Here is a 55,059-nt window from a genome sequence, read left to right on the forward strand (position 1 = left end):
GCTGCCCGCGTCGGCGAGCTGCCGAGCGCGCCTGCCAACGCCAAGGTCCAGGCGCTGATGTCCTATGCCTGGTGGACGTCGGCTGCCGGCGAGGCCGCCGAAAAGCGCTGGCTCTCCTTCGCGCAGAAGTAAGGCGCGTATTCATCCCGCGCCGTCATCCCGGACGTAGCGCAGCGCAGCTCCGGGATCCATGCCTGAACAGTTCCGGAATGGATCCCGGGTCTCCCTTCGGTCGCCCGGGATGACGCGGGGAGGTGAAACGCGATCGGCAGGAAAGACCAGATGACCGCCATCGACCCATCCGTCCGCTACCAGCGCCGCGAGCAGGGGCTGATGCTCCTGCTCGCCTCGCCGGCGGTGATCGTCATCGTTGCGCTGGTGGTGATCCCGGTCGGCTGGCTGATGACGCAGTCGGTCTACGATAACGGCTTCACGCTGGAGCATTACCGCCGCATCTTCAGCGAGGACATCTACTGGCGCAGCTTCACGCTCACCTTCCGCATCGCCCTGATCGTGACGGTGATGACCCTGGTCTTGGGCTACCCGGTCGCCTATGCCGCCGCCCATGTGAAGCGGCCCTGGGACGTGCTGATCCTCTCCTTCGTCATCCTGCCTTTCTGGACCAGCGTGCTGGTGCGCGCCTACGCCTGGCTCGTCCTGCTCCAGCGCACCGGAGTGACCAACCAGCTTCTCGAGGGCCTCGGCCTCATCAGCGAGCCCCTGGCCCTGGTCCATAACGAGCTCGGCACGATCATCGCGACTGTCCACATCCTTTTGCCCTTCATGGTGCTGCCGCTCTATTCGACCATGCAGAAGATTCCACGCGAGCTGATGTTGGCCGGCGCGAGCCTCGGCGGCGGGCCGCTGCACAGCTTCCTGCGCATCTTCCTGCCCTTGTCGCTGCCGGGCGTCGTCGCCGGCCTGACGTTGGTCTTCGTGCTGACGCTGGGCTTCTACATCACGCCGGAGCTGCTCGGGGGCGGCCGGACCATCATGATCTCGATGGTCGTGAGCCGGAACGTCGAACTCTACAACCAATGGGGCGCGGCCAGCGCGGTGGGCGTCGTGCTGCTGGTCGCCGTGCTCGCGATCTTCATGGCCGTCGGCCGCATCATCCCGCTCGACAAGATGCTGGGGCAGAAGTGATGAAACAGCCGCTTCTCCCCCGCCTGCTCTTCGGCGCCTTCGTCGGGCTCGTCCTGATCTACCTGATCCTGCCGCTGCTGATCATCGTGCCAATGTCGTTCTCGGCAACGCGCTTCCTGACCTTCCCGCCGCCGGCGCTGTCGCTGCGCTGGTACGCCGAGTTCTTCGGCAACCCCAACTGGATGCAGGCGATGCGCATGAGCGCGCTGATCGGCTTCCTGACGGTCCTCGTTGCCACACCGCTCGGCACCGCCGCCGCCTACGCCATCAGCAACTCCCAGACCAAGCTGATGCGCTCTTTGCACATGATGCTGATGCTGCCGCTGATCGTGCCGATCATCATCATCGCGATCGGCATCTTCTTCATCTACGCCAAGCTCGGCCTGATCCAGACGCTGAGCGGGCTGGTGCTGGCCAATGTCATGCTCGGCCTGCCCTATGTCATCACCTCGGTCGTCGCCGGGCTGCAGAGCTTCGACAAGACGCAGGAAATGGTGGCGCGCAGCCTCGGCATGAACCGCTTCCGCGCCTTCCTCACCGTGACGCTGCCGCAGATCAAGGGCAGCGTCTTTGCGGGGGGCATCTTCGCCTTCATCTCGGCGATCGACGAGACGATCATCGCGCTCTTCGTCTCCGGCGGACAGTACCAGACCCTGACCAAGCGCATGTTCACCGCGCTGCGCGACGAGATCGACCCGACCATCGCCTCGATCTCGACCCTGCTGACGGCGGCGTCGTTCATCCTCGTTCTGCTGGCGACAAGCGGGCAGAAGCGGGCGGCGACCTGATGGCACGTCATGCTCGGGCGAAGACCCGAGCATCTCAAGCCGAATGAAACGCCTATCCGGGCCTTCCGCACCATGAGCTTCTCGGGTCAAGCCCGAGAATGACGGGGAGTGCGCTCAGCTGCGCCAGTCCTGGAACTTGTAGTACATCCCCACGAAGGGCAGGAACCACGGCGGGCCGAAATGGCCCGGCACCACCGGCCAGTCGAGACCCGCCAGCGGGTTCGCGGTAACATCCCCGCCCATCACGCGGGCCATGATCTGTCCCATATGCACCGACATCTGCGTGCCGTGGCCGCTATACCCCGTCGCGTAGAACAGCCCGTCGCGCTCGCCGGCGCGGGGCAACCGGTCGGCGGTCATGTCGACGAGCCCGCCCCAGCAATAATCGATCCGCGTCGCCGCCAGCTGCGGAAACAGCTCCAGCATCCGCGCCTTGAGGATTTCGCCGCTCTTCACGTCCGAGGCTGGGTTCGACAGGGCGAAGCGCGCCCGGCCACCGAAGATCAGGCGGTTGTCCGGGGTCAGCCGGAAGTAGTTCCCGATGTTCATCGTCGTCGTGGCGGTGCGCCGCGTCGGCATGATCGAGGCGGCAAGCTCCGCCGAGAGCGGTTCGGTCGCGATGATGAAGGAGCCGACCGGGACGATCCGCCGCCGCAGCCAGGAAAACGGCCCCTGCCGCGAGGCGCCCGTCGCCAACAGCACCTGCCCGGCCTCGAGCGTTCCGCGTCCTGTCACGACGCGATGCGCCTGCCCGTTGAGCCGCTCAAGGCCGGTCACCGGCGCACTCTCCTGGATGACGGCACCCGCCCGCGCCGCCGCCTCCGCCAGACCGGCCCCAAAGCGGCCCATATGCATATGGGCGCCGTGCGGAAAGACGAGCCCGCCATGGAAGCCGTCTGAGCCGATCTCGCCGCGGATCTCGCCGGGTTTCACCACCACGAGATCGGGCTCGACCGTCGCCTGCAGCAGCTCCGCGCTCTTCAGGAGCTTGGCGAAATGGCTGGGCTTGGCGGCGAGCTTGATCTTGCCGGTGCGGATGAAATCGCAATCGATACCTTCACGCGCAATCAGCGCCTCGACCGTGTCCACCCCGGCGTCGAAGGCGCGATAGAGCGCGCTGGCCCGCTCGATTCCAATGCTGGCGGCGAGACCACCGAGATCATGCGCCAGGCCGTTGTTGCAATGCCCGCCATTGCGGCCCGACGCCTCGCCGACGACGCGGCCGGCTTCCAGCACGGCGACGCTCGCCCCGGCCTTCGCCAGCGCCAGTGCGGCGGACAGGCCGGTGAAGCCGCCGCCGACGATCGCGACATCGACCTTGCCGGCGACCGGCTCCGTCGAAGCGGAGCCGAAGCGCGGCGCGGAGGCCAGCCAATAGGGTTCGAGCTTCATCGCGGGCGGCCTCGGCGTCGATGGATCAATGAAAAAGGCGCAACACGGCCCCTGCCCAGCCAAGGAAAACCGAAGCATCGCAGGGGCTCAGCCGTGCAGCATGCACGATCCTAAGCCCATGTATTGTATGAATTATGCTATTCTCGAAAGGGCTCGCCAGCCCTATACTCGTGCCATCCCCGCGTGAGGCCCGACGCCTTGGCTTACAGAACGGCAAAGCGCCGGCTCGGCTACGAAATCGAGATTCGGCCGATGACCGAAGCCGATCTCGGCCAGATGCATCAGTTGTCGATCGGCGTCGGCTGGCCGCACCGGCCTGAAGACTGGCGCCTCGTCATGGGCGTCGGCCAAGGCTTCGTCGCCTGCGACGCGATCGGCCGTGCGCTCGGTTCGGCGATGTGGTGGCCCTTCGGCGACGACTTCGCCACCGTCGGCATGGTGATCACCTCGCCGCGTCTGCAAGCGCAAGGGTCCGGCAGGCAGCTGATGGAGGTGATCTTCGCGCAGTCCGGCGATCGCGACCTGCGCCTGAGCGCGACGAAGGCCGGCTATCGCCTTTATCGCGCGCTCGGCTTCGAACCGATCGGCCGGATTTTCCAGCATCAGGGGCGAAATGTGCAGCTGCCCTTGCCGCCGCCGGCGATGCCGGGGCTGAGGGCGGCCGTCCCGTCGGACCTGGCCTCGCTGATCCGCCTCGACACCAGCGCCTATGGCGCGCCTCGCGACCGCGTCATCACCGCCTTGATGGAGGCGTCCGTCGGCACCGTGATCGAACGCGAAGGCGAGATCGCAGGCTTCGCCCTCTGTCGTCCCTTCGGCCGCGGTCATGTCGTCGGCCCGATCGTGGCCGAGGATGACGAGATGGCGATCGCGCTGGTCGCCCCCCATGTCGAGATGCACGAAGGCGGCTTCCTGCGCGCCGACACGGCCCAGGAGCAGGGCCGCTTCGGCGCCTTCCTCGAATCCTGCGGCATGACGATCTACGATTCAGTGACGCCGATGATCCGCGGGCGGCATCATGCCCCGGGCGGCGCGGCCCGCACCTTCGGCCTCGCGAACCAGGCGCTCGGCTGAAGCTCCTTAAGCAAGGTTGCGCATCAGGCTTCAGACGTCGAACAGCACCGGCAGCGGATAGCCCGGCTTCTGGATCGGCGATTTGATCACGACATAGCTGAAATATTTGGAGATGCCGATATTGCGGTCGAGCAGCGTCTCGATCAGCGACTGGTAGTGCGTCAGTCCGCGCGTCACGAACTTGACGAGGTAATCATAGCCGCCGCTGACCATGTGGCACTCGACCACCTCGTCGACCCGCCGAAGCGCCGTCTCGAAGCGGATGAAGTATTCCTTGGTGTGGTCGGCCAGCGTGACCTCGGTGAAGACGGTGATCGTCTCGCCGAGCTTCGGCAAGCTGATCGTCGCGGCATAGCCCGAGATGAACCCGGCCTGTTCCAGGCGCTTCACCCTGAGCAGGCAGGGGCTCGGCGACAGACCGACCGCATCCGCCAGGGTGACGTTGGTCATCCTGGCGTTGTTTTGCAGTTCGATCAGGATTTTCATGTCGATGCGGTCGAGCCGCACGCCCGGTGTCACGACGAAAGCCTCACCCTAACGCATCCTGCGCGGCACGAAGGCGCGCCGGGCCCTGGCAGGAACCTAGCCGGTTCACCGCCTGGGGCAAAGCAAGGATCGCGCCGGATTCACGCCGCCTTGGCCGTCACCAGCGCGTCCCTGACCTCCGGCAGCACCAGCATGTCGTCGAGCGTCTGGCGCAGGCGCGACACGATCAGGTCGATCTCGCTCTCGCTGCAGCACAAGGGCGGCGCCAGCCCGATGATGTCGTCGGCGAAGGCGCGGAAGATCACGCCGTTGGCGTAGCCGCGCGCAAAGAGATGGTCTGCCAGCTTGACGCTGCGCGGCAGCTTTTCCCGGGTCGTCTTGTCGGCGACCAGCTCGATGCCGGCGAGCAGGCCGCGGGCACGCACCTCACCGACCAGCGGATGGTCGGCGAGCGTCGCGAGCTTCTTTTCGAAATAGGCCCCGACGCGTTGGCCGTTGGCGAGAATGCCGCCCTCATCATAAAGCCTGAGCACCTCGAGCGCGACGGCGGCCGAAACCGGATGGCCCGAATAGGTCTGGCCATGGCCGACCGGCCCGCCCTCGGGCGCGTTGTCGGCGATGCCGCGATAGACCTTCTCGCCGATCGCCAGCGCGCCCAGCGGCGCATAGCCGGAGGTCAGACCCTTGGCCATCGTCATCAGGTCGGGCACCACGCCTTCCGCCTCGCAGGCGAACATCGGGCCGGTGCGACCGAAGCCGGTGATGACCTCGTCGGCGAGGAACAGGATGTCGAGTTCGGCGGCGGTGTCGGCCATCGCCTTGAGCCAGCCCTTCGGCGGCACGATGACGCCGCCCGAGCCGACCACGGGCTCGCAGAAGAAGGCCGCGACATTGTCAGCGCCCAGTTCCGCCACCTTGGCGCGCAGCGAGGCGACGCTGGCCGCGATCACCGACGCGTCGTCCGAGCCGGTCGGGTTGCGATAGGCGTAAGGCGCGGCGACGTAGTGCCGGACATGGGCAGGGAAGTCGAAATTCGCATGGAAGGCCGGCAGCGCCGTGACGCCCGCCCCCGTCGAGCTCGAGCCATGATAGCCGCGCTCCAGCGAGAGGATCGCCTTCTTCGTCGGGCGGCCCGTGACGTTGTAGTAGAACTGGATCAGGCGCAGCGCGCCGTCGATCGCATCCGAGCCGCCGAGCGAGAAATAGATGTGGTTGAGGTCGCCGGGCGTGAGTTCGGCGAGCTTGGCCGCGAGGCGGATGGTCGGTTCGCTGCCGAAGCTGAAATAGCCGGTGGCATAGGGCAGCTCGCGCATCTGCGCGGCGGCAGCCTCGACGATGCTCTCATGGCCATAGCCGACATTGACGCACCACAGCCCGGCGAAGCCGTCGATCAGCTCGTGACCTTCGGAATCGGTGATGAAGGCGCCCTTGGCCGACTTCATGATGGTGACGCCGCGCTTCTCGTGGCCGGCCCAGTTGGCGACGGGGTGCACCCAATGCAGGCGGTCGAGGGCTTCGAGCGAATTGACGGTCATGGTGTCGGGTCCTGCTGGCAAGTGGCGGCGGGTGGTGTCGGGTGGTTCAGGCGGCGGTCTGGAGGCAGGTGCCGATCTCGCCGCGCCGTCGCGTCGCTTCCCCGACCTCCCGCAGATAGCGGCCGGGCGTGATGCCGCAGATATTCTTGAAATGGCGCGAGAAATGGCTCTGGTCGAAGAAGCCCGCCTCGGATGCGGCCAACGCCATCGGAACCCCGTCGCGCAGCAGCCCCTTCGCATAGCCGATCCGGCGATGGCAGATGAAGCGGTGCGGCGTCAGCCCGACCTGCCGCCGAAACACGGTGACGAAGCGGCAGACGCTGAGGCCGGCCAGCGCCGCGAGGTCTTCGAGGTAGATCGCATCCGTGAAGTGGCGCTCGATATGCCGCAGCGCGCGCCGGATACCGTTGCTGGCGGGCAGCGCCGACAATGCGATTCCGCCTTCATGCAGGATGGGCTCGCGAAACGCAGTTTCGTGCAGGGCTAGCTCGTGCATAAACCGTTCGACCTCCGCAGACGGATCATTCGTCTTGGTGGGAGCTTAGAACGGCCGGCGCGACTGTCGGCGCGGGCTTGGCAGCCCGCCACGACATCCCCTGCCCTATTGGCCGGCCCCGGCAGCAGATCATGCTTCGGCGGGCCGGCCTCTCAATAGCCTCGCTTTCGATCGACGAGGCCGATCAGGGGTTCGCCTGCGTGGTGGCGGCGCAGGTTTTCCAGGACCACGTCCACGGCCGTTTCCGGCTGCGTCATGCTGGCGATATGCGGCGTGACCAGAACGCGCGGGTGGCTCCACAGCGGATGGCCCTTGGTCAATGGCTCCGGTGTGGTGACGTCGAGCCACGCAGCCGAAATCTGGCCGCTGTCGAGAGCTGCCAGCAAGGCGTCCTGATCGAGATGCCCGCCGCGGCCGGTATTCACCAGCTTCGCCCCCTTCGGCAGCTGCGCGAAGAGGTCGGCGCCGAGCATGCCGCGCGTCTCGTCGGTCAGCGGCAGCAGGCAGACCAGAATATCGGTGCGGCCCAGGAAGTCCGGCAGCTCGCCTGCGCCCACAAAGCAGGTCACGCCCTCGATCTCACGGCGGGAGCGGCTCCAGCCGGCGACCTGGAAGCCGAAATTGTTCAGCATCCTGCAGCAGGCCTCGCCGAGCATGCCCAGGCCCAGCACGCCGACGCGCCGGGTCGCGGCCGGGCGGACCCGGATCTGCTTCCAGACGTCGTCCCTTTGCTGTGCGGCATAGTCGATCAGGTCGCGATGGAGGCCGAGCACCGCCATCGAGACATACTCGACCATGCCGTCGACGATGCCGGATTCGACCATGCGCGCGATCGGCAGACCAAGCGGCAGTTTCGACAGGTCGAGATGATCGACGCCGGCGCCGACCGAGATCAGCAGCTCCAGATTGGGAAACTGCGTCATCAGGTCGTCTGGCGGCATCCAGGCGGCGAAATAGCGGATATCCTTGGGATCGCCGATCTCGGGCCAGATCCTGAACGACAGGTCGGGCGCCTTTTGCGCCAGGATCTTCGCCCATTCGGCACCGCGCGCCGGGTCGGACTTGTAGAGCAGTGCCATGGTAGTCTCTCCGATCAGCCGAAGGCCTGGCTGGCCGGCGCATGCAACTGCACCGGCCCCCGCGCAAGCGGCAACGTGCCCCGCACCATGCTCGTCACGCAGTCCACAGCTTTCAGACCGCACGACACGAGCCAGTCCGACAGCGCGGAGTCTGCGGGAAGATCGATGCGCAGGAACTCTCCCTGCCGCGCCTGCAACCAATGCGCCACGAGCACCCTGGCATCAGCGTCATCGGCCGCGACGACGGGGCCGATGACGAAGCCGCGGCCGAAGCGGCGCAGCATGCTGAAGCCGGCCGCCTTGCCGCTGCGCTCGAGCACGACGCCTTCGCCGCGCTCCATGACGGCGCGCAGCAAGGCCCCGCGCGGGAGGCCCGTTGCGGCCTCGTCGAGCCGCTCCAGCAGCGGCAGATCGCAGGCCTGCGCAGAGCGAAGCACCGCTCCCTCCGCAGGCAACGGTGCCGCGACGCCGAGAGCCGTGCCATGGTGCTGGCGGATGCGGCCACCCCACGCCGCGAAGCCGGAACGCTCATAGAGAGGCGTGCCGGCAACCGTCGCGTTCAGCAGGAGCGAGCGTCCATGCGTCCGCGCTAACAGCCCCTGCATCAGGCGCCGCCCGAGCCCTGCCCCCTGATGCTGGGGAGATACGACGATCAGCCCGAGCGTGGCATGGGTCTCGCCATAGGGCCACCAGGACGCCGTCGCGACGATCTCCGAGCCAAGGCTGATGACGATGCCGCCGCCCAGGCCGATGGCCATCTCCCAATCCTCGACCCGGTGCGGCCAGCCGACGGCTTTCGACAGCGCCATGCAGGCCGGGGCGTCGCCAAGGGCGATGTCACGAAGCACCTCCGGCTCCCGAAGCAGGCTGGCCGACATCAGGCCACGGCCTCCTGCACGACATAGAACTTGGCGACATGAACGCGGCTGTCCCAGGCGCAGGGCGCACCCTGCGGAACCATGACCGTGTCCCCCTGAGCGACCGTGAAAACGGTCCCGTCCTCACCCGTCAGATCCACCGAGCCTTGCAGGATATGCATCAGTTCACTCAGCTTGTGCGGGCGCGAGACCCGGGCATAGGGGGTCGAATCCCACAGGCCGGCACGCAGGTTGGCGCCCGTCTCGGTGTAGGCGTTGAAGCTGCGGCAGTCTGGAGCAGGTCCGATCAGGACATTGGCCGGAGGAGCGGCCGACGGTGCCAGCGCGGCACCTGCATCCAGGAGCGTCACCCCCGGCGTCGCCCCGGTCCCGGCTGTCGCGGCATAGAAGGCCCAGCGCGTGCCGGCCGCCGCCGCGATCCGCAGCCGCGTGCCACGTGCCACGACCACGCCACTGCCTGACATAATCGTGAGCGCCGCCGCCCCGTCGACGGACACCGTCAGCGCGCCGGACAGCACGATCATCGTTTCGGTATGAGGAAACGACGCAACATCGACCGTGCCATCGAAGCCGACACAGCCCGCGGCGGCAGCCGGGATCATCCAGGCCACCTCGCGCCTCGCAGCGAAGGGATCGGCAAGCCCCAGCGTCGCGCCGGCGATCGATGGCGACGACGATCCGCCGGAGGCGCGATGCAGCATCACGAGGGCTGGGGACGTCGTCGGCGAGACGGTCGTCGGAGAGACGGTCTTGGGTATCGCAGTCATGGCGTGCGTTCGATCTCGTTTGGGAACGCTAAGCCGCTACGCCAAACCCGGCCCGCTGGATTGGACTATCTTGTCGGATGCGCGGATGGACGGCGTCAGCGCATCGGCGGAGCGTAGAGGACGCCGCCCATGGTCCAGAGCTGGTTCAGGCCGCGCGGGATGCCGAGCTTGGAGCCGACACCGAGATTGCGCTCATAGATCTCGGCATAGCTGCCGGTCGCCTTGACCGCGCGCACGGCCCAGTCCGGATCGAGCCCGAGCGCCTTGCCGAAGCCGCCCTCGGCGCCGGTGAAGCGCCGCACATCCGGCTTCTGCGATGTCAGGGCCTCGTCGACATTCGCCTTGGAGATCCCGAGTTCCTCGGCGTTGACGAGGGCGTAGTGAACCCATTTCACCACGTTGAACCAGGCGAAATCGTCGTTGCGGACGACCGGGCTGAGCGGCTCCTTCGAGATCACGTCGGGCAGCACGATCGCGTCCGCCGGCTTCGTCAGCCGCAGGCGCTCGGCATAGAGGGCCGACTGGTCGCGGCTCAGCACGTCGCACTGGCCGGACTGGAAGGCGGCGAAGGCATCTGCCGCATTCGGGAACGCCTTTTCGTCATAGCTCATCGAATTGGCGCGGAAGAAATCAGCGAGGTTCAGCTGCGACGTCGTGCCGGCCTCGACGCAGATCTTGGCCTTGTCGAGTGCCAGCGCCCCGTCGACGCCGAGCGAGCGCCGGGCGAGGAAGCCCTGCCCGTCATGATAGGTGATGCCGGCGAAGGCGAGGCCAAGCTCCGCCTCGCGCCCGAGCGTCCAGGTCGAGTTGCGCGAGAGCAGGTCGACCTTGGCCGCCTTCAACGCGTCGAAACGCTGGCTGGCCGAGAGCGGCGTGAAGCTGACCTTCTGCGGATCGCCCAGCACCGCCGCCGCCAGGGCACGGCAGAAATCCACGTCGAACCCGGTCCAGTTGCCCTGGGCATCCTTGTCGGAGAAGCCGCCCAGCCCCTCGCTGACCCCGCAGGCAAGCGTGCCGCGCTGCTTGACGGTATCGAGCGTGCCCGCGCCCGCCTGACCTGCCAGAATGACGGCCAGCGCCCCGGCGGCGGCGGCGCCGCGCATGGACCGGCCAACCCATGAAGCCTTCGACATGGTAGTCCCCCCGTTCGATTCCGTGCCTGAGGCGGCCTTCGCGTTACAGCGAGGCCTTGTGGCGAATGATCACCTTGGTCCCAAGCGGCACCCGCTCGTAGAGATCGGCGATGTCGCCGTTAGCGAGCCGGAAGCAGCCCGACGAGATCGCCTCGCCGATGGTTTCGGGCTGGTTGGTGCCGTGGACGCGGAAGACCGTCGAGCCGAGATAGAGCGCCCGCGCGCCCATCGGATTGCCCGGTCCGCCCGCCATGAAGCGCGGCAGATAGGGCTGCCGCTGCAGCATCTCCGGCGGCGGACGCCAGTCTGGCCATTCCGCCTTGCGGCTGACCTGAACCTGGCCGGACCACTGGAAGCCCTCGCGGCCGACGCCGATGCCGTAGCGCAGCGCGCGGCCATTGCCCTGCACGACATAGAGAAAGCGCTCGGCCGACTGGATGATGACCGTGCCGGGCGGCTCGTTCGAGCGAAACAACACCATCTGCCGAGCAAAGGGCCCCTCGGTGATGCTGACCTCCTCGGTCGAGACGCGGCCGGGCTCGTCGCCGATATCCATGGTTTCCTGCGTGGCGGCGACAGGCTTCGGCTGGGCGGACGCCGTCTGCGTTGTCGACAGCGCAGCGATCGACAGCGCTGAAACGAGCACTGCCGCGAACACGCCTGCCCGCGAGGGCATCGTCATCCTGGATGTCATGTCAGTCCTCCCGATCAGCGGCAGCGCACATAGATGAAGGTGCCGTAGCGACGATGGGCATCGGGATCGACGAAACGCATCACCAGCATCGAATCCGTCGCCGACAGGATCTCGCGATCCTGCAGATCGCCGGGTGGCGCCTCGAAGCCGAGATAGGTACGCCCGCCCGGCCCGGCCTTGAGCCTGAGTTCGTAGAGTTTGGGGTCGTCGGCGACATGCATCATGACACCGTCCTGCGCGCCCTTGGTGATGACATAGGGCTGGCTGCAGCCGGCGCTGGCCTGCGTCTCGGTGCGCTTGCGATCCTTCTCATTGTGGAAGGAGGCGATGCCCCAGCGGCCGATCAGCTTGTCGGGGCCGATATGGCTCGGCACCGTGATCGCGGCTGCGACCTGTGTCTGCGGCGCACGTTCGCCTTCGCCGCTGGACAGGCAGCCGGCGAGCGTCAGGCCGATGCCGATCGACAAGAGCGGCCCGAGAACGATCCGCCGATGAAGCTGAATGCGTTTGCTGTCCACGATCCATCCCCCGAATTCGCGCCGTTGCTCGCGCCGTTCCCGTCAACCGCCGGAGGAATTAGGGCACGGTTCCAGCCGCGGGGCAATCGTCGTTCGGGCATGCATCTGCCGCAACGGAATGGCGACGCGCGATCCGGCCTCCGCTCGAACGGGAAGGTCTTCGCGGCGCAAGCCGGCATCCCTCACGCCCTGCCCCGGGCGAGGCTGGCACGGGGCAGCACCGAGGCTGCGCCGCCGCGAAGGACCGGCAGCGCGGTGCGAATATGGTCTCCCAACGCCGTGGCGGTGGATGAGGGCCGCAACTCGGCGAATTCCAGGGCGATGCCGATCGCCGGAAGCGGCGGCAATCCGGCCGTCACGACATACAGATCCGGCGGGACGGCCGTCTGCGTCAGGACGCTGATGGCCTGGCCGGACCGGGCGATGGCGATGAGTCCGGCCAGGCTGTTGCTGGCGAAGGCGACCCTGTAGCGCCGATCCGCGGCCTGCATCGCGTCGCAGGCGGCCCGGTGATCCAGCGTCATCGGCGCCGACAGCGCCAGCGGAAGCGTGGCCTGGTCGAGAATGTCCGGCCTTTCCGCGTCGGCGACCCAGACGAAATTCTCCCTCCGGATGATCTCGGCGCCAGTGGGATCGGGCAGCGAGACGAGCGCCATCTCGATCTGCCGGCGATGCAGCAGCGGGCGCAGTTCCGAGGTCGGCGCACAGACCATGCGCAGCTCGACATCGGGATGCAGGGCGCAGAAGCCCCGCAGCAGCTCGGGCAGGAACGCGATCGAATAGTCCTCCGGGCAGCCGAGGCTGACAGAGCCCTTCAATCCCGTTCCGCGCATGTCGGCGAGGATGTCGTCATGCTTGGCAAGCAAAGACTCAGCATGTGCCAGGAGCTTTTCGCCCGCCATGGTCAGCCGCACGCCCGATCCGCTGCGATGCAACAGAGGCTGCCCGGTCACCGCTTCCAGACGCTGCATCTGCATGCTCAGCGCCGACTGCGTCCGTCCCACCTGCATCGAGGCAACGCTGATCGAGCCGGTGCGGGCGACGACGGCGAAGTTCCGAAGCAAGGCGAGATCGAGCGTGCGCATCGCCATCAAAATAATCGATATCGGCTTGAAAGACTATCAATTTGCGCAGTGCAACATGCGTGGCTAGCGTGAGGTTAGTCCCGCTTCCGAGGTCAACGCCATGTCGCTGAACGCCGACCCCGCCTTCTGGGCCGCCGCCGACACGCATCTGACCCGCTATGGGCCCGATTTCGAGAAGATCATCGTCGAGCGGGCGGAAGGCAGCTTCGTCTACGACGCCGACGACCGCGCGATCCTGGACTTCACCTCCGGCCAGATGAGTGCCGTGCTGGGTCACACCCACCCCGACATCGTCGCGACCGTGGACCGGCAGATGCGGTCGGTCGCCCATCTCTTCAGCGGGATGCTGTCGCGCCCCGTCGTCGATCTGGCTGCTCGCCTGGCGGCGCTGGCTCCCGGCCTCGACCGGGTGCAGCTCCTCACCACGGGCGCGGAATCCAACGAGGCCGCCATCCGCATGGCCAAGCTCGTCACTGGAGGCCACGAGATCGTCGCCTTCGCGCAGAGCTGGCACGGCATGACCGGCGCGGCGGCCTCCGCGACCTATAGCGCCGGCCGCAAGGGCTATGGTCCGGCCGCCGCCGGCTCCTTCGTCATCCCTGCACCCAACGCCTACCGCCCGCGCTTCACCCATCCCGATGGCTCGAATGACTGGCAGGCCGAGCTCGACGACGCCTTCAGGCTGATCGACAGCCAGTCGACCGGCAATCTCGCGGCCTTCATCGCCGAGCCGATCCTGTCGAGCGGCGGCATCCTCGAACTCCCCAAGGGCTATCTCGCCGCGCTGAAGCGCAAATGCGAGGAGCGCGGCATGCTGCTGATCCTGGACGAGGCGCAGACCGGCGTCGCCCGCACCGGCGACATGTTCGCCTTCCAGCGCGATGGCGTGACGCCCGACATCATGACCCTGTCGAAGACTCTGGGCGCCGGCTTGCCACTTGCCGCGGTGATGACCACGGCGGCCATCGAGGAAAAGGCGCATGAGCGCGGCTTCCTGTTCTACACGACCCATGTCTCCGATCCCCTGCCGGCCGCCGTCGGCGTTACCGTGCTCGATGTGGTCGAGCGTGACGGCCTCGTCGCTCAGGCGGTCGCGCGTGGCGAGAGGCTCAAAAACGGGCTGATGTCGCTCCAGCAGAAGTTCGAATGCGTCGGCGACGTGCGCGGGCGTGGCCTCTTGCTTGGGTTGGAAATCGTCGCCGATCGGCAGACCAAGGCGCCGGGCTTCGAGCTCGGGGCCAAGGTGATGGAGGAGGCCATGCAGCGGGGCCTCAGCATGAACATCGTCAAGCTGCCGGGCATGGGCGGCGTGTTCCGGATCGCGCCCCCGCTGACGGTCTCCGATGCCGAGATCGATCTCGGCCTGGAGATCATGTCGGACGCGATCGACGCCGCGCTCGGCACGCACTGAGTTTGGCGCAAAGACACCGCGAGCGCTGAGCGAGTGAGCGCGATGCGTCCCAAAGCGCTAGATCTGCCCTGCTCTGGAACGCATGCAACCGTCATTCATGCTTGCACGGTGCCAGAGGATCATGCCGCATGTCGATGACGCTATCCTAATTCACATGCGACAGGACGAACCCGCGCGGCAGCGCCGCCGGGGCGAATTTGAGCCCCGTTGGCGTCACATGCCGCCGGTTCGGCGGTCATAGGGATAGTAATCGGCCGCCGGCGTGACCGGTTGAGTATCCTTGGCAGGCGTCGGGGGCGTTGCCGGCTTGGAGGGCGCCGTCCGCGGATGCTCCGCAGCCCCTCGGTGTTTAGACGTGTTGACAGATCGACCAGCCCAGCCGCTCTGGCTGAACGCCTGCCCGAACTGCCCGACAAGCAGAATCGTTGTTACAGCACAAATCCGCAGCATGAAAGTCCTCTCCTGATGATGTCCATGTCGTTGATCGATGAGAGCATATGTTCGGAAACCAGATCGACTTAGGTAATCGATCGAATATGGCCTTGCGATACTGTCCAATCACTGTCCCTCGACGCCCCAGCCGACCTTGGCCGACTGCCGTTTGAACGATCCGCTGCAACAACGCACAGCGTCGAAGAAACGCACGACGAAAAGCCCGGTGAAGCGTCGTTGCGATCAGGCGACCAAATTGACCGGCCTCGACCAGGTCGGCAGGGCCGGAGCCTTGCGCTTCGAAGCTGACCCGCATCGATCTTGCAGCGCCATTGGCGCCGCACGCCGGACGGAGACGCAGCGTCGATGCTGCCGTGGCTTTGCGTCTTGGATACAAGCCGCAAAGGTGCGGTAAGCCGATGGGCAGAAACATCACATGGCATGACGCGCTCCGTCGCGACGCCGGATCCTGCGTCGATGAAGAGTTCGCTGCAGCGTGGTCAAGCGCACATCAACTTGCTTCACGGACGCGTGTTGACCCGGCCTTCAGGGTGATTTTCCGCTCACTGACGCAGTTAAGCAGCATATCGGCCGCCATCGGCGGTGCCGAAGCTGCGAGCCATCCAGTCGGTTTTCCATGGATTGTCGAGGCAGGCGGCGGCCGTCTCGGCCTGCCCGCAAGGCCCGAGGTGCTGCACAGGCGCGGCCGTGTGCTGCGGTCACGGCGGTCTCACGGCGTCGTGTAACTTTTGCGACGTCGAGAGCGAACTTCACCTTATTCAGACCAGACGAGGAGGCCATGGGAACCGATCAGCTGATAGCCCTGATAGCCGCCGACAATGACAAGGTTGCGCCAGTCGCTCTGCGCCGTATCACCTGGGCCGTAGCAATCGCTGCTCTGGGAGCCTGCGGCCTTATGGTGTCGATCACCATTGGTAAACGAGGCGATCTCGCCAATGCCTCAACGACTTTCCCGGTGTTGGCAAAGGTGATCCTCGGCACTTGCATAGCCGGGCTCGCGCTCATCGCGTTCCAGCGGAGCCTGAGGCCAGGGGTCAAGCCAGGCTGGCCGGCCCTCTTGCTTTCCGCGCCGATGGTCGTGTTGGCTTGCCTTGCATTCCTTGCATTGAGCCAGGCTCCGGCTGAAAGCCGTGGGGCGATGATATTTGGCCGAAATTGGCTCGTTTGTCTGGTTGCCGTCCCGCTATATGCGCTTTTGCCGCTCGCGGGATTTGTTGTCGTCGCTCGCAGGGGCGCGCCTGTCGACGAGGTCTCGACCGGCATATTCGCCGGACTTGCCGCCGCTGGCTTGTCCACGATCGCCTATAGCCTGCATTGTTCAGACGATACGATGCCCTTTCTCGCGACATGGTACTCGCTCGCCATGGCCATCGAAGCGGGCTTGGGAGCTTTCGCCTTCCCGCGCCTCGTGCGGTGGTGATGGCAAATCGCATCCTTGCCGCGCATCCCGTCGATACCCGCAAGGGCGAGCAGCGCACGCCACCGCTCCGGGCAATCGATCCAAGCGGCAAGGCCGGCTGCGGACACCGAAGGAGCGGGTGGTCACCAGATTCGCCGCGCAATCGAACGCCACTATCGCGTATGCGACGACCACTTCGATGACCGGACGTGTATGACCGGGAACGCGTATGCGATCGCTGACATCTCCGCCTGGGGCGGGCTCGACCGCGCCTCGCGCGCATCCAAGGGTATAAGATCATGACCGAGAGCACCGAGTACGTCCCGCCGAAGGTCTGGACCTGGGACAAGGCCAGTGGCGGCCGCTTCGCCAATATCAACCGCCCGGTCGCCGGCGCGACCCATGACAAGGAGCTGCCGGTCGGCAGACATCCCCTGCAGCTCTATTCGCTGGGTACGCCCAATGGCGTGAAGGTCACGGTGATGCTGGAGGAGTTGCTGGCGTTGGGCCACAGCGGCGCCGAATACGACGCCTGGCTGATCAAGATCGGCGACGGCGACCAGTTCGGCTCGGGCTTCGTCGGGATCAATCCCAATTCGAAGATTCCGGCGCTGGCCGACCATAGCGGGCCCACGCCGATCCGCGTCTTCGAATCCGGCGCGATCCTGATGTATCTCGCCGAGAAATTCGGCGCATTCCTGCCGACTGAGCCGGCGGCGCGGGCCGAGACACTGTCCTGGTTGTTCTGGCAGATGGGCTCGGCCCCGTTCCTTGGCGGCGGGTTCGGCCACTTCTACGCCTATGCGCCGGTCAAGCTGGAATATCCGATCAACCGCTACGCCATGGAGGTGAAGCGCCAGCTCGACGTCCTCGACCAGCGTCTCGCCGAAAACGAGTTCGTCGCCGGCCAAGACTACACCATCGCCGACATGGCGATCTGGCCCTGGTATGGCGGGCTGGTGAAAGGCTGGCAGTACGGCGCGGCGGAGTTCCTCTCAGTGCAGACCTATACCAACGTGATCCGCTGGGCCGATCAGCTTCTGGACCGTCCGGCTGTCGCGCGCGGCCGCATGGTCAACCGCACCACGGGCGAGCCCTCCAGCCAGTTGCTGGAGCGCCACGACGCCGGCGATTTCGACACCCGGACGCAAGACAAGCTGCTTGAAGGAAGGGAGTGACACCATTCGATGCTGTTGACGCCCAGCTCGGCGAGTGCCTGCCTCGATAGTGCGCCGTCGTTGTTCGCCCGACTGATCCGCTGAGGCTGCGCCATGACTCCTTCGACGGGAATCGGGCGAAGGGCGTGATCCGTTGCGATGATGGATGGCCAGCGGCTATCAACAATGGTGCTAAAGCCTGCCAACTGGCTGAAGCCTGCCAACTGATCGTCGGGCCCGGATCGATCCGGGTCGTCGGTCGCAACGACACCTTCGAGAGAAACCTGCGAAGCTGTGCCCAGGGCGCGGCGTGGTTTGCAGTGTTGATCGGACATGGTGGGCCGGGCCGGACTCGAACCGGCACCGGCGCTGTTATGAGCAGCGAGCTCTAACCATTGAGCTACCGGCCCGCACTCCGCGTACCATCGCCAGCGCCGGTCAAGCAAGGCTCCTGCTCGTCGAAACACTGAAGCTTGCGAAACGACACGGCTTGGCAACGCGAAGGTTTGCCAAATGCAAAGGCCTGCCAAAGGCAAAGGCCCTGCCATCGCATGACGGCAGGGCCTGAACTGTGGGGTGGCCTTGTCCGGCTCGGCAGGCCGACCCGGATATCAGGCGGCCCTGGCGACCGGCTCGTCGGCGCCGTGGCCTTCCCGGAAGCGGAAGCGGGCGATGTGCTCGCTGAGCGCGCGGGTCTGCTCGTCGGTGAGCGCCAGCGCAGCATTGGTCTCCTCGACCAGCGCCGCATTCTGGTGGGCCATCGTGCCGATGCCGTCGATCTCGGTGTTGATCGCCGAGACGTCGCTCGCCTGGTTCTTCGCCGTCAGCGAGATGCCGTTCATCAGCCCGGTCAGATCGTTGACCGAGGACACGATGGCCTCGAACATCGCCGCCGTTTCCTCGACCAGCCCGACGCCCACCTTGACGTCGCCATGGGCGGCCTCGACCAGCTTCTTGACGTCGTTGGAGGCGTCCGCCGAGCGCTTGGCGAGGCTGCGCACCTCGGTCGCGACCACCGCGAAGCCGCGTCCGCTGTCACCGGCGCGCGCCGCCTCGACGGCTGCGTTCAGCGCCAGGAGATTGGTCTGGAAGGCGATCTCGTCGATCATCGCGATGACCTCGGAGATCTTGTTCGAGGAGGTGCGGATGCGCTGCATCGCTTCGAGCGCAGACGCGACCACCTTCTCGCCCTGCTGGGCCTGGCTCTCGGCGCCCTCGGCCATGCCGGTCGCCTGGGCGGCTTCCGACGCGGTCTTCTTCACCGTGCCGGCGAAGGCGCCGAGCTGGTTGGTCGCCATGGAGACGGCGTTGCTCTCCTCGCTCGTGCGCTGGGCGAGATCGGTGACGCCGTCGAGGATCTCCGTCGTGGCGCTGCGCACCGCCGTGACCGTCTCGGAGAGCTTGGCAAGCGTGCTCTCGAACTCGTTCGCAAGGCCGTTGGTGCCGTGCTTCAGCTCAGCGAAGGCGCCTTGGTAGAGGCCCTCGACGCGCGTCGAGAGCTGTCCGGCGGAAAGCTCCGCCAGCACGTCGCAGGTCTCCTGCAGACCGCCCTGCACCGTCTCCAGCAATTCATTGACCGATCCGGCGAGCGCATTCAGCTCGGCGTCGGCGAAGTTGGCCTGGACGCGACGGCTGAAATCGCCCGCGGCTGCGGCGGCGACGACCTCGCCGAAGGCCGCGCCCAGCTCCTGCATCATCTCGCGGCGCTGGCTTTGCGCCAGGGCGTCGTCCTCGATCTTGGCAGCTTCGGCGGCGCGCAGCGCCACGGCATTGTCGCGGAAGAGCAGCACGCTCTTGGAAATGTCGGAGACCTCGTCATTGCCCTTGATCTCGACGACGGTCTCCAGCGCGCCGTCGGCAATCGCCCGCGTCGCGGCCCAGAGCCGGTTCAGGCGGCCGATGATCACAGGCCGGACATAGAACAGCGAGAGCATCAGCGCGATCAGCAGCGAACCGATGCCGACGGAGCCGAGCCACATCTTGCTCTGCTCGATCAGCGTCTCCGTCGAACTGCTGGCGGCAAGAGATTCGCCGCGGGCGCCTTCGACGAGCTTTTCGACCTGGCCGCGAAGGGTCATGGCCCCCCGGTCGACATCCTTGAGGGTCGCTGCGATCTGGGCGAGCGTTGCCAGGTCGCGCTGGCGTGCCTCGACGATGCCGTTGCGACCCTCGCCGATCGCGAGGACCCCTTCGACCACCTGATTGCGGAAGGGATTCGGCGCCACGTTTTCGGCCGCGGTCAGCTCCAGGCGAATCCGCAAGGCGGTCGCATTGAAGCGAGCCTGTGCCACATCGAGGCGGGCCTTGTCGGGTATTTGCCCCGTCTCGCGCAGCATGCCCATGACTTCGTTGACCTGCGCTTCGAGCTTGCGGGCGAAATCGAAGACCGGGAAGTCCTTGTCGTTCAGGGTCTTCATGGCTGCATCGAGCTGCTCGCCGCTCAGCCCCTTGATGCTCTCGATGCCAATGGTGACATTGAAGCGTGCCTCATCGGCTTCCGAGCCGACCACGCCGCTGAACACCCGGCCTGCCTTGGTGAGGTTCTCCAGCGACGTGTTCATCGCCGCCGTATTGCGCATCCGGGCGCCGGTGAGATCGTTGATGTCGTTGATGGCACGTGACAGGTCGTCCACTGCGGTCTGGATCGGCTTCATGTCGAGGCCGCTCAGCGAACCGATCCGGCGGATGAGGTCGAACTGGCGAGCCTCGATCTTGTCGAGGTCATTGGTCAAGGCTGCGCGCTGCTGGACGTTCTCGACGTCCAGGAAACGCGGTGCGAGCGCTGTCGACTGCGTGGCTGCCTGGGATAGTTCGAGAGCGAGCTCGACCATCGGCATCTTCCGGCCGGCCATGTCCTGGACGGTCACGCCGATCCTGCCATAGGACAACCAGGCCACACCGGAAGCGACGATGGTCAGCGCGGTCATCAGCCCCAGCGCCGCATAGATGCGGGCGCCGATACCGATACGCGCCGTCCTGCGCTGGCTGGAGGGCTTGGTGTCATTCGTCATCGATGCTCTCCGAAACAACGCGACACGATGGACGGCGAAGCTGGAGCGAGGCCTGCGGCAGCTATGCGAGAGCCCGCCGCAGAACGAAGCGGCCGCGAGTTCGCCAATTCTTGGCGACCGTCGACGCACCCCCCGAACCGCCCCGCGCCCTATCGTGGTTGGGCGGGACTTGTCCTGGAGAGAATTGTCCGGCCGCGCTTAAAGAACGTTTAAGCGTGGATTCTTTTGAATCACTGCGCTGGCAACGGGATTCAGCTTCCGTTAGGGGATGTGGCGGCGCCCAAATACTTCAGTCTTCCGCCGGCCTCGGAACCGGGCGCGGCCGGCCCTCCTCGTCGATCGCGACGAAGGTGAAGGTCGCATCCGTGACCTTCTCGTGGATACTGGTGCGGAAACGCCGGGCCCAGGCCTCGACATGGATCTTCATCGAGGTCCGGCCGACCGACTCGACCTCGGTGTAGACGCTGAGCACGTCGCCGACCTTGACCGGCCGGATGAAGGTCATCGCATCGACGGCGATGGTGACAACGCGCCCCTGCGCCCGGTCGACGCCGGCGATGCCGCCGGCGGCGTCCATGCGCGACATCACCCAGCCGCCGAAGATGTCGCCATTGGCGTTGGTGTCGGCGGGCATCGCATTGATGCGCACCGTCAGATTGCCGCGCGGCGCCTCGTCCTGCGCCACGCCCGCTTCTCTCGTCATCGGCTCAACCCCTCGTCGAATCCCTGCCATTGGAGCATGCGCCGCCGCGCCTGCGCCAGATGGAAAGGAGGGGTGACGAAGTGGCCGGTTCAGGCCGCGCGCAGTTCCTTGCGCACCAGCGCCGCACCCGCCGCCAGCGCCGCGAGCTTGCCGTAGGCGACCTCGGACGTCATCGGCGCGAGGCCGCAATTGGTGCAGGGATAAAGCTTCTCCGGCGCGACGAAGGCGAGTGCGGCGCGGATCGTGGCGGCAACCTCCTCGGGCGTCTCGATCGCGTTCGAGGCGACGTCGATCGCACCGGCCATGACGTCCTTGCCGTCGAGCAGCCTGATCAGGTCGAGCGGCACCTTGGAGTTGCGGCACTCCAGCGAGACCTGGTCGATCGAGCTCTTGGCGATCGCCGGGAAGGTCTGCTCGTAATGACGCCACTCCGCGCCGAGCGTCGCCTTCCAGTCGTTGTTGGCCTTGATGCCGTAGCCATAGCAGATATGGACGGCGGTCTTGGCCGTCAGACCCTGCGCGGCGCGCTCCAGGCAGGCGATGCCCCAGTCCGGGACCTCCTTCATATAGACGTTGAAGGCCGGCTCATCGAACTGGATGACATCGACGCCCAGCGCCTGAAGCTCATGCGCCTCCTCGTTCAGCACGGCCGCGAACGCCATGGCGAGGTCCTCGCGCCGGCCGTAATGCTCGTCGGCGATCGTGTCGACGATCGTCATCGGGCCGGGCAGCGTGAATTTCAGCTTGTGGGTGGTGTGCGCACGTGCGGCCTGGGCCTCCATGCTGTGGACCGGCCCCTTGCGGTGGATCGCGCCCGTCACAGTCGGCACCTCCGCGTCGTAGCGGTTGTTGCGGATGCCCATGATCGTCTTCTTGTCGAAATCGATCCCGCCGAGATTGGCCAGGAAGCCATGCACGAAATGCATCCGCGCCTGCTCGCCGTCGCCGACGATGTCGATGCCGGCATCCTCCTGCAGCTTCACCGACAGGATCGTCGCATCGCGCCGGCCCTCCTGCAGGGCGACGCCCTCGAGCTTCCACGGCGCCCAGAGGCGCTCGGATTCGGCGAGCCAGGTCGGCTTGGGCAGGCTGCCGGCGATGGTGGTGAGAAGCATGAACTTTGAAACCCTTGCAAGTGACGTCGAGGGGCGAGACGGGAGCCTGCGCAGCCTCCCGCCGCGCCCCGAATCCGTCCCGGCCAGCCGGGCGGCTCCCTCTATAGCCAGCGACCGGTCTGGCCGCCAGCACCGACGCAACAATGATCAGTTCGGGTAGAGATCGCGATAACCGAGCTTCCAGGTGTCACGCTGGGCGCCGAAATCGAACTTGTTCTCGAATGCTTCCAGGCCCGCGCGACACATCTTCTGCGGCGAATTGTCGAAGCGCTGCATCAACGCCTGCCTGGCGACCTTGCGCTTCTGATCGGTGTTGAATTCCGTGTTGAGCCTTGCATAGACGGCCGCTGTGACGCGGCTCCACTCCGCATTCGCCATGTTGCGGTCGTAGTCCGAAAGGCCGCTCATGTTGCTTCGCAGCAAGGGCGACATCGACGGCGGCGAAAGATGGCCGAGTGCCCAGGAGACCTCGGCATAGACAAGGCCCCGATAAGCGGCAAACCGCGCATGCGTGTCCGAGACATTGACGAAGGTGATGCAGGCATCGGCGATGCCGACGAAGATGCCGATCGGAGCCGCCACTGTCGCGATCGTCTCGAGCAGCGCGCTTTCCACGAAGATCGCGACAGTGGCATCGACGATGTCGATGGCGTTGCCGAGATAGCCGAGATACGTCACCACATTGCCGATGAACTTCGCCTCCTCGCCCTTGATGTTGTAGTCCTCCTGCAGGACGCGCTCGATGATCTTCTCCTGTTGGGTCTTCGGCAGAGGAGGGGCAGGCGTCGGCTTTTTCGGCACGGGCTGGTTGGTCTTCTCCATGAACCGCAGATACTGCTCGTAATCATAGATCGACTCGCCGATCCGCAGAGGCCCGGCATGAGGGCGAACGACAGGTGTCAGCACCTCCCCGTCGATTCTGACGAAGGTGTCGAACTTGAACGGATTGCCGTAGATCGCGATCGCATAGCGCGACGGCCAGTCGCCCGGCCTGACCACGATCTCGCCGTCATCCCCCATCTCGATCGTCAGGACACCGCGCCTGAACTTCCTGACCGGCTCCAGCAGCCGCCGCGTCGGGCCGGTGAGGAAGGCGTTGAGGTTCTTCAGCGAATTGCCCTGCGGATCGATGCGGCCATCCGGATCGGTCCAGCCGAATTGGGTCTTCTGGAAATGCTTGATCGCGCCGATGCTCTCGCCGCCGATCGACCCGTCGACACCGATGGCCGGCATGGTCTGCGTCGCGCGCCAGCGGTTGAGCGCGACCTGGACCGCTCTGACCTCGGTGCCCTTGTTGACGCCGCCGGCTCCGACGGACCCTGAAAGCTTGATCTCCATGACGATCCTCGCGAGGTGCGGCGCGCTCGACGACCGGACGTCGTCTCGTGGCGGTAACCGAACTGTCGCAGCGCTTGCGGTCGGCCGCTGTTCCCGAGGGAACCGGTGGTCCATCGCAAAGGGGAACGCGCCGCTCGCCCCGGCGCGATCATCCGCGCTAGGATCGCGGCTGGAGAGGGCTTGGCAGCCGGTGACAGGCTGGCGGCAGCGTCAAGGAACACGCAGGAGAGCGACGACATGGCCGCAGCCCAACCGATGATCTGCATCGCGCTACGCTATGCCGATGCCGTGAGAATGTATGACTGGCTGATCGAGGCCTTCGGTTTCGAGAAGCATGCCGCCTTCTATTCCGAGGACGGCAGGACGCTGCTGCATGGCGAGTTGCGCATGGGTACGAGCTTCGTCATGCTCGGCTCGGCGGACGGCAACGACTTCGGCAAGCTGGTCTCGCGGCCCGCCGAACTCGGCGGCACGACAGCCTCGCCCTATATCGCGACCGACGACATCGACGCGCGCTGCGAGCGTGCCCGCAGGGCAGGCGCCGAGATCTGCATGGAGCCGAAAGACCAGCCCTATGGCAGCCGCGACTTCATCGCCAAAGACCCGGAAGGGCATGTCTGGTGTTTCGGGACGTACCGGCCTGGCGCGGTCGCGACCTGAGCGCACCGCTATTGAGAGAGCGGTCCTAGGCGACCACCAGCTTCCGCCGCGCCCGCATCATCAGCCAGCACACCACGGTCAGATTGATCAGGTTCCAGGCCAGCCCGTTGAGGAAGGCGGCGCGGTAGGAGGCGAAGGCGTCGAAGATGGCGCCCGAGACATAGCCGCCGAAGGCCATGCCGAGGATCGTCGCCGACATCACGATGCCGATGCGCATGCCAGCCTCGCGCGCCGGCAGGTATTCGCGAATGATCACCGCATACATCGGCACGATCCCGCCCTGGAACAGGCCGAAGATGCCGGTGACGACGAACAGCGAGGTCAGCCCGTCGAACCAGAGATAGAGAAACAGCGCCAGACCCTGCATCAGCGAGCCCAGCGCCAGCGTCGCAGCCCCGCCGATCCGGTCGGAGACGAAGCCCGAGCCGATACGGCTGATGATGCCTAAGCCCAGCATCAGCGACAGCATCTCGGCGCCGCGCGCCACGCCATAGCCGAGATCGCCGCAATAGGCGACGATATGGACCTGCGGCATCGCCATCGCCACGCAGCATGAGAAGCCCGCGACCGCCAGCAGCCACTGCAGCTGATTGGCCGAGAGTCCGAGATCGCCGCGCGCGCCTTCGCTCGCCGCGTCTTGGGCCGCCATGCTCGCCGCCGAGGGGCGCCGCCGAAAGAAGGGCGCAAGCGGCAGCATGATCGCCATGACCGCGATGCCGATGCCGATATGCGTCGCCCGCCAGCCATGGTTCGCCAGCCCCCAGGTGATGACCTGCGGCCAGATCACCCCCGCCAGATAGCTGCCCGATGCGCCGAAGACGACGGCGAGCCCGCGATGCCGGCGAAACCAGTGCGAGAGATCGGCGATCAGCGGTGCAAACCCCGCGCCTCCGCCGATACCGATGAAGAGATGCACCAGCGCGAACTGCCACAGCGTCTGCGCGAAGCCCGCGACGATGTATCCGCAGCCCAGCAGCAGCGCGCCGAGCACGATCGGCACGATGATACCGTAGCGGTCGGCGACCCGGCCCATCGCGATATTGCCGAAGCCGAAGCCGAGCATCACGCAGGTATAGGGCAGCGCGGCGCCCGCACGCAGCGTGCCGAATTCGGTCTGCACCGAGGGCAGCACCACAACGACCGACCAGGTGCCGACGCAGGCCGCGGTGCCGACCAGCAGCGCGACCGCCAGCCGCAGCCAGGCATAGGACGAATCCGGCGCATAGCGCTGATCCTCAGGGGTCATGTTTCCTCAGGCGCCGATTCCAGACGATGGCGTTCTCTGCGCGAGGATTAGGCAGTGAGACGGGCGACGGCAAGCGCACCCGTGGCGGGACAGGGGCGCGTCGATGCAGGTCGACACGCCCCGACACCCGATCCGGCGAGCTTTACGCGGCCCGGCGCTCGTGGCGGCCCTCGTTGACCTCCTCGATGATCTTGGCGACGAAGGCCGGCAGATCGTCAGGGTTGCGCGAGGTCACGACGCCCTTGTCGGCCACCACGGTGGAATCCTCCCACTGCGCGCCGGCATTGATCATGTCCTGCCGGATCGTCTTGTAGGAGGTCAGCCTGCGCCCCTTGGCGATGCCGGTGTCGATCAGCAGCCAGGGAGCATGGCACACCGCCGCCACGACCTTGCCCTGCTGGAAGAAGGTCTTGATCAGGCTCAGCGCCTGGGGATTGCCGCGCAGCGTATCGGGGTTCATCTGCCCGCCGGGCAGGACGATGGCGTCATAGGCGTCCGCGCTGACCTCGTCGAGCGTCCGGTCGACCTTGACGGCCTTTCCCCAGTCCTTCTGGTCCCAGCCGGTGATCTCGCCGGACTCGGGCGAGGCGACATGGACGGTCGCACCGGCCTCTTTGAGCTTGGTGTGGGGGATGTCGAGCTCGGACTGCTCGAAGCCGTTGGTGGCGAGGATGAGAATGCTCTTGCCTGCGAGACTGCTGCTGCCTGCAAGGCTCGTGGTGGTTTGGGCGCTCATGGGCGGCCTCCTTGTTCGGGTCGGGATGATGATCCGACAACCCGCGCAAGCGCAGTCCGTTCCTGCGCTGTTGCGTCGCCCCCCTCGCTCGCCAGCTACCGGAACACCGCCTCGCCCTGCTGGTCGACGAGCTGCTGACCCTTGACCAGCGTGAAATCGGCCGCCTCCGCCACACCGGGGAAACGGTCGGCCCGGACGAAGCGATGGCTCTTGAGTTCGCCCTCGACCGTCTTCTCGACGATGCCGCAGAGCTGCCACTGGCCGCCCTCCTGATAGGGCGTCGCATGGATGGTGAAGCCGTTATGCTCGAGGCTCTTGACCGGGCCGGCAGGTTTCTCGTCAGCCGCCTTGCGGCCGCCGAACAGGGACTTCAGGAAGGACATCGGGCTTTCCTCCGGGGCAGTGACGGGGCTCGCGGACACCTAACTTGCGCAGCGACCCCCTGCCAAGCGCGACGCTCCGCTTGGCAAGCGGAAGCGGTGCGATTATGGAGGGCTCATCGGGCCTCTCTCCGTTCGTAAGCGTCTCACGTCAGGCAACGCATCCCCCGGCCATGGCCGCCTGGATGCTCCGACGGCCCGCCCTTGCGAAAGCCCTTCTCATGCGACCTTCCAAATTGCGCCGCCTGCCGGCACGCTACGCTGCGGTGATGATGCCGCTGCTTCTCTCCATCATCATGACCTTCGTCGTCTCGGGAATCGCGACGATGAGGGCCCTGGGGCCGACTCCCGCCTTCCTCCAGGCCTGGCCCGGCTCATGGGTGCTGTCCTGGCTCGTCGCCTTCCCGACGCTGCTGCTGGTCATGCCGCTGGTGCGACGCCTGCTTGCGCTGCTGGTGGCCCCACCCGCTTGAGCCCGCTCAGCCCGCCAGATGCAGCACGACCTCGCGCCGGTGCGGCCTCTGGCGGTGCTCGAACAGATAGATCCCCTGCCAGGTGCCCAGCGCAAGGCGCCCATTCATCACGGGGATCGACAGCGACACCGGCGTCAGCGCCGCCTTGATATGGGCCGGCATGTCGTCGGGACCCTCATTGCGATGGACGAGATAGGCCATCGCCGGATCATCCGCCGATGGCACCAGCCGGCGAAAGAACGCGTCGAGATCGACACGCACGTCGGGATCGGCATTCTCCTGGATCAGCAGTGAGCAGGAGGTATGGCGCACGAACAGGGTCAAGAGCCCGGTCTCGATGCCGGCCTGCGCGACGAAGCCCTCGGCGCGGTCGGTGAACTCATAGAGCCCCGGCCCGCGCGTCTCGATCGCGAGGATGGTCTGCGCCGGCGTCCTCGCCATGGTCCCTCGCCTATCGTTCGGTGACGGCGAGCTTGGCTCCCAGCGCCACGAAGGCCGCCGCGAAGCTGCGCCGCAGCCAGGCCATGACGCGCGGCCGGCCGATCACCTTGTCGCGCATCGCCGCCGCGAACAGCCCATAGAGCGCGAAGACGATGAAGGTCATCGCCATGAACACAGCAGACAGTTCCAGCATCCGCGCCAGCGGCGCGGCCTCGTCGGCTGCGATGAACTGCGGCAGGAAGGCGACGAAGAAGATCGAGAGCTTCGGGTTCAGCACATTGATCGCGATACCGTCTCGCAGCACGCGCCAGGCCGAGCGCGGATCGGCCTTCGTCTCGACCTTGAGCGCGCCATGCTCCTGCAGCGTCTGCCAGGCCATGAACAGCAGATAGGCGACACCGGCATATTTCACGATCGCGAAGGCGAGCGCGCTCGCATGCAGCACCGCCGCGAGACCGACCATGGCGGCCAGGAGATGCGGCACGATCCCCAGCGTGCAGGCGACAGCCGCAAGCACGCTCGCGCGTGACCCGCGCGTCAGACCCGCCGCGATGGTGTAGAGCGCGCCTGTTCCGGGCGAGGCGACGATGATGAGCGAGGTCAGCAGGAATTCGAGGGACATGCGTTGCAACCTCCGGTCTGGCACGCTCAGCAAGCCGCAGCCGCGCGTCAAGATCAAGCCGTGCGATCAATGCCGCTGATGGGACCGATCAATTAGTTAGGTATTGACCTAACAATTGCGATGCTGTTCGATTTCCCCATGACCGCAGCCCAGCCCGCCCTCGACCAGGCCTTCCGCGCCCTCTCCGACCCTACCCGGCGCGCGGTCGTCCAGGCTTTGGGCCGCGGGCCGGCCTCGGTGAGCGATCTCGCCAGGCCGTTCGAGATGGCCCTGCCGAGCTTCCTCCAGCATCTCAAGGTTCTCGAGGAGTCAGGGCTCATCACCACCGCCAAGGCCGGGCGCGTCCGCACCTGCACCTTGCACAAGGAACCTCTCGCCGCCGCCGAGACTTGGCTGGAGGCGCAACGCAACCTCTGGACGCAGCGCCTCGACCAGCTCGACGCCTTCGTCCTGCAATTGAGAAACGACGAGGAGACCCCATGACCGCCCTGCCCGCCACCGTGTTCGATCCGACGCTCGACCTCGAACTGAAGCGCGAGGTCGCTGTCGCGCCTCGGCTCGTCTGGCGTGCCTGGACGGAGCCGGAGCTGCTGAAGCAGTGGTTCACGCCCGCCCCGTGGCGGACTACCACCTGCGAGATCGACCTTCAGCCCGGCGGCATGTTCCGCACCGTGATGGAGGGTCCCGGTGGCGAGAAGCACGACAACACCGGCTGCTTCCTCTTCATCGTGCCGGAAAAGCTCCTCGTCTTCACCGACGCGCTCGGCCCCGGCTATCGTCCCCTCGGCTCCGGCTTCATGACCGCCTCGATCGCCATCGAGCCGACGGCGACCGGAACGCTCTACACCGCCCGCGCCCTGCACAAGGACGAGGCGGCCAAGAAGCAGCACGAGGAAATGGGCTTCCACCAGGGCTGGGGCACGGCGCTGGATCAATTGGTGGCGCTGGTGCGGGGGATTTGAGGCTCGCGGCCATCGCAATGCGGCGATTTTCAGCCCGTATCCGGCCGTGCGGCTTTCAACCGAAAGGGGTCAATACCGGCGGCCGCCGCTATCCCAACAAGATAGGCCGCGATATCGGCCCAGGCGAAGAAGCGGCCGAGCAGCAGGACGCCTAACCGGGTCGCTCGGAAGTCGTCCAGCCAAGATTGGTGCCAGAGTTGGCTGAACTCGACCAGCACAGCGACACATGATGCCACGAGCGCGACTGCGGTTGGTCGCAAGGCCGGACGAAGCCATGCGACGAGACAATAGACCATCACGCCCCAGAGCAGGGAGCCCAGATACTTTGCGACGATTGGCGACCAGCCGATGCTGAGCAGGCGGGTCGTGAGGCCGATCGCGATGACGAAAATCACAGCGAATGCAAGCGCGGCGCGCCGTGGCAATTGGAAGGCAGTCATCGCCGTTCAAAAGGCTGCGGTCGGTTGACCAGCGTCACGAGCGTATAGCTGATGATCAGCAGCAGGAACCAAGAGCCGAGCTTGGTGAAGGACACCATCGACCAACCCTGCAATTGCGATGGGTAGAGCCAGGTTCGGGTGAAAGTTCCGATATTCTCCGAGAACCAGATGAACAGCACGACCAGAAGCAGGCCTAGCAGCAGCGGCATCGAGCGATGCGCATGCCAGACCTTGAAGTAGATTTTCGTCCTGGCGAGCAGTCCTCCGGCAATCAGGAAGAGCCCGATCCGAAAATCAACAATGAAATGATGCGTGAAGAAGTTCACGTAGATCAAGATGCTGGTAGCGATCAGCGCCCAGCGCGGAGGGTGATGGGCGAACCGGAAGTCGAACAGTCGCCAGGCACGGCATAGATAGCTGCCGACGCAGGCATACATAAAGCCAGTGAACAGTGGCACACCACCGATACGGAAAAAGCTCGGCTCCGGGTAGATCCAAGAACCGACGGCCGTCTTGAATATCTCCATCACCGTCCCGACGACATGATAGATTAGGATGACCTTTGCTTCCTCGGCGGACTCGAGGCGGGTCAGGATCAGCCCGGCCTGAACTGCCAGCATGCTGACGAACAGGAAGTCGGAGCGCGTCAATACGGCATCGCGTGGGTAGAAGAGATAGGTCGCAATCAGCAGAAAGACGACGATGCCGCCAAACAGACAGGCCCAAGCCTGCTTCATGCCAAAGCGAAGGAACTCATAGAAGCCGGACGCCAACGGCCGGTTGCGGAGGCGTTCGCCAAGGCGGTTCTCGAAATCGATGAATCCGGCGAGCGGCGGCCAAGTCGCCGCAGCGCTCTCTACGGGGGCGCGCATTCCCGACATCGTCATGTGCGCCCCCGGGAGAACCGGATTGATTAATTATCCAGGAAGCTCCTGAGCTTCCGGCTGCGGCTCGGATGCTTCAGCTTCCTGAGCGCCTTCGCCTCGATCTGGCGGATGCGCTCGCGGGTCACGCTGAACTGCTGGCCGACCTCTTCGAGGGTGTGGTCGGTGTTCATGCCAATGCCGAAGCGCATGCGCAGAACGCGCTCTTCACGCGGCGTGAGCGAAGCGAGCACACGCGTCGTCGTCTCGCGCAGGTTGGACTGGATCGCCGCGTCGATCGGCAGGATCGCATTCTTGTCCTCGATGAAATCGCCGAGATGGCTGTCTTCCTCGTCGCCGATCGGGGTCTCCAGCGAGATCGGCTCCTTGGCGATCTTGAGGACCTTGCGGACCTTCTCCAGCGGCATCGCCAGCTTCTCGGCCAGCTCCTCAGGGGTCGGCTCGCGGCCGATCTCGTGCAGCATCTGGCGCGAGGTCCGCACGATCTTGTTGATCGTCTCGATCATGTGGACGGGGATGCGGATGGTGCGGGCCTGGTCGGCGATCGAGCGGGTGATCGCCTGGCGGATCCACCAGGTCGCATAGGTCGAGAACTTGTAGCCCCGGCGGTACTCGAACTTGTCGACCGCCTTCATCAGGCCGATATTGCCTTCCTGGATCAGGTCGAGGAACTGCAGGCCGCGATTGGTGTACTTCTTGGCGATCGAGATCACGAGGCGCAAGTTTGCCTCAATCATCTCCTTCTTCGCCTGCCGGGCCTCGCGCTCGCCCTTCTGGACCATCAGCACGATCTTGCGGAACTCCTGGATCTCCAGGCCGGTCTCCGAGGCCAGCGTATGGATGTCCTCGCGCAGGCTCTTGATCCGCTCCAGCTCCGCACCGACGAATTCGCGCCAGCCACGCGAGCCGAGCTTGGAGACACGCAGAACCCATTTCGGGTCGAGCTCGCCGCCGACATGCTGCTTGAGGAAGTCCTCGCGGCCGACGCCATAGCTCTCGGCCAGGCGCAGAAGGCGGGTCTCATGGCCGATCAGGCGCTTGTTGATGTCGTAGAGCTGCTCGACCAGCGCCTCGATGCGGTTGTTGTTCAGAGAGAGCGACTTCACCGCGGTGATGATGTCGTCCTTGAGCTTCTTGTATTTGCGGTCCTGCGACGGCGAGAGTTTGGTGTTCTCCAGCCGGTTGGCGATGTCCTGGTCCTGCAGGCGGCGCAGCTTCTTGTAGTTGTCGGCGATCGAGTCGAACGTCTCCAGCACGCGCGGCTTGAGCTCGGCCTCCATGGCCGAGAGCGAGACGTTGTTCTCGATGTCGTCGTCGTCGAGATCGGACGGCAGCTCGCCTTCGGGCACCTCCGCCTCGCCGGCGGGCGCAGCCCCCTCGACGGGCACGCCTTCGCCGCCCTCGCCCGCCGCAACCTGCGGATTCTTGGCGTCGGGCCCGGCATAGGTCGCTTCGAGATCGATGATGTCGCGCAGCAGGATCTTGGCTTCGTTGAGCTCGTCGCGCCAGATGATGATGGCCTGGAAGGTCAGCGGGCTCTCGCAGAGCCCGGCGATCATCGCCTCGCGACCGGCCTCGATGCGCTTGGCGATCGCGATTTCGCCTTCGCGCGACAACAGCTCGACCGAGCCCATCTCGCGCAGATACATCCGCACCGGATCGTCGGTGCGCTCGGTCGGCTCCAGATTGCGCTTGACCTCGACGGGCAGGGCCGAGCGCGAGGCATCGGTCAGTTCACCGCCCTCGGGCTCTTCCTCGTCGGCGCCGTTGGTGCCGGTGCGCGCAGCCGCCCGCTCCTCGCCGGAAGCTTCCGGGTCTTCGTTGTCGACGACGTTGATGCCCTGCTCGCTGAGCTGGCCAAGCACGTCCTCGATCTGCTCGGAGGAAAACTCCTCCGACGGCAGAACCTCGTTCAATTCGTCATAGGTGACATAGCCGCGCTTTTTCGCGAGCTTGATCATCCGCCTTACGGCCTGATCGGTCAGATCGAGCAACGGTCCATCGGAGGTCGCAGGCGCTTCCGGCGCGACCTGATCGGTCTTGTCCCGTTCGCTCGTTTTCGTCGCCATCAATCAGCGCTCCGCACTCTCGCATCGCCGCAGGCTCGAAAGAAGCCATAGGCGACGCATAAAAGGGCGGCGCGGCCGAAGGTCCGGCGCGCTCACCCCACCCAAATCACTTCGGCGAGATGGCACCGCTCATCGTTGATGAACCGTAAACCATCCTGAAAACCGGTGCGCACGCCGAGACGCCAAGCACCGGGCGCCCTTGCCTTCAATCACCGGACATCGCCTCCGTCCCCTCGATCGTCTCGAGGCGGGCCTTGACGTCCTTGATCCAGGCGAAATTGGCTTCGGTCGCTTCGTCAGCCAATGCGCGCTCGGCTGCCTTCAACTCGCTATGTAGCGTCCGCGCGCGCTGATGCAAGACAATAGCCTGACGAATCGAGTCGAAAACCGATTCAGGATCAGCGCCTTGCGCAAGTTTCAGCCGCTCGGCGGGGCCGGGGACGGCCATCAGATGGGCCTGGGCCTCCCGCACGCGGGGCTGCTCCAGCCGATTCGCCAGCACCTCCTCGTCGAGAACGCCCTCCATCGCCGCATCAAGCAGCGCCTGCCGGAAGCGCTCGGCGGCTGCACCGTCGAGCGACAATTCCGAGATTTCGTCGGCACAACGCAGGATCAGCCCGGGATGAGACGCCAGCGCCAGCAGGATGAAGGCCTCCCGCGTATCCTCGCCGCGCCCCTGCGCCATGATCTTCGTGCGGGTCAGTTGGCTCGAGGCCTTCAGCGGCCCGACCGCCCAGGGCGCGACCTGCTGGAAACCGCCACGCCCGCCCCGGGCCTGCCCGCGCCCACGCTGAAAACCACCATCGCGGCCCCGCTCGGGCCGCACTGGCGCCGCACTGGCGAAGAGCTGCGCCAGCCTATCCTCCATCTCGCGGCGATAGTGCTTGCGGGTGGTTTCGTCGCGGATCTGACCGAGCGGCTCCTTCAGCCGGCGCTCGAAGGCGGCCCGACGCTCGGGGGTATCGAGAGGGCCGGCCTCGACCTCCCGCGTCCACAGCATGTCGACCAGCGGCCGCGCCGCGCCCAGAACCTCGGCGATGGCGGCCTTGCCGCCAGAGCGCGCGAGATCGTCAGGGTCCTGCCCGTCCGGCAACAGCGCGAAGGACAGCGACTTGCCGGGCTCCAGTTGCGGCAGGGCGATGTCCATCGCGCGGCTCGCGGCCTTACGCCCGGCCTTGTCGCCGTCGAGGCAGATCACCGGCTCGTCGGCCATCCGCCAGAGCAGCGTCAGCTGGTCCTCGGTCAGGGCGGTGCCGAGCGGCGCCACCGTCTGCGGGAAGCCGGCGAGTGCCATCGCGATGACGTCGACATAGCCCTCGACGACGATGACCTGCCCGGTGTCGTGCGACGCCTTGCGGGCATTGTGGTGATTGAACAGTACCGAGCCCTTGTGGAAGAGCGGCGTCTCCGGCGAGTTCAGGTACTTGGCCGAGACCTCGGCGCTCATCGCCCGCCCGCCGAAGGCAATCGGCCGCCCGCGCGAATCATGGATCGGGAACATGATGCGGTCGCGGAAGCGGTCATAGGGCACGGCGATCTCCTCGCCATGCACGAGCAGTCCCGCCTCCATCATCAACTCGGCACTGACGCCCTTGCCCGCGAGATGATCGCGCAGCGCGAAACGATCGGCCGGCCCGTAGCCCAGCCGGAAGCGCGTGCGCGCCTCCCCGTCGAGCCCGCGCGAGGCGAGGTAGCGCCGCGCAGCGCCGCCGCGCTCGCCGGCCAGTTCGGCCTCGAAGAAACGCGCGGCGAGCTCCACGACCTCGTGCAGCCCCTTGCGCTTCTCCTCCTGGACCTGCGCCTCATGCGTGATCTTGGGCAGCGCGACGCCGGCCTCCGAGGCGAGCTTCTCGACCGCCTCGGGGAAGGACAGCCCTTCCGTCTCCATCACGAATTTGAAGATATCGCCGTTTTTGCCCGAGGAGAAATCGAAGAACGAGGCCTTCTGGTCGTTGACGAAAAAGGACGGCGTCTTCTCGGCGTTGAAGGGCGAGAGCCCCTTCCACTCGCGCCCCGACTTGGCCAGGCGCACGCGCTTGCCCACGACGGCCGAGACCGGCAGCCTTGCCTTGATTTCGTCCAGGATGGAGGGCGGGAATTTCATTCCTGCCTATGTGGACCCGGCAAGCCTCCAAGCCAAGAACGGATCGTGATTCAGGCGGGCTTGCCCATGTAATCCACAGGCGCGGCGAAAGCCGGTCGCTCGGCCTCACTTGCAGCTGAGCGGATTGTCGGCGAGCGCCTTCGCAGCCCCGTCGGACGGGATGGCAAAGCTCTGTCCCCCGGCCCGCAATGCGATCGAGCTCGCCATGCGCAGGGCGGCGACGACTGGCCTCATCTGCTGGAGGTCGAAGGCACGGCTCGGTTTCCAGCTCAGCTCGACCATCCCGCCATCGGCCTGCGGCTGGACCGGAATTGCCTTCGCCCTGCCATTGATGACGATCTCCAGCGAGCCAACGGTTTCCAGCCCCGGCGCCTTGGGCAGGCTCGCCGTGAGATAGGGCCCGCCGGAGATCGCCGGATTGGCTTTCGCCGCTGCGCTGTCGCCGCAATAGAAGGTCAGGCGCGCGCCCTGAGCACTGGAGACCCCAGCATAGGACGTCCCCATCTGGTAGCCGCTCTCCCAGCCGCGCTCCTGAGCGCCTGCGGCGGCCGCGGCATGGATCAGGGCTATCGCCACCAAGGTAGTTTGGATGATCGTCGGCATCGGCTTCCTCCTTTGCCCCGCCTCATCGCGCCGTGTGGCGAAAGTTCGAACGTGTCGGACGACGCACGCAGCGATGGTCCGAGCGGATGGGGCGTGATAAAGAAAGATGCGGAAAAGGAAGACGGCGATGGCCCTCAACATCAAGGATCCGGAGACCGAGCAGGCGGTGCGGACGCTCGCAAAGCGGCGCGGCCTGACGCTGACGCAGGCCGTGCGGCAGGCGGTGGACAATGAACTCGACAAGGACGGGATGACGAAGGAAGAAAAGAAGATCCGGATCGCGGAGGGGCGGGCAAAACTCGAAGCGCTATATAAAAAATACAATATCACGCCGACCGATCACGTCATGACCAAGCAGGAGATGGACGACATCATCGGCTATGATGAAAACGGATTTTGGTGAAGCTCGTTATTGACACCTCGGCCGTCGTCGCCTGCTTGACCGGCGAAGCCGAGCGCACGATTTTCGTTGATCGTCTTCAGTTGGCTGATGTGCGCGTGATCTCGTCGATCAACCTGCTGGAAACGCGCCTCGTCATCGCATTTGGCAAAAGGTTGCCGGTCTCGTTCGTCGATGATTTCATCGCGGATTATCACGTCGAAATCGTGCCCTTCGACGCAGCGCTCTCCGACCTCGCCTTCGAAGCCTATCGCCGCTTCGGCAAGGGCCGCCATCCCGCCAAGCTCAACATGGGCGATTGCGCGGCCTATGCGCTGGCGAAGACCCGCAGCTGGCCGCTGCTCTACAAAGGCGATGATTTCTCGCAGACGGATATCGAGCGGGCCTGAGCCCGCCCGACAACGCCGGCTCACCCCGCCAGCGCCGCCTTCACCAGCCCGCTCGCCTTGCCGAAATCCATCTGGCCGGCGTAGTTGGCGCGCAGGATCGCGATGACCTTGCCCATGTCCTTGACCGACGCAGCGCCGCTCTCCGTGACGGCGGCTGTGATCGCGGCCTTCACCTCGTCCTCGGACATCTGCTTGGGCATGTAGCCCGAGATAACCTCGACCTCGGCGCGCTCGCCGGCGGCGAGTTCGGGGCGGCCATTGGCGTCGTAGATCGCGATCGATTCCTGGCGCTGCTTGATCATCTTCTGCAGCAGGGCGAGCACTTCGTCGGGCGTCGTCTCGGGCTTGCCGAGGCCACGCGCCTCGATGTCCTTGTCCTTCAGCGCCGAGGTGATCAGGCGGATGGTCGAGACCTTGCCCTTCTCGCCGGCCTTCATCGCCTCCTTGAGATCGGCCGTGAAGCGCTCGCGCAGGCTGGTCATGGTGCTATTCCCTTTTGTCTCACAGGCGTTGCGCCCGCATCGATTGACGGCATGGGAGCGCGTCTTTAAGGCTCGCGCTCCAGACGGCGGCGAGCGAAAACCCGCTGGCGCCCATGCATTGCCGCAGCTCCTGCGGCCTGGACCGAGACATAGACATGACCGCACCCGAAGGAAACCCCGCCGCAGGCGGCTGGAGCGAACCGCGCGCGACCGCGCTCCTCGTGCTGGCGGACGGCACCGTGCTGGAGGGCTTCGGCCTCGGCGCCACCGGTGAGGCGCCGGGCGAAGTCTGCTTCAACACGGCGATGACCGGCTATCAGGAAATCCTGACCGACCCGTCCTATGCCGGCCAGATCGTCACCTTCACCTTCCCCCATATCGGCAATGTCGGCGTCAATGACGACGACACCGAGACAGTCAATGCCGCCGCCGCATCCGGCGTGCGCGGCGTCGTGCTCCACGCCGCCATCACCGAGCCATCGAACTGGCGCAGCCATCGGCATTTCGACGCCTGGCTGAAGGCGCGCAACATCGTCGGCATCTGCGGCGTGGATACCCGCGCGCTGACCGCGCTGATCCGCGACAACGGCATGCCGAACGCGCTTCTGGCCCATTCCCCCGACGGCGTCTTCGACATTCCCCGCCTGCAGCGCGAAGCGGCGGGCCTGCCCGACATGGCCGGCCTCGACCTCGTGCCGCTGGTCACCTCCGCCCAGCGCTTCGATTGGGACGAGACGCCCTGGGTCTGGCCGGTCGGCTACGGCAAGCGCGACGGCGCGGCCCACAAGGTCGTCGCCATCGACTACGGCGTGAAGCGCAACATCCTGCGCCTGCTCTCCAAGGCCGGTTGCGACGTCACCGTCGTGCCCTCGACCGCCTCGGCGGAGGAGATCCTGGCGCTGAAGCCGGATGGCATCTTCCTCTCCAACGGCCCGGGCGACCCGGCCGCAACCGGGGAATACGCCGTCCCGGTCATCAAGGAACTGCTGGATAAGAAGGTCCCGACTTTCGGCATCTGCCTCGGCCACCAGATGATGGCGCTCGCCGTCGGCGGCCAGACCATGAAGATGAAGCAGGGCCATCACGGCGCCAATCATCCGGTGCAGGACAAGACCACCGGCAAGGTCGAGATCGTCTCGATGAATCACGGCTTCGCCGTCGATCCGGCCTCGCTGCCGAGCCATGCTGTCGAGACCCATATCTCGCTCTTCGACGGCTCCAACAGCGGCTTTGCCCTGACCGACCGCCCGGCCTTCAGCGTCCAGCACCATCCGGAAGCCTCGCCCGGCCCACAGGACAGCCATTATCTCTTCAAGCGCTTCGTCGAGATGATGGACAAGGAAAAGGCGAAGACGGCGGCTTGAGACCGCACCAACGCTGCGCTGGTCCCCGGCGCGGCGTTGACAGCGCCCCTCACCTGCGTTTCAAGCACCCCATGAGCCAAGCGATCTGCCTCGCCCGGACCTATTACGCCCCGTCCTCATAAGGCGGGTCGCATTCTCATGCTTCAACCGCCGCGCTGGCGGTTGAACTCAGGCAGTCCTCCGACATCGCGGCCCTCTCAGGGACCCAGACGATGTCGACCAGACGAAAATCCTTCTCCTCCATCGGCCTGCTCGGCTTCGGCGCCTTCGGCCGGTTGATGGCGCGCCATCTCCAGCCGCATCTGCCGCTGGTCGTGTGCGATGCGGCCCGGCATGTAGAGCCGGACGGCTCGGGCCGCGGGCTTATCCCCGGTGGCATCGCCGAGGTCGCGGCCTGCGACATCGTCATCCTCGCCGTACCCGTCGATGCACTGGCTGACGCCATCGCCGCGCTACGCCCGCATCTGCGCGCCGGCACCGTCGTGCTCGATGTCGGCTCGGTGAAGATCGAGCCGGCCCGCCTGCTGCTCGAGGGGCTGCCTGATGATGTCGAGATCATCGGCACGCATCCGCTCTTCGGCCCGCAAAGCGCTCGCGACGGGCTGAAAGGCCTGAAGATCGCGCTCTGCCCGATTCGCGGTCAAAGCATCCGGCGCATCGCCGCCTTCCTGCGCCGAACGCTGGCGCTCGACGTGATCCTGACCACGCCGGACGCGCATGACCGCGACATGGCCATGGTCCAGGGCCTGACCCATCTCGTCGCCAAGATCCTCGTCCGCATGGAGCCGATGCCGAGCCGCATGACGACGCGCAGCTTCGAATTGCTGATGCAGGCAACCGAGATGGTCCGCCACGATGCGCCGGGCGTCTTCCTCGCGATCGAGCGGGCGAACCCGCATGCGCGTGCTGTCCGCGAGCGCTTCTTCGCCCATGCTGAGGCGCTCACCCAGGCCTTGGAGCGGGATCACCGGCCAGATCCAGCAGCGAGCGATGCTGCTGGCCCCGCCTCCGGCCCTTCCAAGCCGGGCGTTCCTGCCCTATTGCAGCGCAGCATCCCTCCCGGACCTCACGCAGAACCATGATCCGCCTCGAAAACATCGGCAAGCAGAACGGCCAGCAGATCGTCTTCATCGAGGCCTCGGCCTCGCTCCTGAAGGGCGAGAAGGTCGGCCTCGTCGGCCCCAACGGCGCCGGCAAGACCACCCTGTTCCGCATGATCACCGGCGAGGAGCCGCCCGACGAGGGCATGGTCCAGGTCGATCGCGGCATCACGATCGGCTATTTCAGCCAAGATGTCGGCGACATGAAGGGCGTCAGCGCCGCGACCGCCGTCATGGACGGTGCAGGCCCCGTCAGCACCGTCGCCGCCGAACTGCGCGAGTTGGAGGCCGCGATGGGCGACCCCGACCGCGCCGACGACATGGACGAGATCATCACCCGCTATGGCGAGGTGCAAGGACGCTTCGAGGAGCTCGACGGCTATGCGCTCGACGGCCGCGCCCGCGAGGTCCTGGCGGGCCTGGGCTTCAGCCAGGAGATGATGGACGGCGATGTCGGCGCGCTCTCGGGCGGCTGGAAGATGCGCGTCGCGCTCGCCCGCATCCTGCTGATGCGCCCCGATGCGATGCTTCTCGACGAGCCGTCGAACCATCTCGACCTCGAGAGCCTGATCTGGCTGGAATCCTTCCTGAAGGGCTATGACGGCGCCTTGCTGATGACCTCGCATGACCGCGAGTTCATGAACCGCATCGTCGGCAAGATCATCGAGATCGATGGCGGCGCGCTGACCTCCTATTCCGGCGACTACGAGTTCTACCAGCAGCAGCGCGCGCTTTCAGAGAAACAGCAGCAGGCCCAGTTCGAGCGCCAGCAGGCCATGCTCGCCAAGGAGATCGCCTTCATCGAGCGCTTCAAGGCGCGCGCCTCGCACGCCGCCCAGGTCCAGAGCCGCGTCAAGAAGCTCGACAAGATCGAGAAGGTCGAGCCGCCCAAGCGCCGCCAGACCGTCTCCTTCGAATTCCAGACCCCGCCGCGCTCCGGCGAGGACGTGGTCACGCTCAAGGGCGTCCACAAGCGCTATGGCAGCCGCAGCATCTATGAGGGGCTGGATTTCCAGGTCCGCCGCAAGGAGCGCTGGTGCGTCATGGGCATCAATGGCGCCGGCAAGTCGACCCTGCTCAAGCTCGTCACTGGCTCGACCGAGCCCGATGAGGGCAATGTCGCGCTCGGCGGCTCGATCAAGCTCGGCTATTTCGCCCAGCACGCCATGGAGGTGCTGGAGGGCGACCGCACCGTCTTCCAGTCGCTGGAGGACCGCTTTCCTCAGGCCGGCCAGGGCTCGCTGCGCGCGCTCGCCGGCTGCTTCGGCTTCTCCGGCGACGATGTCGAGAAGCGCTGCCGCGTGCTCTCGGGCGGTGAGAAGGCCCGGCTGGTGATGGCGACGATGCTGTTCGATCCGCCGAATTTCCTGGTGCTGGACGAGCCGACCAACCATCTCGACATCGCCACCAAGGAGATGCTGATCGCCGCGCTCGCGCAATATGAAGGCACCATGCTCTTCGTCAGCCACGACCGGCATTTCCTGGCGGCTCTGTCCAACCGCACGCTGGAACTGACCCCCGACGGCGTGCATGCCTATGGCGGCGGCTACACGGAATACGTCGCCCGCACCGGCCAGGAAGCGCCGGGCCTGCGCAGCTGACCGGACGAGGCAGGCGCCAATGACCGACAATCCCCTCACCCGCCCCGGCGCAGCCCACCCCACCATCACCGAGGCGATGATCGCGACGCTCGTGCGGCGGTTCTACGAGCGGGCGCGCGAGGATGCCGTGATCGGCCCGGTCTTCATGGGCGCTGTGCAGCACTGGGACGAGCACATCGCCAACATCACCGATTTCTGGAGCTCGGTAATGCTTCGGACCGGGCGCTATCAGGGCCGGCCGATGCGCCCGCATCTGATCCTGCCGCTCGAACCGCAGCATTTCGACCGCTGGCTCGTGCTGTTCGAGGAGACAGCCCATGAGGTCTGCGGCGCGCCCGACATCGCGCAGGCCTTCATTGTCAGGGCCAGGCGCATCGCCGACAGCTTCGAGATGGCGCGCGCCGGCCAGCGCGGCGAGATCGCCCGCCCGCGCCACAGTCGGGGCTGAGGCATAGAGCCTTGCCGCGACAACGCTCGCCGTGATGGGATGACGGGATGGACGCGCTGCCCCTCATCCACCTGCTCATCCCGGCCGACGCCGCCGCTTATCGCGCGCTGCGCCTCCAAGCCCTGCGCGACCATCCGGAAGCCTTCGGCGCGAGCTATGAGGACGAGGCCGCGCGCAGCCTGGAAATGACGGCGAAGCGCCTCGATGGCGGCCCGCTGAACTGCGTCTTCGGCGCCTTTGCCGGAGACGATCTTGTCGGGACGGCCGGCTTCGTCGTGCCGGACCAGTCGCCGAAATCCCGTCACAAGGGCCTGCTCGTCGGCGTCCATGTCGCGCCGGGCCATCGCGGTCGTGAGCTGGGCCGCAGGCTGGTCACGGCCGTCATCGACCATGCACGGCCCCAAGTCGTGTTGCTGCAGGCCGCCGTCGGGGTGACCAATGCACCGGCGCTGCGGCTCTATGAGAGCCTCGGCTTCCGGCACTACGGGCTGGAAGAAAAGGCGCTGCGCGTTGAGGGCGTCTTCGTCGACGAGGCACTGATCGTACTGGACTTTGCTCGCGACGCCTGAGCGCAGTTCAGAACCCCCGCGCCTCCAGCGCCTTCTCGGCATCGGTGATGTAGTCGCGCACCACCGGCACGGCGCTCTTGTGCGGGCCGAGCAGGAGCTGGAACACCATGTCGCCGCCGATGTCGAAGGAGACCGAGCAGGCGCCGAGATAGAACTCCCACATCCGTGCGAAACGCTCGCCCATCATCGCCACGACCTCCGGCCGATGCGCCATGAAGCGCTCGCGCCAGGCTTCCAGCGTCCAGTGGTAGTGCCGGCGCCAGAATTCGCAGTCGGACGACCACAACCCGGTCTGCTCGACCGCAGCGAACACCTCCGACATGGCCGGCGCATAGCCGCCGGGGAAGATGTATTTGTCGAAGAACGGGCCGGTGAAGCCCGGCGGGCCGACGCGGCCGATGCAATGCACCAGCGCGATCCCATCCGCCGTCAGCAGATCGCGGATCTTTTCGAAATATTCGAGGTAATGCGCGACGCCGACATGCTCCATCATGCCGACCGAGACGACGCGGTCGAAGCGCCCCGTGAGCTCGCGATAATCCTTGTTGACGAAGGTTACGGCCTCAGTGACGCCCGCGGCTTCAGCCCGCTGCTGCGCCGCCGCCATCTGGTCGGGCGAGACGTTGAGCCCGGTGACTTTCGCCCCGCAGGCCTTCGCCAGATAGATCGCGAGCTGCCCCCAGCCCGAGCCGATGTCGAGGACGGTCATGCCCGGCTCGATCTTCAGCTTGGCCGCGATATGCCTGAGCTTCGCCTGCTGCGCCGCTTCCAGCCCGACCTCAGGGCTGTGCCAATAGGCGCAGGAATAGGTCATCGTCTCGTCGAGCCAGAGTTTGTAGAACTCGGTCGGGATGTCGTAGTGGTGTTTGACCTTCTTGCCCGCGACGCCGAGTGGATTGTGCATCCGGAAACGCCTGATCCGGAAGCGGACGTTGCGGATGACCTTCTGGATCGGGTGCTTGCGCAACTCCTTGCGCTGCAGCCAGAACAGCGTCAGCAGATCGTGGATCGAGCCTTCCTCGAAGTCGATCCGACCATCCATGTAGCCTTCGGCCAGCGCCAGCTCCGGATTCAGGAAAAGCTCGCGCTCGATCCTGTCGTCATGGAAGCGCACCGTCACCGCAGGCGCGGTCTTGACGACGCCGGCGAAGAGCAACTCGCCAGGCCCCGGCCCGAAGACATGACGCTTGTCGTCCGGCGTGATCACCGTCAGGCGGCCCTGCCTGACGAAATTCTTCAGCAATCTCGGTAGCAGCAACATCGCAACCCTCTGGATTCGGCCCGACCATAGAACATGATCGGCGACGGTGGGAACCGTCGCTGTCGTGCCTCCCGTCCAACGCCGGCCCCGGATCCGGACGCCAAGCCTTGGGGTCGGACATGACGGCAAGCCTGGCCGCTGGACATCGAAGATCGGCACCATGCCCATGGCCGAAACGCGGCACGAGACGCGACCGGACAGGCAGCCGGGCGGAACCGGCGGTCGGGATCGGCGTTTCAGCGCTGGACCTTGCCGGAGCCTGCCATGGAAGACGAGAGAATCACCCGAATTGCCCGCGCTTTGTGCCGCTCTGCGAGGATCGACCCCGACAGCGTTCTCACCGGCGACCCGCTCGATGCCGAGCCCCCGAAAAACGACCGCATGCCCAGCTTCGCAGATGCGACGGTCCCCGCCTGGACGATGTTCCGGGGCGCCGCGCTGACCTTCATCCACAGCCACGACGAACGGGTCGTGTCGCCGCTTTGAGCGCCCGCGCGGCTTGCTATGGACGTCGCCCTGCGCATAGTGCTCGCCGCTGCGCCCGAGGCTTTCGGCGCGATCCCTGGGGAATGGCGAGACGATGTCCTGGCGCGATTTCTGGAACGGCGAGCACGCGATCTATGTCTCGCCGCGCCACAAGGCCCTGCATTATCGCGGGATCGCCACCGACCTGATCTCCCATATCCCGGCAAGCGACGCCGTCGCCCTCGACCATGGCTGCGGCGAGGCGCTCGATGCGGCGCGTGTCGCGGCTGCCTGCGGACAGCTCTATCTCTGCGAGGCCGCGCCCAGCGTGCGCGACAAGCTGCGGGCAATGCTCGGCGGCAAGGCGAATGTCTCTGTCGTCTCGCCCGAGGAGGTCGAGGCGCTGCCTGAGGACAGGCTCGATCTGGTCGTCGCCAATTCGCTGATCCAGTATCTCTCGCGCGATGAGTTGGTGGCGCTGCTCGCGACCTGGCGCCGCAAGCTCAAGCCGGGCGGCAAGCTCGTCGTCGCCGACATCATCCCGCCTGATGTCAGCCCGCTGACCGACGCCTCGCAGCTGCTCGCCTTCGCCTGGCGAGGCGGCTTCCTGATCGCCGCGCTCGCCGGCCTTGTCCGCACCGTCTTCTCGGACTATCGCAAGCTCAGGGCCCAATACGGGCTCTCGACCTACCGGATCGACGAGATCGCCGGGCTGATCGCGGCAGCGGGCTTCGAGGACGTGACGCCAGCGAAGAACTTCGGCCACAACCCGCACCGGATGACATTTGCGGGTACGAAGCCGGCCTAACCAGCCGCGCCACGGCGCCTCTTCAGGGACATCTCGCATGCATATCGGCTTGATCGGCGGCATCGGCGTTGCGGCGACGATCGTCTATTACCAGCGCCTGACGGCTGCCGCGGCAGCGCGTGGCGTGGCAAGGCTTGAGCTGACGATCGCCCATGGCGAGATTCAGGAGCTGATCCGAAACAATCTGGCCGACCGCAGGGAGGAACAGGCGCGCGCCTTCCTGCCGCTCGTCCAGCGCTTGAACGACGCGGGCTGCGACTGCATCGCCCTGTCGTCCCTCGGTGCGCATTTCTGCCTGGACGAACTGGCCGCGCTGTCGCCATTGCCAATCGTCTCCGCCGTCGCACCGCTCGATGCCTATTTCGTCGAGCAGGGCATCAAGCGGATCGGGCTGCTTGGAACGCGCGTGGTAATGCGCACGCGGCTCTACGGCCAGCTCGCGCGCACCGACGCGATCGCGCTCGACGACGAGATCGAGATACTCGGCCAAACCTACCAGGACGTCGCTGTCGCCGGCGCCTGCTCAAGCGGGCAAAGGGAGCGCTTTCTCGACGCCGGACGACGCATGATCGCAGCTGGAGCCGACGCCATCGTTCTCGCAGGCACCGACCTCAACCTGGCCTTCGACGGGCAGGATCCGGGCTACAGGGTCATCGATGCGCTGGACATCCATGTCGCGCTGCTCGCCGATCTGGCTGCGGGACGCGTTTCGCTCGGCGACGTCGCCTGATAGCGCCGGCTGCGTTCAAACGGCCCGATCGGCAAAACTGAAGAACTTGTGCCCGAGGAACGAGAACACCATCACGAACCCCGTCGTGACGAACTGCATCGGCAGGTAGGGCAAGTCGAACCGCGCGACGAACAGGTGCATCAGCACCCAGGTCAGCACGAAGCCTCCGGCCGCGATCAGGGCGAAACGCCAGGTCGCCTGGGCATGGCTGTGGGTCGCGTCGAAGGTCATCCAGCGGTTGAGCAGATACGAAACGACCGCGCCGACGATGAAGCCGGCAAGGGTCGCTGGCACGGGATTGACATGGGCGAGCTCGACGAGCCCGACCAGCACGCCGTAATGCGCCACAGCCGTGAGGCCACCGGCAAACACATAGGCGAGAAGCTGGCGGGTCTGGCGCGGATAGCGGCGAAGCGGCATGGACCGGGCTTATACAGGCATTGCCCCAACGAAGCCTGAACGGATTTGGCAAAGGCCGCTCAGCCTGTGCGCTGAGGTCGGCGGGGAGCGGTTTCCGCTTCCCCCCGCCGCCTTGCCCCTCTATAGCGAGCGCCTAGCATTCAATTCAGGCGCTCGCCCCGGCCCGCTCGCTCGATCGGACCGCCAGTGGCGCGCGCCCTTGTCGAGATCAGAGCCGAGCCCCATGCCCAAGCGCACAGACATCAAGACCATCCTGATCATCGGCGCGGGCCCCATCATCATCGGCCAGGCCTGCGAGTTCGACTATTCCGGCACGCAAGCCGTGAAGACGCTGAAGGCCGAGGGCTACCGCATCGTGCTGGTCAACTCGAACCCGGCGACGATCATGACCGATCCCGACCTGGCGGATGCGACCTATGTCGAGCCGATCACGCCCGAGATCGTCGCCAAGATCATCGAGAAGGAGCGCAATGTGCTCCCCGGCGGCTTCGCCCTGCTGCCGACCATGGGCGGCCAGACCGCGCTGAACTGCGCGCTCTCGCTCAACAAGAAGTCGATCGTCCAGCCCGATGGCAGCAAGATCAGCGTTCTCGAGAAGTTCGACGTCGAAATGATCGGCGCCACCGCCGAGGCGATCGACAAGGCCGAGGATCGCGAGCTCTTCCGCAACGCGATGACCAAGATCGGGCTGGACACGCCACGTTCGCACCATGTCAAGAATCTCGGCCAGGCGCTGACCGCGCTCGAGGATATTGGCCTTCCCGCCATCATCCGCCCGTCCTTCACCATGGGCGGCACCGGCGGCGGCATCGCCTACAACAAGGGCGAGTTCATCGAGATCTGCGAACGCGGCTTCGACGCCTCGCCGACCAGCGAGGTCCTGATCGAGGAGAGCGTGCTCGGCTGGAAAGAATACGAGATGGAGGTGGTCCGCGATAAGAAGGACAACTGCATCATCGTCTGCTCGATCGAGAATCTCGACCCGATGGGCGTCCACACCGGCGATTCGATCACGGTGGCCCCCGCGCTGACGCTGACCGACAAGGAATACCAGATTATGCGCGACGCCTCGCTGGCGGTGCTGCGCGAGATCGGCGTCGAGACCGGCGGCTCGAACGTGCAGTTCGCGGTCGATCCGGAGACCGGCCGGATGATCGTTATCGAGATGAACCCGCGCGTCTCGCGTTCCTCGGCGCTGGCCTCCAAGGCCACCGGCTTCCCGATCGCCAAGGTCGCGGCGCGTCTGGCCGTCGGCTACACGCTCGACGAGATCGAGAACGACATCACCGGCGGCGCGACCCCGGCCTCCTTCGAGCCGACGATCGACTATGTCGTCACCAAGATCCCGCGCTTCGCCTTCGAGAAATTCCCCGGTGCCGAGCCGACGCTGACCACCGCGATGAAGTCGGTCGGCGAGGCCATGGCGATCGGCCGGACCTTCCAGGAATCGCTGCAGAAGGCGCTGCGTTCCTTGGAAACCGGGCTCGACGGCCTCGACGAGATCGAGGTCGAAGGCATGGGCAAGGGCGACGACAAGAACGCGATCAAGGCCGCACTCTCGACGCCGACGCCCGACCGCATCCTGCAGGTCGCCCAGGCGATGCGCTTTGGCTTCACCGACGCGCAGATCCATGAGAGCTGCCGCATCGACCCCTGGTTCCTCGAGCAGATGCGCGGCATCGTCGACACCGAGGAGAAGGTGCGCCAGTTCGGCCTGCCGCAGACGCCGGGCGCCTTCCGGCAGGTCAAGGCGATGGGCTTCTCCGACAAGCGCCTCGCCGCCGTCGCCGGCAAGACCGAGACCGAGGTGCGCGCGCTCAGGCGCTCGCTCGACGTGCGCCCTGTCTACAAGCGCATCGACACCTGCGCCGCCGAATTCACCTCGCCGACGGCCTATATGTACTCGACCTACGCCATGCCCTTCATGGGCGCGGCCGCCGACGAGGCCCAGCCGACGGACCGCAAGAAGGTCGTCATTCTCGGCGGCGGCCCCAACCGCATCGGCCAGGGCATCGAGTTCGACTATTGCTGCTGCCATGCCTGCTATGCGCTGAAGGATGCGGGCTACGAGACCATCATGGTCAACTGCAACCCTGAGACGGTCTCGACCGACTACGACACCTCCGACCGGCTCTATTTCGAGCCGCTGACCGCCGAGGACGTGCTCGAAATCCTCGAAACCGAGAAGCAGAACGGCACGCTGCACGGCGTCATCGTCCAGTTCGGCGGACAGACCCCGCTGAAGCTCGCCAATGCTCTGGAGCAGGCCGGCATCCCGATCCTGGGCACCTCGCCCGACGCGATCGACCTCGCCGAGGATCGCGACCGCTTCAAGCGCCTGCTCGACAAGCTCCAGCTCAAGCAGCCCAAGAACGGCATCGCCTACTCGGTCGAGCAGGCGCGCATGATCGTGGCCGAGCTCGGCCTGCCCTTCGTGGTGCGCCCCTCCTATGTGCTCGGCGGCCGCGCCATGGCGATCATCCGCGACGAGGCCATGTTCGAGGATTATCTGCTGGGCACCCTGCCCTCGCTGATCCCCTCAGAGGTCAAGGCGAAGTATCCCAACGACAAGACCGGCCAGATCAACACGGTGCTCGGCAAGAACCCGCTGCTGTTCGACCGCTACCTGTCGGATGCGATCGAGGTCGATGTCGACTGCCTCGCCGACGGCAAGGAGGCCTTCATCGCCGGGATCATGGAGCATATCGAGGAAGCCGGCATCCACTCCGGCGATTCGGCATGCTCTCTGCCGCCGCGCTCGCTTTCGCCCGAGACCATAGCCGAACTGGAGCGCCAGACCCGCGCCATGGCGCTGGCGCTCGATGTCGGCGGGCTGATGAACGTCCAGTACGCCATCAAGGACGGCGACATCTACGTGCTGGAGGTGAACCCCCGCGCCTCGCGCACCGTGCCCTTCGTCGCCAAGGTCGTCGGCATCCCCGTCGCCAAGATCGCAGCCCGCATCATGGCCGGCGAAAGCCTGGCGAGCTTCGGCCTGAAGACGCAACCGCTCGGCCATGTCGGCGTCAAGGAAGCGGTCTTCCCCTTCGCGCGCTTCCCCGGCGTCGACGTGCTGCTCGGGCCGGAGATGCGCTCGACCGGCGAGGTCATCGGGCTCGACCGCTCCTTCGACATCGCGTTCGCCAAGAGCCAGCTCGGCGCCGGCTCGAAGGTGCCGGTCAAGGGCACCGTCTTTGTCTCGGTCCGCGACGAGGACAAGCCGCGCATCGTCGCAAGCGTCCGGATGCTCGCCGATCTCGGTTTCCGCGTTCTGGCGACCGGCGGCACGCTGCGCCTGCTGCAGGACGAGGGCATCCCGGCCGCCAAGATCAACAAGGTCCTGGAAGGCCGGCCGCACGTCGTCGATGCCATCAAGAACGGCGAAATCCAGCTCGTCTTCAACACCACCGACGGCCCGCAAGCGCTGGCGGATTCACGCTCGCTTCGCCGAACGGCCCTCTTGCACAAGGTTCCCTATTATACCACCTTGGCCGGAGCGATCGCGGCGGCGGAAGGCATCAAGGCCTATTGCAGCGGCGATCTCGAAGTCAGATCGCTGCAATCCTACTTCGTTAGCGCCGCCTGAAGGCGGCACGCGCCGAAGTTTAGAGAAACGACGGGAAGCGGGACGCGGGCGGCAGAGCAGCCGCCGGTGGGCATCCGCTTTCGGATAATGGGACGAGACGATGGAAAAGGTTCCGATGACCGCCGGCGGCTTCGCCGCTCTGGAGGCCGAGCTCAAGGATCGCCAGCAGGTGCAGCGCCAGCGCATCATCGCGGCGATCTCGGAGGCGCGAGCCCATGGCGATCTCTCGGAAAACGCCGAGTACCACGCCGCCAAGGAATCGCAGGCTCTCAATGAAGGCCGCATCCAGGAGCTCGAATCGTTGATCGGCCGGGCCGACATCATCGACATCGCCAAGCTCGCCGGCAGCGACACGATCAAGTTCGGCGCGACCGTCAAGCTGATCGACGACGACACCGAGGAAGAGAAGAACTACCAGATCGTCGGCGAGCCGGAATCGGACGTGAAATCCGGCAAGGTCTCGATCGGCTCCCCGATCGCGCGCGCGCTGATCGGCAAGAAAGTCGGCGATTCCGTGCAGGTCAACACACCCGGCGGCGGCAAGTCCTACGAGGTCGTCAGCGTCATTTTCCGCTGAGAGTCACCTCGTCATTCTCGGGCGAAGCGAAGCTTCGACCCGAGAATCTCGTGAAGAATGCGTGCTGGAGCCTCCTGCGGCCGGAGATGCTCGGGTCAGGCCCGAGCATGACGCGGTAGCCTCCCCTACCCCGCAATCACCGTCCGCAGCGCCTTGATGATTCCATCGACGGCGACGCTGGCCAGGATCAGCCCCATCACCCGGCTGATGACGCTGGCGCCGGCATTGCCGATCAGCCCGATGATGCGGGTCGCGCAAAGCATCAGCACGAGCGTGACCGCCAGAATCCCCGAGATCTGAAGCACGGTCTCGGCCTGTTCGGCGATGCTGAAGCGCGAATTGTCCGTCACCGTCATCACGGTCAGCATCGCACCGGGGCTGGCGATGCTCGGAATCGCCAGCGGATAGACGGCACGCTCGAGGTCGGACGTCCGCAGCAGCTTCTGATCCTCCTCCAGCTTCGATTCGCCGAAGATCATCGTCAGCGCGAACAGGAAGAGCACGATGTTGCCGGCGATCTCGAAGGAGGTCAGCGCGATGTCCATCGCGGTCAGCAACACCTGTCCGGCGACGACGAAGAACACCAGGACGCCGAAGGCGACGAGCGTTCCGCGAATCGCGACGGCACGCGCGGCCGCGGCACTCAAGCCGGCCGTCACGGCGAGAAAGACGGGCAAGGTGCCGATCGGATCGATCACGACCCAGAGCTTGACGATTTCCGTGAACATACGCTGCGTCCCTATTGCTCCCTTTAAGCATGCGAACAGCGGCAGCCAAAGCCGCAAGGCCAGCCACTTGGACAATGCGCTGGCGACGACTACATCTTCGGAAGGATCGCTGGAGCAACCCGATGACGACGCGTCGAAACCTCCTTTCGCTCGGACTGACCGGCGCAGCGCTGGCGCTCTCGCCGGCTCTCGTCACAGCCGCCCTCGCCCAGGCCCGGACCATCGGGGCGATCCGAGTCGATACCGCGCGCATCGCCAGGCAGGGCTGGGGTGAAAACGCCGACAAAATCCGCGTCGACATGGAACGCCAGCTCGCGCAGACGCTCGGCCCGCTTTATCAGCGCGGCAAGGGCGCGACGCTGCATGTCCTCGTCAAGGGTGTCTGGCTGTCGAGCTTCGCGGGCGGCAGCGGCGGCGGCAAGCCGACGGGCGGCGGCGGCAGCAACGACAATTTCGACAGCGAGATCACTGTGCTGGGCCCGCGCGGCGAGGTTCTGCAGACCTTCCCGATCCTGTCGGTGGTCGACTCCGGCTCGGGCGGCGCCTGGTACAGGCCCGATGTCGACCAGCGACGGGTCGCGGCCCTGATCGAGAACAACGCGCTCTGGATCAAGCGCTATCTCGGCGGGTGAGGCGCAGCCTCACTCGAACGGCACGATTGGCTCGTCCTTGACGCGGTCGAGCGCCAGTGCCGTGCGGACATTGCGGACATTGGGCAGGCCGGTCAGCTCGCCGACGAAATCCTGGAACGCCTTGAGATCGGGCGCGACGCATTTCAGCACGAAGTCGATGTCGCCCGAGAGCTTCCAGCATTCGCGCACGGCGGACCAGGCCCGGATTCGCGCCTGAAACGCCTCGAGATCGGCCTCCGCCTGGCTGGCCAGATGCACGAAGGCAAAGCAGACGACGTCGAACCCCAGCTTACCTTCATCGAGCTGGGCACGGTAGCCGGTGATCAGTCCGGCCTCCTCGAGCGCCCGCACCCGCCGAAGGCAGGGCGGCGGCGAAATCCCCACGCGGCTTGCCAGCTCGACATTGGTCATGCGCCCGTCAGCCTGCAATTCGCGCAGGATAGACAGGTCGATATCGTCGAGTTTGGATCGCACAAGGGGCCCCGGAGCAAGGTCGCGCTGGTGTAGACGCAGCGTCGGGGCGATACAAGGCATTGACTGTGCCAGACAAGACGTCGCCCGCCAGCGCCGACGCAAGGAGCCTCGAGGTGCCCGCCGAACCAATTCCCAGCGTCTGGGTCCTGACGGACGGCAAGGCCGGCGACGAGGTGCAATGCCTCGGCGTCGCCGAGCGTCTGGGCATCGTCCCGGATATCCGACGGATCGCGCCGCGAAAGCCCTTCGCCTGGCTGATGCCGCGCGGGCCGATCGATCCGCGCGAGGGCCCCGACCGGCCCGACAGCCCGATCCGCCCGCCCTTCCCCGACATCCTGATCGCCTCGGGACGTCGCGCGATCCCTTATGTCCGGGCGGTGAAACAGGCGTCCAACGGGCGCACATTCACCGTCATCCTGAAGGATCCGCGCACCGGCACCGGCGCGGCCGACTTCATCTGGGTGGCCGAACATGACCGCCTGCGCGGGCCAAACGTCCTGGTGACGATCACCTCGCCGCATCGGCTTGCTCCGAAACAGCTGGCACAGGCGCGGCAGCAGCCGCCGGCTGCCATCGCAGCGCTCTCCTCGCCCCGCGCGGCCGTGCTGGTCGGCGGCGACAGCCGCCATCACCGCTTCCGGCCGCAGGACATCGTGAGCTTCGCCGAGGGGCTCGATACGCTCGCCCGCTCGGGCGTGGCACTGATGGGCTCGCGCTCGCGCCGCACCACGCCCGAGCTCGACAAGGCGGTCGCCGCGGTCTTTGCCCGCCATGGCGGCTGGTGGTGGGACGGGTCAGGCGAAAACCCCTATGTCGCACTGCTCGCCAATGCCGACGCCATCGTCGCCACGGCCGATTCCACCAACATGATCGGCGAGGCCACGGCGACGGGCGTGCCGATCCTCGTCTTCGAGCCCCATGGCGGCCATGGCAAGCTGGCGAAGTTCCTGGAGGCGCTGAAGCGGGAAGGCGCCGTCCGGCATTTCGAGGGACGGCTCGACGGCACCCGCTACGAGCCGGTCGATTCGACGCAAGCCATCGCCGACGCCGTGCGGGAGCGCTGGCTTATGCACAGGCGCGAGCTCGACCTCGCCTAATCTTGAGGCCGACCACGCTTGCATCGGCGCACCGGCATCGTATGTGACAAGGCGTAGGAAGAGGAACTCAGATCATGGCCCACACCCATGCCCGCGTGATGATCATCGGTTCGGGCCCCGCCGGCTACACCGCCGCGATCTATGCCGCCCGCGCCATGATGGAGCCGGTGCTGATTTCCGGCATGCAGGCCGGCGGCCAGCTGATGATCACGACGGATGTCGAGAATTATCCGGGCTTCGCCGACGTCATCCAGGGCCCCTGGCTGATGGAGCAGATGCGCGCCCAGGCCGAGCACATGGGCACGCGCATGGTCTCCGACCACATCGCCCGCGTCGATCTCTCGCAGCGCCCGTTCCGGCTCTGGGGCGACGGCTCCGAGACCTATTCCTGCGACGCGCTGATCATCGCGACAGGCGCCCAGGCCAAATGGCTCGGCCTGCCCTCAGAGCAGACCTTCCAGGGCTTCGGCGTCTCGGCCTGCGCCACCTGTGACGGCTTCTTCTTCCGCAACAAGGAGGTCGTCGTCGTCGGCGGCGGCAACACCGCGGTCGAGGAGGCGCTTTATCTCGCCAATCTCGCCGCCAAGGTGACGCTCGTGCATCGCCGGGACGGCCTGCGCGCCGAGAAGGTCATGCAGGAGCGTCTGTTCAAGCATCCCAAGATCGAGGTCGTCTGGGACAGCGAGATCGCGGAGATCTGCGGCGGCACGCAGCCGCCCAACGTCACCCATCTGCGCCTGAGCAACCTCAAGACCGGCGCGCAGAGCGAGCTGAAGACCGACGGCGTCTTCATCGCCATCGGACACAAGCCGGCGACCGAGCTGTTCGCAGGCCAGCTCACGATGAACGAGACCGGCTATCTCGACGTCACGCCCGGCACGAGCCAGACCAACATCCCCGGCGTCTTCGCCGCGGGAGATGTCACCGACGAGCATTATCGCCAGGCCGTGACAGCCGCTGGCATGGGCTGCATGGCCGCACTCGACGCCGAGCGCTGGTTGCAGGCCAATGAGCTTGAGCACCTGAAGGCGGCAGAATAAGCGCAGATCCACAACTCATCACAGAATCTGATGGATTTGGTAACCAGATTCAGTGCGAAAACAGCACTGCCTTGCGACTGAGGCGTTGACGTTCCAACATTTTAGCCCCCAACATGCACGAAACGCATAACGGGGGGACCGCGGTGGATTGGGACCGCATCAGGATCTTTTATACCGTCGCCGAGTCCGGCAGCTTCACCAAGGCTGGCGATGTTCTCGGTCTCAGTCAATCCGCCGTCAGCCGGCAGATTGGCGCGCTGGAGCGGGAACTCCGGGCGCCGTTGTTTCATCGCCATACGCGCGGTCTGATCCTGACCGAACAAGGTGAACTGCTGTGGCGGGCCGCGCGCGAGATGACGCAGCGCCTCGAACGGACCCGCTCCCAGCTTTCCGAGACGCGCGAGCACCCGTCCGGCGAGCTCAAGGTGACCGCGACCCGCGGCCTCGGCGGGCACTGGCTGACGCCGCGCCTTGCCGAGTTCCTCGATCTCTATCCCGACATCAAGGTCGACCTGATCCTCACCGACGAGGAACTCGACCTGTCGATGCGCGAGGCCGACATCGCCATCCGCCTGCGCCAGCCGCAGCAGCCGGACCTGATCCAGCGCAAGCTCTTCTCGGTCCATTTCCACGTCTATGGTTCGCCGGCCTATGTGAAGCGTTTCGGCGAACCCAAGGGCTATGAGGATCTCGACAACCACAGGCTGCTGACCTTCGGCGGCACCTCGCCATCCTACCTGACGGCGGTGCACCAGCTCGCGACGCTCGGCCGGGACGCCCGCAACCCCCGCCCGATCCACCTCACCGTCAACAACATCACGGCGATGAAGCGGGCCGTCGATTCGGGCGCCGGCATCGCAGTGCTGCCGGATTACCTGATCGAGACCGGATCGCCGCTGGTGCAACTGATGCGCGAGACGGAGATGCCTCATCTCGAGAGCTATCTGGTCTATCCGGAAGAGATGAAGTCGGTCGCCCGCGTCCAGGTCTTCCGCGACTTTCTGATCCAGAAGGCCCAGCGCTGGACCTACTGACGCGGGCACCGGTGCGCCGGGGTCGATTCGCAGGCCGCCGGCAGCTTTTCTGCCGGCGCATCCTCCGGATGCATGACGTGGCGCGCAACCGCGACGCCCAGCCACACCGCACTGCGGCAAATCTGAACGACATCGCAGATGGCGAAGACGCCACGGCTGTCTTGTACGCATATTTATCAATGATTTAGGCTCAATTTGCGGCATTTGACCGCAACGCATGCATGCGACGCATGACGGACCCAAACTATGCTGCATTGCAAAAAGGCATGTGCTGCCCGATATAGCAAACACGGTTGTTCGGAACGGGCTCTGCTAACTCCTCCCGGCATTGAGTTCGTTTCAGCCGTTCCCCTCTGAGATGTTTGGCGTTCGCGCCGGATGTTTCAAACTTTCAAGGCCGGCTCCCTCACGGGACGCCGGCTTTTTTTTGGCTTGGGCCATCCCGTCATCGCGAGCCGAAGCGAGGCAGTCCGGAGCCGTAGCGCTCTGCAACTCCCGGATCGCTTCGCTTACGCTGGCCATGACGATTGCCGTCTTTACGCAGCCAGCTTCCCGACCAGACCGGCGAACTTGTCC

General features: G+C 65.8%; 58 protein-coding genes and 1 tRNA gene (2 of these 59 cut by a window edge). 27 read left to right on the forward strand and 32 right to left on the reverse strand.

Annotation, left to right across the window (positions count from 1 at the left end; genetic code table 11):
• From AE618_RS19790 to AE618_RS19800, 3 genes are all read left to right on the forward strand, one after another.
• Positions 1–132, forward strand: the end of a protein-coding gene (locus tag AE618_RS19790; protein WP_082365415.1) for an ABC transporter substrate-binding protein. Its footprint begins 933 nt before the window's first position; 132 of the gene's 1,065 nt are visible here — the last part of the coding sequence; the start codon falls outside the window, past its left edge; the stop codon is at positions 130–132.
• A gap of 150 nt (positions 133–282) precedes the next feature.
• Positions 283–1,146 (forward strand): ABC transporter permease, encoded by an 864-nt coding sequence (locus AE618_RS19795; protein ID WP_248310954.1) that lies wholly within the window; start codon positions 283–285, stop codon positions 1,144–1,146.
• Entirely contained in the window at positions 1,146–1,934 is a 789-nt protein-coding gene (locus tag AE618_RS19800; protein ID WP_054210800.1) for an ABC transporter permease, read from the forward strand. The genes AE618_RS19795 and AE618_RS19800 overlap by 1 nt, the downstream gene beginning before the upstream one ends.
• A 114-nt stretch (positions 1,935–2,048) precedes the next feature.
• Here AE618_RS19800 and AE618_RS19805 read toward each other — a convergent pair whose 3' ends face one another.
• Positions 2,049–3,326, reverse strand: a complete 1,278-nt coding sequence (locus AE618_RS19805) for an NAD(P)/FAD-dependent oxidoreductase (RefSeq protein ID WP_054210801.1) — start codon at positions 3,324–3,326, stop codon at positions 2,049–2,051.
• 252 nt (positions 3,327–3,578) lie between these two features.
• On the opposite strand from AE618_RS19805, the gene AE618_RS19810 reads away from it, so the two are divergent.
• The gene (locus AE618_RS19810; RefSeq protein ID WP_156330386.1) at positions 3,579–4,400 is read left to right on the forward strand and encodes a GNAT family N-acetyltransferase; all 822 of its coding nucleotides are present in this window, start codon (positions 3,579–3,581) and stop codon (positions 4,398–4,400) included.
• Positions 4,401–4,430: 30 nt separating this feature from the next.
• On the opposite strand, the gene AE618_RS19815 is transcribed toward AE618_RS19810, so the two are convergent.
• The 10 genes from AE618_RS19815 to AE618_RS19860 form a co-directional block, all read right to left on the reverse strand.
• Entirely contained in the window at positions 4,431–4,907 is a 477-nt protein-coding gene (locus AE618_RS19815) for an Lrp/AsnC family transcriptional regulator (RefSeq protein ID WP_197280840.1), read from the reverse strand.
• 119 nt (positions 4,908–5,026) lie between these two features.
• On the reverse strand, positions 5,027–6,421 hold the full coding sequence (locus AE618_RS19820) for an aminotransferase class III-fold pyridoxal phosphate-dependent enzyme (protein WP_054210804.1): 1,395 nt from the start codon (positions 6,419–6,421) through the stop codon (positions 5,027–5,029).
• A 46-nt stretch (positions 6,422–6,467) separates the two neighbouring features.
• Positions 6,468–6,917: a helix-turn-helix transcriptional regulator gene (locus tag AE618_RS19825; RefSeq protein WP_197280836.1), complete on the reverse strand. Its 450-nt coding sequence runs from the start codon at positions 6,915–6,917 to the stop codon at positions 6,468–6,470.
• 152 nt (positions 6,918–7,069) lie between these two features.
• Positions 7,070–7,996, reverse strand: a complete 927-nt coding sequence (locus AE618_RS19830; protein WP_054210805.1) for a 2-hydroxyacid dehydrogenase — start codon at positions 7,994–7,996, stop codon at positions 7,070–7,072.
• A 14-nt stretch (positions 7,997–8,010) separates the two neighbouring features.
• Complete coding sequence (locus AE618_RS19835; protein ID WP_054210806.1) at positions 8,011–8,874, reverse strand: GNAT family N-acetyltransferase; 864 nt, start codon at positions 8,872–8,874, stop codon at positions 8,011–8,013.
• Complete coding sequence (locus AE618_RS19840; RefSeq protein WP_054210807.1) at positions 8,874–9,641, reverse strand: cupin domain-containing protein; 768 nt, start codon at positions 9,639–9,641, stop codon at positions 8,874–8,876. The genes AE618_RS19835 and AE618_RS19840 overlap by 1 nt, the downstream gene beginning before the upstream one ends.
• 95 nt (positions 9,642–9,736) lie before the next feature.
• Positions 9,737–10,774: an amino acid ABC transporter substrate-binding protein gene (locus AE618_RS19845; protein WP_432704517.1), complete on the reverse strand. Its 1,038-nt coding sequence runs from the start codon at positions 10,772–10,774 to the stop codon at positions 9,737–9,739.
• A gap of 43 nt (positions 10,775–10,817) precedes the next feature.
• Positions 10,818–11,468: a L,D-transpeptidase gene (locus AE618_RS19850; protein WP_248310955.1), complete on the reverse strand. Its 651-nt coding sequence runs from the start codon at positions 11,466–11,468 to the stop codon at positions 10,818–10,820.
• A gap of 14 nt (positions 11,469–11,482) precedes the next feature.
• Positions 11,483–11,986, reverse strand: a complete 504-nt coding sequence (locus AE618_RS19855; protein ID WP_082365416.1) for a hypothetical protein — start codon at positions 11,984–11,986, stop codon at positions 11,483–11,485.
• Positions 11,987–12,168: 182 nt separating this feature from the next.
• Entirely contained in the window at positions 12,169–13,071 is a 903-nt protein-coding gene (locus AE618_RS19860; RefSeq protein ID WP_054210901.1) for a LysR substrate-binding domain-containing protein, read from the reverse strand.
• A 100-nt stretch (positions 13,072–13,171) separates the two neighbouring features.
• Here AE618_RS19860 and AE618_RS19865 point away from each other — a divergent pair, with 100 nt between their 5' ends.
• The 3 genes from AE618_RS19865 (at position 13,172) to yghU (ending at position 17,512) form a co-directional block, all read left to right on the forward strand.
• Positions 13,172–14,482: an aspartate aminotransferase family protein gene (locus tag AE618_RS19865; RefSeq protein ID WP_054210809.1), complete on the forward strand. Its 1,311-nt coding sequence runs from the start codon at positions 13,172–13,174 to the stop codon at positions 14,480–14,482.
• Positions 14,483–15,713: 1,231 nt separating this feature from the next.
• Positions 15,714–16,355: an NrsF family protein gene (locus AE618_RS19870; RefSeq protein WP_054210810.1), complete on the forward strand. Its 642-nt coding sequence runs from the start codon at positions 15,714–15,716 to the stop codon at positions 16,353–16,355.
• 278 nt (positions 16,356–16,633) lie between these two features.
• Positions 16,634–17,512, forward strand: coding sequence for a glutathione-dependent disulfide-bond oxidoreductase (gene yghU, locus AE618_RS19875; protein ID WP_054210811.1), 879 nt, complete (start codon positions 16,634–16,636; stop codon positions 17,510–17,512).
• A 313-nt stretch (positions 17,513–17,825) separates the two neighbouring features.
• On the opposite strand, the gene AE618_RS19880 is transcribed toward yghU, so the two are convergent.
• The 5 genes from AE618_RS19880 to AE618_RS19900 all read right to left on the reverse strand — a co-directional run bounded on the left by AE618_RS19880 (position 17,826) and on the right by AE618_RS19900 (position 23,658).
• A tRNA-Ile gene (locus tag AE618_RS19880) sits at positions 17,826–17,901 on the reverse strand.
• Between the two features lie 201 nt (positions 17,902–18,102).
• Entirely contained in the window at positions 18,103–20,502 is a 2,400-nt protein-coding gene (locus AE618_RS19885) for a methyl-accepting chemotaxis protein (protein WP_054210812.1), read from the reverse strand.
• A gap of 289 nt (positions 20,503–20,791) precedes the next feature.
• Positions 20,792–21,205 (reverse strand): acyl-CoA thioesterase, encoded by a 414-nt coding sequence (locus AE618_RS19890; RefSeq protein WP_054210813.1) that lies wholly within the window; start codon positions 21,203–21,205, stop codon positions 20,792–20,794.
• Positions 21,206–21,294: 89 nt separating this feature from the next.
• Positions 21,295–22,320 (reverse strand): methionine synthase, encoded by a 1,026-nt coding sequence (locus AE618_RS19895; protein ID WP_054210814.1) that lies wholly within the window; start codon positions 22,318–22,320, stop codon positions 21,295–21,297.
• Positions 22,321–22,467: 147 nt separating this feature from the next.
• Positions 22,468–23,658, reverse strand: coding sequence for a peptidoglycan-binding domain-containing protein (locus tag AE618_RS19900; RefSeq protein WP_054210815.1), 1,191 nt, complete (start codon positions 23,656–23,658; stop codon positions 22,468–22,470).
• A 237-nt stretch (positions 23,659–23,895) separates the two neighbouring features.
• On the opposite strand from AE618_RS19900, the gene AE618_RS19905 reads away from it, so the two are divergent.
• On the forward strand, positions 23,896–24,318 hold the full coding sequence (locus AE618_RS19905; protein WP_054210816.1) for a VOC family protein: 423 nt from the start codon (positions 23,896–23,898) through the stop codon (positions 24,316–24,318).
• Between the two features lie 25 nt (positions 24,319–24,343).
• Here the strand turns inward: AE618_RS19905 and AE618_RS19910 are convergent, their stop codons facing one another.
• The 3 genes from AE618_RS19910 to AE618_RS19920 all read right to left on the reverse strand — a co-directional run bounded on the left by AE618_RS19910 (position 24,344) and on the right by AE618_RS19920 (position 26,683).
• Positions 24,344–25,564 carry an MFS transporter gene (locus AE618_RS19910; RefSeq protein ID WP_054210817.1) on the reverse strand — a complete coding sequence of 407 codons (1,221 nt, stop codon included), beginning with the start codon at positions 25,562–25,564 and terminating at the stop codon, positions 24,344–24,346.
• Positions 25,565–25,706: 142 nt separating this feature from the next.
• Positions 25,707–26,300, reverse strand: coding sequence for a type 1 glutamine amidotransferase domain-containing protein (locus tag AE618_RS19915; protein WP_054210818.1), 594 nt, complete (start codon positions 26,298–26,300; stop codon positions 25,707–25,709).
• A gap of 95 nt (positions 26,301–26,395) precedes the next feature.
• Complete coding sequence (locus tag AE618_RS19920) at positions 26,396–26,683, reverse strand: HlyU family transcriptional regulator (RefSeq protein ID WP_054210819.1); 288 nt, start codon at positions 26,681–26,683, stop codon at positions 26,396–26,398.
• 218 nt (positions 26,684–26,901) lie between these two features.
• On the opposite strand from AE618_RS19920, the gene AE618_RS19925 reads away from it, so the two are divergent.
• Positions 26,902–27,153 carry a DUF2798 domain-containing protein gene (locus AE618_RS19925; RefSeq protein WP_054210820.1) on the forward strand — a complete coding sequence of 84 codons (252 nt, stop codon included), beginning with the start codon at positions 26,902–26,904 and terminating at the stop codon, positions 27,151–27,153.
• Positions 27,154–27,159: 6 nt separating this feature from the next.
• Here AE618_RS19925 and AE618_RS19930 read toward each other — a convergent pair whose 3' ends face one another.
• Positions 27,160–27,594: a secondary thiamine-phosphate synthase enzyme YjbQ gene (locus tag AE618_RS19930; RefSeq protein ID WP_054210821.1), complete on the reverse strand. Its 435-nt coding sequence runs from the start codon at positions 27,592–27,594 to the stop codon at positions 27,160–27,162.
• 10 nt (positions 27,595–27,604) lie between these two features.
• Entirely contained in the window at positions 27,605–28,216 is a 612-nt protein-coding gene (locus AE618_RS19935; protein ID WP_054210822.1) for a LysE family translocator, read from the reverse strand.
• 138 nt (positions 28,217–28,354) lie between these two features.
• On the opposite strand from AE618_RS19935, the gene AE618_RS19940 reads away from it, so the two are divergent.
• Positions 28,355–28,699, forward strand: a complete 345-nt coding sequence (locus tag AE618_RS19940) for an ArsR/SmtB family transcription factor (RefSeq protein ID WP_054210902.1) — start codon at positions 28,355–28,357, stop codon at positions 28,697–28,699.
• Positions 28,696–29,178, forward strand: a complete 483-nt coding sequence (locus tag AE618_RS19945; RefSeq protein WP_054210823.1) for an SRPBCC family protein — start codon at positions 28,696–28,698, stop codon at positions 29,176–29,178. The genes AE618_RS19940 and AE618_RS19945 overlap by 4 nt, the downstream gene beginning before the upstream one ends.
• Positions 29,179–29,207: 29 nt before the next feature.
• On the opposite strand, the gene AE618_RS19950 is transcribed toward AE618_RS19945, so the two are convergent.
• The 5 genes from AE618_RS19950 to AE618_RS19970 form a co-directional block, all read right to left on the reverse strand.
• A complete protein-coding gene (locus tag AE618_RS19950; protein WP_054210824.1) occupies positions 29,208–29,618 on the reverse strand; it encodes a DUF2809 domain-containing protein in 411 nt (136 codons plus the stop codon).
• Positions 29,615–30,505: a DUF817 domain-containing protein gene (locus AE618_RS19955; RefSeq protein WP_197280837.1), complete on the reverse strand. Its 891-nt coding sequence runs from the start codon at positions 30,503–30,505 to the stop codon at positions 29,615–29,617. Before AE618_RS19955 ends, AE618_RS19950 begins: the two co-directional genes overlap by 4 nt.
• Before the next feature lie 26 nt (positions 30,506–30,531).
• The gene (gene rpoD / locus AE618_RS19960) at positions 30,532–32,571 is read right to left on the reverse strand and encodes an RNA polymerase sigma factor RpoD (protein WP_054210825.1); all 2,040 of its coding nucleotides are present in this window, start codon (positions 32,569–32,571) and stop codon (positions 30,532–30,534) included.
• Between the two features lie 205 nt (positions 32,572–32,776).
• Positions 32,777–34,675 carry a DNA primase gene (dnaG, locus tag AE618_RS19965; RefSeq protein ID WP_054210826.1) on the reverse strand — a complete coding sequence of 633 codons (1,899 nt, stop codon included), beginning with the start codon at positions 34,673–34,675 and terminating at the stop codon, positions 32,777–32,779.
• A gap of 105 nt (positions 34,676–34,780) precedes the next feature.
• On the reverse strand, positions 34,781–35,278 hold the full coding sequence (locus AE618_RS19970; RefSeq protein WP_054210827.1) for a hypothetical protein: 498 nt from the start codon (positions 35,276–35,278) through the stop codon (positions 34,781–34,783).
• A gap of 127 nt (positions 35,279–35,405) precedes the next feature.
• Here AE618_RS19970 and AE618_RS19975 point away from each other — a divergent pair, with 127 nt between their 5' ends.
• Together AE618_RS19975 and AE618_RS19980 are read left to right on the forward strand one after the other, a co-directional pair.
• Positions 35,406–35,681, forward strand: coding sequence for a type II toxin-antitoxin system VapB family antitoxin (locus tag AE618_RS19975; protein WP_054210828.1), 276 nt, complete (start codon positions 35,406–35,408; stop codon positions 35,679–35,681).
• On the forward strand, positions 35,678–36,067 hold the full coding sequence (locus AE618_RS19980) for a type II toxin-antitoxin system VapC family toxin (protein ID WP_054210829.1): 390 nt from the start codon (positions 35,678–35,680) through the stop codon (positions 36,065–36,067). Before AE618_RS19975 ends, AE618_RS19980 begins: the two co-directional genes overlap by 4 nt.
• A gap of 20 nt (positions 36,068–36,087) precedes the next feature.
• On the opposite strand, the gene AE618_RS19985 is transcribed toward AE618_RS19980, so the two are convergent.
• The gene (locus AE618_RS19985; protein WP_054210830.1) at positions 36,088–36,549 is read right to left on the reverse strand and encodes a GatB/YqeY domain-containing protein; all 462 of its coding nucleotides are present in this window, start codon (positions 36,547–36,549) and stop codon (positions 36,088–36,090) included.
• Positions 36,550–36,704: 155 nt separating this feature from the next.
• Between AE618_RS19985 and carA the strand changes: the two genes are divergently transcribed.
• From carA to AE618_RS20010, 5 genes are all read left to right on the forward strand, one after another.
• Positions 36,705–37,913: a glutamine-hydrolyzing carbamoyl-phosphate synthase small subunit gene (gene carA, locus AE618_RS19990; protein ID WP_054210831.1), complete on the forward strand. Its 1,209-nt coding sequence runs from the start codon at positions 36,705–36,707 to the stop codon at positions 37,911–37,913.
• A gap of 212 nt (positions 37,914–38,125) precedes the next feature.
• Positions 38,126–38,995 carry a prephenate dehydrogenase gene (locus tag AE618_RS19995; RefSeq protein WP_082365419.1) on the forward strand — a complete coding sequence of 290 codons (870 nt, stop codon included), beginning with the start codon at positions 38,126–38,128 and terminating at the stop codon, positions 38,993–38,995.
• Positions 38,992–40,614, forward strand: coding sequence for an ABC-F family ATP-binding cassette domain-containing protein (locus AE618_RS20000; protein ID WP_054210832.1), 1,623 nt, complete (start codon positions 38,992–38,994; stop codon positions 40,612–40,614). Before AE618_RS19995 ends, AE618_RS20000 begins: the two co-directional genes overlap by 4 nt.
• A gap of 19 nt (positions 40,615–40,633) precedes the next feature.
• Entirely contained in the window at positions 40,634–41,062 is a 429-nt protein-coding gene (locus tag AE618_RS20005; protein WP_054210833.1) for a group III truncated hemoglobin, read from the forward strand.
• A 47-nt stretch (positions 41,063–41,109) separates the two neighbouring features.
• Positions 41,110–41,631 (forward strand): GNAT family N-acetyltransferase, encoded by a 522-nt coding sequence (locus AE618_RS20010; protein ID WP_054210834.1) that lies wholly within the window; start codon positions 41,110–41,112, stop codon positions 41,629–41,631.
• A gap of 7 nt (positions 41,632–41,638) precedes the next feature.
• On the opposite strand, the gene AE618_RS20015 is transcribed toward AE618_RS20010, so the two are convergent.
• Positions 41,639–42,892, reverse strand: coding sequence for an SAM-dependent methyltransferase (locus AE618_RS20015; protein ID WP_054210835.1), 1,254 nt, complete (start codon positions 42,890–42,892; stop codon positions 41,639–41,641).
• 264 nt (positions 42,893–43,156) lie between these two features.
• On the opposite strand from AE618_RS20015, the gene AE618_RS20020 reads away from it, so the two are divergent.
• From AE618_RS20020 to AE618_RS20030, 3 genes are all read left to right on the forward strand, one after another.
• The gene (locus AE618_RS20020; RefSeq protein ID WP_156330387.1) at positions 43,157–43,378 is read left to right on the forward strand and encodes a hypothetical protein; all 222 of its coding nucleotides are present in this window, start codon (positions 43,157–43,159) and stop codon (positions 43,376–43,378) included.
• Between the two features lie 94 nt (positions 43,379–43,472).
• Positions 43,473–44,165, forward strand: a complete 693-nt coding sequence (locus AE618_RS20025) for a class I SAM-dependent methyltransferase (protein WP_054210837.1) — start codon at positions 43,473–43,475, stop codon at positions 44,163–44,165.
• A 37-nt stretch (positions 44,166–44,202) separates the two neighbouring features.
• A complete protein-coding gene (locus AE618_RS20030; protein ID WP_054210838.1) occupies positions 44,203–44,895 on the forward strand; it encodes an aspartate/glutamate racemase family protein in 693 nt (230 codons plus the stop codon).
• Positions 44,896–44,910: 15 nt separating this feature from the next.
• On the opposite strand, the gene AE618_RS20035 is transcribed toward AE618_RS20030, so the two are convergent.
• A complete protein-coding gene (locus AE618_RS20035; protein WP_054210839.1) occupies positions 44,911–45,315 on the reverse strand; it encodes a GtrA family protein in 405 nt (134 codons plus the stop codon).
• A 223-nt stretch (positions 45,316–45,538) separates the two neighbouring features.
• Here AE618_RS20035 and carB point away from each other — a divergent pair, with 223 nt between their 5' ends.
• Both carB and greA read left to right on the forward strand, forming a co-directional pair.
• Entirely contained in the window at positions 45,539–48,901 is a 3,363-nt protein-coding gene (gene carB / locus AE618_RS20040; protein ID WP_054210840.1) for a carbamoyl-phosphate synthase large subunit, read from the forward strand.
• Positions 48,902–49,001: 100 nt separating this feature from the next.
• Positions 49,002–49,478 carry a transcription elongation factor GreA gene (gene greA, locus AE618_RS20045; protein ID WP_054210841.1) on the forward strand — a complete coding sequence of 159 codons (477 nt, stop codon included), beginning with the start codon at positions 49,002–49,004 and terminating at the stop codon, positions 49,476–49,478.
• Between the two features lie 125 nt (positions 49,479–49,603).
• Here the strand turns inward: greA and AE618_RS20050 are convergent, their stop codons facing one another.
• Positions 49,604–50,206, reverse strand: coding sequence for a MarC family protein (locus AE618_RS20050; protein WP_054210842.1), 603 nt, complete (start codon positions 50,204–50,206; stop codon positions 49,604–49,606).
• Positions 50,207–50,328: 122 nt separating this feature from the next.
• Here AE618_RS20050 and AE618_RS20055 point away from each other — a divergent pair, with 122 nt between their 5' ends.
• Positions 50,329–50,838 carry a hypothetical protein gene (locus AE618_RS20055; protein ID WP_054210843.1) on the forward strand — a complete coding sequence of 170 codons (510 nt, stop codon included), beginning with the start codon at positions 50,329–50,331 and terminating at the stop codon, positions 50,836–50,838.
• Between the two features lie 9 nt (positions 50,839–50,847).
• Here AE618_RS20055 and AE618_RS20060 read toward each other — a convergent pair whose 3' ends face one another.
• The gene (locus AE618_RS20060) at positions 50,848–51,312 is read right to left on the reverse strand and encodes an Lrp/AsnC family transcriptional regulator (protein WP_054210844.1); all 465 of its coding nucleotides are present in this window, start codon (positions 51,310–51,312) and stop codon (positions 50,848–50,850) included.
• Positions 51,313–51,425: 113 nt separating this feature from the next.
• On the opposite strand from AE618_RS20060, the gene AE618_RS20065 reads away from it, so the two are divergent.
• From AE618_RS20065 to AE618_RS20075, 3 genes are all read left to right on the forward strand, one after another.
• Complete coding sequence (locus AE618_RS20065; RefSeq protein WP_054210845.1) at positions 51,426–52,409, forward strand: mitochondrial fission ELM1 family protein; 984 nt, start codon at positions 51,426–51,428, stop codon at positions 52,407–52,409.
• Positions 52,410–52,483: 74 nt separating this feature from the next.
• Positions 52,484–53,449, forward strand: coding sequence for a thioredoxin-disulfide reductase (gene trxB, locus AE618_RS20070; protein WP_054210846.1), 966 nt, complete (start codon positions 52,484–52,486; stop codon positions 53,447–53,449).
• A gap of 143 nt (positions 53,450–53,592) precedes the next feature.
• Positions 53,593–54,483 carry a LysR family transcriptional regulator gene (locus tag AE618_RS20075; protein ID WP_054210847.1) on the forward strand — a complete coding sequence of 297 codons (891 nt, stop codon included), beginning with the start codon at positions 53,593–53,595 and terminating at the stop codon, positions 54,481–54,483.
• Positions 54,484–55,019: 536 nt separating this feature from the next.
• Here the strand turns inward: AE618_RS20075 and AE618_RS20080 are convergent.
• Positions 55,020–55,059, reverse strand: the final stretch of a protein-coding gene (locus tag AE618_RS20080) for an NADPH-dependent FMN reductase (protein WP_054210848.1). The gene runs 515 nt beyond the window's last position; only the last 40 of its 555 coding nucleotides appear in the window; the start codon falls outside the window, past its right edge; the stop codon is at positions 55,020–55,022.

The sequence above is a fragment of the Allobosea vaviloviae genome (genome assembly GCF_001298265.1).
Taxonomy (GTDB): Bacteria; Pseudomonadota; Alphaproteobacteria; order Rhizobiales; family Beijerinckiaceae; genus Allobosea; species Allobosea vaviloviae_B.

Excerpts from the sequence above, each read along its gene's own strand:
- yghU (WP_054210811.1), top strand. The coding sequence starts at position 16,634 with ATGACCGAGAGCACCGAGTACGTCCCGCCGAAGGTCTGGACCTGGGAC.
- AE618_RS19845 (WP_432704517.1), bottom strand. The coding sequence starts at position 10,774 with ATGTCGAAGGCTTCATGGGTTGGCCGGTCCATGCGCGGCGCCGCCGCC.
- AE618_RS20030 (WP_054210838.1), top strand. The coding sequence starts at position 44,203 with ATGCATATCGGCTTGATCGGCGGCATCGGCGTTGCGGCGACGATCGTC.
- AE618_RS19935 (WP_054210822.1), bottom strand. The coding sequence starts at position 28,216 with ATGTCCCTCGAATTCCTGCTGACCTCGCTCATCATCGTCGCCTCGCCC.
- AE618_RS19970 (WP_054210827.1), bottom strand. The coding sequence starts at position 35,278 with ATGCCGACGATCATCCAAACTACCTTGGTGGCGATAGCCCTGATCCAT.
- AE618_RS19805 (WP_054210801.1), bottom strand. The coding sequence starts at position 3,326 with ATGAAGCTCGAACCCTATTGGCTGGCCTCCGCGCCGCGCTTCGGCTCC.
- AE618_RS19870 (WP_054210810.1), top strand. The coding sequence starts at position 15,714 with ATGGGAACCGATCAGCTGATAGCCCTGATAGCCGCCGACAATGACAAG.
- AE618_RS19985 (WP_054210830.1), bottom strand. The coding sequence starts at position 36,549 with ATGACCAGCCTGCGCGAGCGCTTCACGGCCGATCTCAAGGAGGCGATG.
- AE618_RS19860 (WP_054210901.1), bottom strand. The coding sequence starts at position 13,071 with ATGCGCACGCTCGATCTCGCCTTGCTTCGGAACTTCGCCGTCGTCGCC.
- AE618_RS20035 (WP_054210839.1), bottom strand. The coding sequence starts at position 45,315 with ATGCCGCTTCGCCGCTATCCGCGCCAGACCCGCCAGCTTCTCGCCTAT.
- AE618_RS19810 (WP_156330386.1), top strand. The coding sequence starts at position 3,579 with ATGACCGAAGCCGATCTCGGCCAGATGCATCAGTTGTCGATCGGCGTC.
- dnaG (WP_054210826.1), bottom strand. The coding sequence starts at position 34,675 with ATGAAATTCCCGCCCTCCATCCTGGACGAAATCAAGGCAAGGCTGCCG.
- AE618_RS19830 (WP_054210805.1), bottom strand. The coding sequence starts at position 7,996 with ATGGCACTGCTCTACAAGTCCGACCCGGCGCGCGGTGCCGAATGGGCG.
- AE618_RS19955 (WP_197280837.1), bottom strand. The coding sequence starts at position 30,505 with ATGACGATGTCGGGAATGCGCGCCCCCGTAGAGAGCGCTGCGGCGACT.
- AE618_RS19800 (WP_054210800.1), top strand. The coding sequence starts at position 1,146 with ATGAAACAGCCGCTTCTCCCCCGCCTGCTCTTCGGCGCCTTCGTCGGG.
- AE618_RS19995 (WP_082365419.1), top strand. The coding sequence starts at position 38,126 with ATGTCGACCAGACGAAAATCCTTCTCCTCCATCGGCCTGCTCGGCTTC.
- AE618_RS19930 (WP_054210821.1), bottom strand. The coding sequence starts at position 27,594 with ATGGCGAGGACGCCGGCGCAGACCATCCTCGCGATCGAGACGCGCGGG.
- AE618_RS19905 (WP_054210816.1), top strand. The coding sequence starts at position 23,896 with ATGGCCGCAGCCCAACCGATGATCTGCATCGCGCTACGCTATGCCGAT.
- trxB (WP_054210846.1), top strand. The coding sequence starts at position 52,484 with ATGGCCCACACCCATGCCCGCGTGATGATCATCGGTTCGGGCCCCGCC.
- greA (WP_054210841.1), top strand. The coding sequence starts at position 49,002 with ATGGAAAAGGTTCCGATGACCGCCGGCGGCTTCGCCGCTCTGGAGGCC.
- AE618_RS19920 (WP_054210819.1), bottom strand. The coding sequence starts at position 26,683 with ATGTCCTTCCTGAAGTCCCTGTTCGGCGGCCGCAAGGCGGCTGACGAG.
- AE618_RS19915 (WP_054210818.1), bottom strand. The coding sequence starts at position 26,300 with ATGAGCGCCCAAACCACCACGAGCCTTGCAGGCAGCAGCAGTCTCGCA.
- AE618_RS19975 (WP_054210828.1), top strand. The coding sequence starts at position 35,406 with ATGGCCCTCAACATCAAGGATCCGGAGACCGAGCAGGCGGTGCGGACG.
- carB (WP_054210840.1), top strand. The coding sequence starts at position 45,539 with ATGCCCAAGCGCACAGACATCAAGACCATCCTGATCATCGGCGCGGGC.
- AE618_RS19885 (WP_054210812.1), bottom strand. The coding sequence starts at position 20,502 with ATGACGAATGACACCAAGCCCTCCAGCCAGCGCAGGACGGCGCGTATC.
- AE618_RS19795 (WP_248310954.1), top strand. The coding sequence starts at position 283 with ATGACCGCCATCGACCCATCCGTCCGCTACCAGCGCCGCGAGCAGGGG.
- AE618_RS19945 (WP_054210823.1), top strand. The coding sequence starts at position 28,696 with ATGACCGCCCTGCCCGCCACCGTGTTCGATCCGACGCTCGACCTCGAA.
- carA (WP_054210831.1), top strand. The coding sequence starts at position 36,705 with ATGACCGCACCCGAAGGAAACCCCGCCGCAGGCGGCTGGAGCGAACCG.
- AE618_RS19900 (WP_054210815.1), bottom strand. The coding sequence starts at position 23,658 with ATGGAGATCAAGCTTTCAGGGTCCGTCGGAGCCGGCGGCGTCAACAAG.
- AE618_RS20020 (WP_156330387.1), top strand. The coding sequence starts at position 43,157 with ATGGAAGACGAGAGAATCACCCGAATTGCCCGCGCTTTGTGCCGCTCT.
- AE618_RS19835 (WP_054210806.1), bottom strand. The coding sequence starts at position 8,874 with ATGTCGGCCAGCCTGCTTCGGGAGCCGGAGGTGCTTCGTGACATCGCC.
- AE618_RS19950 (WP_054210824.1), bottom strand. The coding sequence starts at position 29,618 with ATGACTGCCTTCCAATTGCCACGGCGCGCCGCGCTTGCATTCGCTGTG.
- AE618_RS19910 (WP_054210817.1), bottom strand. The coding sequence starts at position 25,564 with ATGACCCCTGAGGATCAGCGCTATGCGCCGGATTCGTCCTATGCCTGG.
- AE618_RS20010 (WP_054210834.1), top strand. The coding sequence starts at position 41,110 with ATGGACGCGCTGCCCCTCATCCACCTGCTCATCCCGGCCGACGCCGCC.
- AE618_RS19865 (WP_054210809.1), top strand. The coding sequence starts at position 13,172 with ATGTCGCTGAACGCCGACCCCGCCTTCTGGGCCGCCGCCGACACGCAT.
- AE618_RS20055 (WP_054210843.1), top strand. The coding sequence starts at position 50,329 with ATGACGACGCGTCGAAACCTCCTTTCGCTCGGACTGACCGGCGCAGCG.
- AE618_RS19840 (WP_054210807.1), bottom strand. The coding sequence starts at position 9,641 with ATGACTGCGATACCCAAGACCGTCTCTCCGACGACCGTCTCGCCGACG.
- AE618_RS20050 (WP_054210842.1), bottom strand. The coding sequence starts at position 50,206 with ATGTTCACGGAAATCGTCAAGCTCTGGGTCGTGATCGATCCGATCGGC.
- rpoD (WP_054210825.1), bottom strand. The coding sequence starts at position 32,571 with ATGGCGACGAAAACGAGCGAACGGGACAAGACCGATCAGGTCGCGCCG.
- AE618_RS19850 (WP_248310955.1), bottom strand. The coding sequence starts at position 11,468 with ATGACATCCAGGATGACGATGCCCTCGCGGGCAGGCGTGTTCGCGGCA.
- AE618_RS19940 (WP_054210902.1), top strand. The coding sequence starts at position 28,355 with ATGACCGCAGCCCAGCCCGCCCTCGACCAGGCCTTCCGCGCCCTCTCC.
- AE618_RS19890 (WP_054210813.1), bottom strand. The coding sequence starts at position 21,205 with ATGACGAGAGAAGCGGGCGTGGCGCAGGACGAGGCGCCGCGCGGCAAT.
- AE618_RS19825 (WP_197280836.1), bottom strand. The coding sequence starts at position 6,917 with ATGCACGAGCTAGCCCTGCACGAAACTGCGTTTCGCGAGCCCATCCTG.
- AE618_RS20000 (WP_054210832.1), top strand. The coding sequence starts at position 38,992 with ATGATCCGCCTCGAAAACATCGGCAAGCAGAACGGCCAGCAGATCGTC.
- AE618_RS19925 (WP_054210820.1), top strand. The coding sequence starts at position 26,902 with ATGCGACCTTCCAAATTGCGCCGCCTGCCGGCACGCTACGCTGCGGTG.
- AE618_RS20005 (WP_054210833.1), top strand. The coding sequence starts at position 40,634 with ATGACCGACAATCCCCTCACCCGCCCCGGCGCAGCCCACCCCACCATC.
- AE618_RS19820 (WP_054210804.1), bottom strand. The coding sequence starts at position 6,421 with ATGACCGTCAATTCGCTCGAAGCCCTCGACCGCCTGCATTGGGTGCAC.
- AE618_RS19895 (WP_054210814.1), bottom strand. The coding sequence starts at position 22,320 with ATGCTTCTCACCACCATCGCCGGCAGCCTGCCCAAGCCGACCTGGCTC.
- AE618_RS20015 (WP_054210835.1), bottom strand. The coding sequence starts at position 42,892 with ATGTTGCTGCTACCGAGATTGCTGAAGAATTTCGTCAGGCAGGGCCGC.
- AE618_RS20025 (WP_054210837.1), top strand. The coding sequence starts at position 43,473 with ATGTCCTGGCGCGATTTCTGGAACGGCGAGCACGCGATCTATGTCTCG.